Genomic DNA, 57,671 nt, shown 5'->3' on the forward strand with positions numbered 1-57,671 from the left:
GCCGCTGGCTACTTCACGGGCTCCGCATAGTGGAGGTCCACTGTGCCCGAGTAGCCGGGAAGAGTCACCGCCTCGTGCTCGTCGACTTTCCAGCCGAGCCCGTAGGCCTTCACGTACAGCAGGTAGTTGCTGATCGCCGGGGAGTCGTTGAGCGCCTGCTTGAGCCGCCCCGGGTCACCGACCGCGGTGATCTTGTACGGCGGGGAGTAGACCCGGCCCTGGAGGATCAGGGTGTTCCCGACGCAGCGGACCGCGCTGGTGGAGATCAGCCGCTGGTCCATGACCTGGATGCCCCGGGCGCCGCCCTGCCAGAGGGCGTTGACCACCGCTTGCAGGTCCTGCTGGTGGATGACCAGGTCGTTGGGTTGCGGATCGGGGTAGCCGGGGCTGGCGGTGGCGTTGGGCGGGGCGTCGTCGAGCGTGACGGAGACCGAGCGGCCGGTGAGCTTCCTGGTGCCGGCGACGCGCTCCAGCGCACCCAGCCTGGCGGCCTCCGCCTTCGTACTGCCGTCGTCCTCCCGGACCAGGGCGTCGATGTCGTCCCGCGCGACCGCGTTGACCTCGTCCAACTGGGCGTTCTTGCCGCTGCGCTGCTGGATGAGGTCGGAGAGCTTCAGCAGCGAGGAGTCGGTGCGGATGTTGGTGCCCTTGGCCGTGTTGGCGCTGGTCACGAAGATCAACCCGGCGAGCGCGAAGACGGCAGCGGTGAGCACCCGGGCCGGGTGCCGGAACGTGCGCCGGACCGGGCCTTGTCGGGAGTCGGCAGAATTGCTCAACGTACCCTTATCTCCTTAGGCACCAGGGAAGCACTACGCTAACGGACGCCCGGGGGAGGCAGTATTCCCCCTTGAGCCCCACCCCGGCGCCCGACACAGTTCCCTGCGCGGTCACGCAGCGCATCGACAGGAGAGTTCCTCGTGCCGAAGTCACGTATCCGCAAGAAGGCCGACTTCACGCCGCCCCCGGCGAAGCAGGCAACCAACATAAAGCTGACCAGCCGTAGCTGGGTGGCGCCCGTGATGCTGGCGCTCTTCCTGATCGGGCTGGCCTGGATCGTCGTCTTCTACGTGACCGACGGCGACCTGCCGATCCAGGACCTGGGCAACTGGAACATCGTGGTCGGCTTCGGCTTCATCGCCGGTGGCTTCGGTGTCTCCACGCAGTGGAAGTAGCGCCCTCGGCCCACTTACCCCACCGTTGTCCACACCGTTATCCACAGGCGGGGGAAAAGGTCAGACGATCTGTGGATAACTCCCCGAGAGTTGACGCCGGTGTGACTGCAGTGTCCCTCATCGGGGGATGACACGCCCCTTGTCCCGACTGGAGAAACCCAGCTCAGCGACAAGGGGCACAGTTGTTCCCACCGAGCGCGCAAGATCCGGCACGCGCTGTGGACAAGTACGACTGCGGATGAGCCGTTCGGGCCGCCCAGGGCCGCTCAGGTCAGGGCGGCCGTTCTACCGACGACCACGAGGACCACGGCCAGCAGGACTAGGGCGCAGGTGCCGTACTGCACCAGCGAGCGCCGCTCGCGGGGGGCGTACACCATGCCGACGGCGATCACCATGCCCGCGATCAGCCCGCCCACATGGGCCTGCCAGGCGATCCCGCCCCAGGGGTTGAACGTGATGACCAGGTTCACCGCGAGCAGTACGAGGACCGGGCGCATGTCGTAGTTGAGCCGGCGCATCAGCACGATGGTGGCGCCCAGCAGCCCGAAGACCGCCCCGGAGGCGCCGAGCGAGCTCTGGCCGGGCGCGGCGAGCCAGTAGGTGAGGGCGCTGCCCGCCAGGCCGGAGAGCAGGTACAGCGTGAGGTACCGGGCCCGGCCGAGCGCCGCCTCCAGCGGGCCGCCGAGCCACCACAGCCCCAGCATGTTGAACGCGATGTGCCACACCTCCTGGTGCAGGAACATCGACGTCACCAGCCGGTACCACTGCCCCTCGGCGACGCCTTCGAGCGGGCCGCCGTAGTAGATCTGGTGGCGGCCGAACAACATCAGCCGGACGACCAGCTCCGTGCCCTGGGCCAGGACCGCCAGATACACGGCGATGTTGATACCGAGCAGGATCTTGGTGATCAGGCGGGGATCGGCGGCGAGGGAGCCGCCCGGGGCCTTGCGCGGCGCCCCGGGGGCGGGGACGTGTCCCGTACCCGACCCCTGGCCGGCGCAGTCGGGACACTGGAAGCCGACCGAGGCGTCGACCATGCATTCGGGGCAGATCGGCCGCTCGCAGCGGGTGCACCGGACGTTCGCCTCGCGGCCGGGGTGGCGGTAGCAGCCGAGCGAGCCGTCCACGGCGGGCGGCTCGCCGCCGCTCGGCGGCTTCTGCTGATCCATGGGTCCCATCGCTTCCCGTCCCCTTCCGGTCCTGGTCATGGCGGGCACGGCGCCGTGACGGGGGCGGCATGCACCCTGCCGCCCCGCTCGTCCACTATGTATCAATACGGACGAACGGGGCGGCAGGTTCCCGGTCCGGGGATCAATCCGTGACCGGGCAGCGACCCGTGGTGATCATCGGGTCTCGATGACGACCGACTCGATCACGACGTCCTGCAGCGGACGGTCGGTACGGGGGTTGGTCTGGGTCTCGGCGATCGCGTCCACGACCTTCTTGCTGGCCTCGTTGGTGACCTCACCGAAAATGGTGTGCTTGCCGGTCAGCCAGGCGGTCGGCGACACGGTCACGAAGAACTGCGAGCCGTTGGTGCCCGGTCCGGCGTTGGCCATGGCCAGCAGGTACGGCTTGTTGAAGGCGAGATCGGGGTGGAACTCGTCGGCGAACTGGTACCCCGGCCCACCGGTTCCGTTGCCGAGCGGGTCGCCGCCCTGGAGCATGAAGCCGCTGATGACGCGGTGGAAGATGGTGCCGTCGTACAGCGGGGCGCGCGTCGGCTGTCCGGTCTTGGGGTCCGTCCACTCCCGCTCGCCCTTGGCGAGCTCGACGAAGTTCTTGACGGTCTTGGGCGCGTGGTTCGGCAGGAGCCGGATCTCGATGTCGCCCTGGTTGGTCTTCAGGGTGGCGTAAAGCTGCTCAGCCACGATCTGCCTTCCGTGAGTCTTGCGTGATGTCGGTCGCCGGGGCATCGGGCCCTCGGTGCCGCTCACCGATTGTCCATCGTCAGTGACGCTCCATCGATCCTCGCACGGACCGCGCGCCCGGGCCGACCGCCGCCGCCCGGGGGGCGCGGCACTCACCTCCCTGCCGCATCACAGGACGAAGCGTGACATCACGCTACGGAGGTTCCCGCCGCGCCGGACCCCTGGAACGCCGGGGGGGGGTGCGCCCCACACAGCCGGGTACCCCGGATGCCCGCCCCGCATGCCGGACCGGAATCCGGCAGGCATGATCTCGGAATGGGTGGAAAGGCGGAGTATCGACCCGCCACCAAGGAGGAGGATCACGTGACCCGCATCGACAGCGTGCGCGCCGCAACCGACTCGGCGAAGGAGAGCGTGCAGCACGCCGCGGACGTGGTGGCGCCCTACGCCGACACGGCCAGGGAGCAGGCCGCGTATCTCGCGTGCGAGGCCCGCGCGCGGCTGGCGCCGAAGGTGTCCAAGGCGGCCCAGCAGGCCCGCGACCAGTACGGTTCCCATCTGGCGCCGCGGATCGAGCAGGCCCTCGCCCATGTGCCGCCCCGGATCGACGAGGCCGGCCGCCGCGCCGCGCTCCGTACCCGCCTGGCGGCCCGGTCCGCCGCGGAGTACACCGTGCCACGGGTCGAACAGGCGATGGCCGCGGCCCAGCCGATGGCCGAGGAGGCCACGGCGCGCGGTGCCGCCGCGCTGGCCGCCCTGCGCGGGCAGGTCACCGCGGACGAGATCCGACGGCTGGACAGGAGGCACGCGCGCCGGGCGAAGGCCGGACGGCTGGGCCGGTGCTTCCTCGTGGCCGGTCTCGTGGCGGGCGGCGCGTACGCCCTCTGGCGCTGGTGGGACCGGCAGTCCGACCCCGACTGGCTGGTCGAACCGCCCGCCGCCACGGAGGTCTCCGGCCGTACGCCGCTGACCTCGGTCGACGGCAGCGGACCGGCCGAGCCCGACGAGGGGATGGCCGGTGGGACGGACGGGCCGGAAGGACCGGACGGCGGGCGCTGAGCGCGGTCCGGTTCCGCCGGCGGTGCGCCGCGGAGGGCCCGGACCGGTGCGACGGACCCGTCCGGGCCCGGAGCGCCGCGTCAGGTGTGCGGCCCGGGCCCAACGGCCGTGCGGACGACGGCAGTACGAACCCGGCCACGCGAACTCGGGCCCGGGCCGCTCGCCGACAACTCCATGCCAGGGCGTCGGCATGGAAAAATCAGGACAGAAAAACCCCTCCGATCCTGTTCCCGCAGATCGGAGGGGTTGAAGGTGTGGAGCCTAGGAGATTCGAACTCCTGACATCTGCCTTGCAAAGGCAGCGCTCTACCAACTGAGCTAAGGCCCCGAAAACGGACAGCCACGGACACTTGCCCGTCCCGGCCACCGCCGCAGACCAGAGTACCGGGTACCCCCCGGAATCCTGCAAACAATATGGGGTCTCCCGGTCGGCGACCACGCTCCGTAAGATGCTCGGCGAGGTTCGCAGCAGCGAAGCCGCAGCGAAGGGGAGACGCCATGGACGCAGCGCAGCACGAGACAACGGCACGGGCCCGTGAACTCCAGCGCAGTTGGTACGGGGAACCTCTCGGTGCGCTGTTCCGCCGGCTGATAGATGACCTCGGCCTCAACCAGGCCCGGCTCGCCGCCGTGCTCGGGCTGTCCGCCCCCATGCTCTCGCAGCTCATGAGCGGCCAGCGGGCGAAGATCGGCAACCCCGCGGTCGTCCAGCGCGTCCAGGCGCTCCAGGAGCTCTCCGGGCAGGTCGCGGACGGCAGCGTCAGCGCGGGCGAGGCCACCCAGCGCATGGAGGAGATCAAGAAGTCCCAGGGCGGATCCGTCCTCACCTCGACCGGCCAGACCACGACCACCGGCGGCGCCCCCACCGTCCGTCGCGTGGTCCGCGAGATCCAGTCGCTGCTGAGGTCGGTCGCGGCGGCCGGAGACATCATCGAAGCCGCCGACTCCCTCGCCCCGACCCACCCGGAGCTGGCAGAGTTCCTCAAGGTGTACGGCGCGGGGCGCACCGCGGAAGCGGTGGCGCACTACGAGGGACACCAGGGCTAGCCCTTCCCGTCGGGGGGACAGGGCGGATCAGGGAGCGGGCGCAGCGCTATGGGTGAGGTCTTCGCCGGACGGTACGAGCTGATCGATCCGATCGGGCGTGGTGGGGTCGGCGCGGTCTGGCGGGCCTGGGACCACCGGCGCCGCCGTTATGTGGCGGCCAAGGTCCTTCAGCAGAGCGACGCGCACACGCTGCTGCGCTTCGTCCGCGAGCAGGCGCTGCGGATCGAGCACCCGCATGTGCTCGCGCCCGCCAGCTGGGCCGCGGACGACGACAAGGTGCTGTTCACCATGGACCTGGTGAGCGGCGGTTCGCTGGCCCATGTCATCGGTGACTACGGTCCGTTGCCGCACCGTTTCGTCTGCACCCTCCTCGACCAGCTGCTGTCCGGCCTCTCCACGGTGCACGCCGAGGGGGTGGTGCACCGGGACATCAAACCGGCCAACATCCTTATGGAGGCGACCGGTACGGGCCGGCCGCATCTGCGGCTCTCCGACTTCGGCATCTCCATGCGCAAGGGCGAGCCGCGCCTCACCGAGACCAACTACGTGGTGGGAACGCCGGGTTACTTCGCCCCCGAGCAGATGATGGGCGCGGAACCCGACTTCCCGGCCGACCTGTTCGCGGTCGGCCTGGTCGCGCTCTATCTGCTCCAGGGGCAGAAGCCCGACGCGCAGGCGCTCGTCGAGCACTTCGCCGCGTACGGCACGCCCTCCGCCCCGGAGGGCATACCCGAGCCGTTGTGGCAGGTCCTGGCGGGGCTGATCCAGCCGGACCCCCAGGCTCGGTTCCGTACGGCCACGGGTGCCCGCAAGGCGCTGCTGGCCGCGGTCGAGATGCTTCCGGAGCCGGGGCCGGACGACGAGCCGGTCGAGGTCTTCGACCAACTCGGGCCGCTGCCTCCGGGCTTCGGCCCCGACGGCCCGGTGAAGGCCGAGGAGCCCGCGCAGCAGCCGCCGCACGCCCGGCCGCCGGTCTCGATGTCGGAGACGGGCAGCTTCCACCTTCCGCCGCCCCCGCAGCAGCCCACGCCCACGTCCGCGCCCCAGCCCGTTCCCACGCCCGCGCCCGCGCAGCCCGGCACGCCGCACTCCACCGTTCCACCGCAGCCCGCTCACCCGTACGCCGCGGCGTACGGACAGGACGCCCCGCAGGACCTCTCGCAGGCGCCCACGGCCGCCGTACGGAACGAGCCCCCGCTCACCCGGGCGTACACCCTCGGCCAGCCGCAGACCCCGGCGCACGCCCCCGTCACGGCCACCGCTCCCGGGCGGCGTCCGGGACCGTCCCCGAAGGTGGCGGTCCCGGTGCTGCTGGTGGCGCTGGTCTGCTTCGCGGTGGGCATCTGGGCGCTGACCCAGGCCTGACCACCCCCACGGGCCCGGAGACGGCTCAGAAGGCCCGCGGCGGGTTTCCGTACGGTTCGCCGCCGGCCGGAACCGCCGGGGCGGCGGCCGCGCGCCGCCGCGCCAGCAGGGTCCATCCACCGAGGCCGAGCACCAGCGCCGTCCCGGTGCCGATCCCGGCCACGCCGACCACCGTCATGGTGTCGCTGCGGGCCGCCTGCGGACCGCTCTTCCCGGAGTGCGCCAGGTCCTTGTCGTTCTTGGTGACCGAGAAGGGCCCGGCGTCGCCCGCGTACGGCGAACTGCCCGCCTTCCCCTCGACCTTGACCTTCAGGGTCAGCGGAATCGCCCGGTCCCCGTACGACTTCGCGACGGCCGGGCTCAGCGTCACCGACAGGTAGTACCAGCCGGCGAACCGCATCCCGGAGACGCTGCCCGAGAAGTCGAAGCGGTTCTCGTACGCCACCGGCGGCAGCGGGTCCAGCGAGACGGAGGCGGACTTCCCGGAGTACGAGAGCGGGGTCGCCGAGTCGACGTGGCCGTGCGCCGGATTGTCCAGGGAGAGCGCGAGTGCGTTGCCGACGTACGCGTCCGAGGTGGTGCTGTTGCTCAGGTCGGCGGTGGCGAAGATCTGCTGGCCCCAGTCGACCGGCACCCGGTAGAAGAGGGTCTGCCCCGGCCGGATGCCGCCCTCCTCCTGCCACTCGCCGGTCTCCAGACCGGTGGCGTCGTAGTAGCTGCTGCCCCCGGACCGCTTCTGCGGGGCGGCGGTGGGCGGTGGCGGCGAGGCCGACGGCCAGTTCTCCGGGGCCTCGGTCGGCATCGAGCCGGCCGCCTTCGGCTCCGGCTCCGCCACGTAGCGCAGCTCCAGGTCCCAGGGTTCCTGCGAGGAGCTGCCCTTGCTCTCCCGCTCGATCAGGACGTTGTACGTCCCGGCCTCCTGGCAGGTGCTGCCGTCCTTCTCCACCATCCGGTAGGCGTACGCGGCGATCGGCCGCGGGAACTCCGCCGACTGGAACCGCGCGTCCTCCGAGCTGCACCGCAGGTCCGTGCTGTCGCGGACGCTGACCGTGATCCCGTCCCCGTACGCGACCCGGCCGCCGCCCTTGGGCACGGCCACCGCCGAGACGTACGCGTTGGTCCGGGCGTCGAGATCGAGGCGGTAGTAGAGCTTCTCACCGGGCTTGATCGAGCTCCGGTAGACCGATCCGTCCTTCAGGACCGGGGCCTGGGTGCTGAACTCGGCCCCCGCGACCCGTTCCGCCCCCGGATCGAAGGCGTACGCGGGAACCTCCCCGGCCCCGTACGCCAGTCCCGGCAGCGTCGCCGCCATCCACATCGCCGCGACCGCGGCCAGCGCCACCCGGCCCCTGCTGCGCCGCCTCATCACGCGCTTCCCCTCGTCGTCCGCCCCGCCCCGCGACGCCGTGCCGCCGCCCCGGGGACCCGGCCGTTTTGCTCAGGCAACGTATTGATGTGCTCCGACGAACTTCAAGAGCACGGCCGTCACGGTCCCGCAACAGCACGAAGCCCCGGCCGCTCGGCGACCGGGGCCCGCAATCAGGCTGTTCTGACTCACACACCCGAACCTGCGGGCACGGAGTCGGTCGCCTCCGTCCACAGATCCTGCTCGGCGCGATCCGCCTGGATCTGGCGGTACACGAGGAGCCCGCCGATGGCGGCCAGTGCGACCAGGAGAAACTTCTTCACCGCGCGACCTCGTCTTTCCTTGACGTAGGGGACTTCTGCCGCCCGACTATACACACCGGCCGATATCAACCGGTGACCTGCCTGTGGCCCAACTGGCGCCCGGGGAAAAGCGATCCTTCGGGGCGGCGGGGGACGGCGAAACCCGGCCCGGTCCGTGACCTGCGGCGGATCCGCCGGAGCCGGTTGAACCATACGAGTGGTGTTCATCCGAAGATCCGCGAATCGGTGGCGTCGGTCCAGTAAATCGGCGGTCCGATCCACATCATCGGAAAGGTAAGCAAACCGGACCACCCGAAAGCGAGGGGTCATGAACTCCTTCCAGCCCAGGAACATCTGGACCTCCTTCGTCACCGCCCTCTTCGCCCTCCTCGCCGCGCTGGGCTTCATGAGCGCCCCGGCCTCGGCCACGCAGCAGAGCGCCGCGGAGTCGGCCACCACGACCCACGAGCACATGGCCGAGACCACGGCGACCGCGACCACCCCGAGCGTGCGATGGACCCTTCCCCGCGACCGGGCCCTGCCACCCACGATGAAGCAGCGCATCCGCGCCGAGGCACACGGTTCCTCGCCCGCCACCCGCCATCTGCCCTCCTACGACGGAACGGACGCCGGGGAGACCAGGGGCGCCGCCCGCACCTCGCACGGGGCCCCGGCCGGGGACGCCTCCCTGCTGCCGCCCTGACGGCCGCACGACCGACACCTGAGCCCCCGGACCGGTTCGCACCGGACGGGGGCTTCTCCGTGCGCCCAGCGGCCTCTCCCCGCCGTCCCACACGGACCACTCCAGCCACACCGTCCGCACCGGCCACCGGGCGGTACGCCCCGGCTCCCGCGACGAACACGACCGGCGTCCCGCCCCCATGGCGAGGGATCAGTTCCCGGCGTGCGCCCGAGCCCGTCGCCACGTCCTCGGCGCCCCCACGCCTGTACACACGACGAAGGCCCTCACCGTTTCCGGTGAGGGCCTTCGTTCTGGTGGGGCTAACAGGATTTGAACCTGTGGCCTCATCCTTATCAGGGATGCGCTCTAACCAACTGAGCTATAGCCCCGCCGCGCTGTTGTGTCGCGCTGACCTCTGAAGATTAGCGCACGTCGGGGCCAGTCCCAAAATCGGTATCCGGCGGTCTACTCGTCCTCGGCCAGCGTGAGCTCGACACCGCCCACGAAACCGGCCGACAGGTTGTAGATGAACGCGCCCAGCGTCGCCAGCGCGGTCGCCAGCACCACATCGATCACGGCGATGACCGAGGTGAAGATGAGGACCTTCGGCAGCGACAGGAACGCCTGCAGGTCGAAGCCGGCGCCGTCGCTGGAGCCGGTCGCCTCGCTTATCGTCCCGCCGACGGCCTCGAAGACGCCCATCGCGTCCATGACCATCCAGAGCACGGCGGACGCCACCACCGTGCAGATGCCGAGCGCGATGGAGAGCAGGAAGCTCACCTTCATCACCGACCACGGGTCGGCCTTGGCCACCCGCAGCCGTGCCTTGCGGGTACGCGGGGTCGTCCGCGCCCCCGTACGCGGCTTGCGCGCCGCCTGAGCGGCGCCCGCGCCCTGTGCGCCGCCGTGCGTACCGTGCTGGCGGCCGCCGCCCTGAGTACCGCCGGCAGGCGAGGGATACGCCTGCGGCGGGTGATACGGCCCGCTCTGCCCCGGTGCGGGCTCGCGCTCACCGGGCAGCGGCCCGGTCGCGTAGCCCTCGTACTGGGGCTGAGGCCCCCGGGTGTCCGTCACAGTGCCCCCTTGGGAGTCCGTGGCGGGGCCACGGGCACCGTTCGCTCCTGCTCCGGAAGCGGCCGAACCGGCGCCCGTGGCTCCACTCACGCTCTACTCCTCGTGCTCCCCGGCCGAAGGCGACGTGCCTTCGACATTGCCTTCGACCGTGCTCTCGGCACCCTCCGCCTCGGCGGCCCCGGGGTCCTCGGACCCCTCGACCTCTTCGGCCTCGTGGCCGGCCTCGGCGTTACGGGCAATACCGACAACGGCATCGCGCTTGCCCAGATTGATCAGTTGGACGCCCATGGTGTCACGGCCCGTCTCCCTGACTTCATTGACTCGCGTACGAATCACACCGCCGCCGAGCGTGATGGCGAGGATCTCGTCCGTCTCCTCCACCACCAGCGCGCCGACCAGCGAACCCCGGTCCTCGACGATCTTGGCAGCCTTGATGCCGAGACCGCCACGGCCCTGGACCCGGTACTCGTCGACGGGGGTCCGCTTCGCGTAGCCGCCGTCGGTCGCGGTGAACACGAACGTACCCGGGCGGACCACGTTCATCGAGAGCAGCTCGTCGCCCTCGCGGAAGCTCATGCCCTTCACGCCCGAGGTCGCACGGCCCATCGGACGCAGCGCGTCGTCGGTCGCGGTGAACCGGATCGACTGGGCCTTCTTACTGATGAGCAGCAGATCGTCCTCGGCCGACACCAGCTCCGCGCCGATCAGCTCGTCGTCGGAACCGTCCTCCATCTCCCGGAGGTTGATCGCGATGACACCGCCGGAACGGGGCGAGTCGTAGTCCTTCAGCGCGGTCTTCTTCACCAGGCCGCCCTTGGTGGCCAGGATCAGGTACGGCGCGGCCTCGTAGTCGCGGACCGCCAGGATCTGCGCGATCCGCTCGTCCGGCTGGAAGGCCAGCAGGTTGGCGACGTGCTGCCCGCGGGCGTCCCGGCCCGCGTCGGGCAGCTCGTACGCCTTGGCCCGGTACACCCGGCCCTTGTTGGTGAAGAACAGCAGCCAGTGGTGGGTCGTCGAGACGAAGAAGTGGTCGACGATGTCGTCTTCCTTGAGCTTCGTTCCGCGCACGCCCTTGCCGCCGCGCTTCTGCGAGCGGTAGTCGTCCGTCTTCGTGCGCTTCACGTAGCCGCCACGTGTGATCGTGACGACGATGTCCTCCTCGGCGATCAGGTCCTCGATGGACATGTCGCCCTCGAAGGGCACCAGCTTGGAGCGCCGGTCGTCGCCGAACTTCTCGACGATGGCCGCCAGCTCCTCGCTGACGATCTTCCGCTGCCGCTCCGGCGACACCAGGATGGCGTTGTACTCGTTGATCTTCGCCTGGAGCTCGTCGTGCTCGGCGGTGATCTTCTGGTGCTCCAGCGCGGCCAGCCGGCGCAGCTGCATCTCCAGGATCGCGTTCGCCTGGAGCTCGTCGATCTCCAGCAGGCCCATCAGGCCCTCACGCGCCACCTCCACGGTCTGGCTGCGCCGGATGAGGGCGATGACCTCGTCGATCGCGTCCAGGGCCTTCAGCAGGCCGCGCAGGATGTGCGCCCGCTCCTCGGCCTTGCGCAGCCGGAAGCGCGTACGGCGGACGATGACCTCGATCTGGTGCGTCACCCAGTGGCGGATGAACGCGTCGATGGAGAGGGTCCGCGGCACCCCGTCGACCAGCGCCAGCATGTTGGCGCCGAAGTTCGACTGGAGGTCGGTGTGCTTGTACAGGTTGTTCAGGACGACCTTGGCGACCGCGTCCCGCTTCAGCACCACGACCAGGCGCTGGCCGGTCCGCGAGGAGGTCTCGTCGCGCACGTCGGCGATGCCGCCGACCTTGCCGTCCTTCACCAGGTCGGCGATCTTCTGCGCCAGGTTGTCCGGGTTGGTCTGGTACGGAAGCTCCGTGACGACCAGGCACTGCCGGTTCTGGATCTCCTCGACCGCGACCACCGCGCGCATCGTGATGGAGCCGCGCCCGGTGCGGTACGCCTCCTCGATGCCCTTGCGGCCCACGACCAGCGCGCCGGTCGGGAAGTCCGGGCCCTTGATCCGCTCGATCAGGGCGTCCTGGAGCTCCTCCTGGGACGCCTCGGGGTGCTCCAGGTACCACTGGGCGCCGTCGGCGACCTCGCGCAGGTTGTGCGGCGGGATGTTGGTCGCCATCCCGACCGCGATGCCCGCGGAGCCGTTCACCAGCAGGTTCGGGAAGCGGGCCGGCAGGACCGTCGGCTCCTGGTTGCGGCCGTCGTAGTTGTCCTGGAAGTCGACGGTCTCCTCGTCGATGTCCCGGACCATCTCCATGGACAGCGGCATCATCTTGCACTCGGTGTACCGCATGGCGGCGGCCGGGTCGTTGCCCGGGGAACCGAAGTTGCCGTTGGAGTCCACCAGCGGCATCCGCATCGACCACGGCTGCGCGAGGCGGACCAGCGCGTCGTAGATCGAGGAGTCGCCGTGCGGGTGGTACGTACCCATGACGTCACCGACGACGCGGGCGCACTTGTAGAAGCCCTTCTCGGGCCGGTAGCCGCCGTCGTACATCGCGTACAGCACGCGGCGGTGGACGGGCTTGAGGCCGTCCCGCACGTCCGGCAGCGCACGCGAGACGATGACGGACATCGCGTAGTCGAGGTAGGAGCGCTGCATCTCCGTTTCGAGCCCGACGGGCTCGACGCGCATGCCCACACCGGTGACGGCGGGCTCCTCTTCGGGTGTCACAGGGGTGTTCTCGTCGGCCATTGCTGGTCAAAGTCCTTTCGAGCGGCGGCTTGGCTGGTACGGCCGACTCAGATGTCGAGGAAGCGGACGTCCTTGGCGTTGCGCTGGATGAACGAGCGCCGCGCCTCGACGTCCTCGCCCATCAGCACCGAGAAGAGGTCGTCGGCCTGCGCCGCGTCGTCCAGCGTGACCTGGCCGAGGACCCGGTGGTCGACGTCCATCGTGGTGACGCGCAGCTCCTCGGCGTTCATCTCGCCGAGACCCTTGAAGCGCTGGATCGAGTCCTCCTTGATCCGCTTGCCGCTCTGCTTGCCCAGCTCGACCAGGGCGTCGCGCTCCCGGTCGGAGTAGGCGTACTCGAAGTCGTCGCGGCCCCACTTGATCTTGTAGAGCGGGGGACGGGAGAGGTAGACGTGCCCGGCCTCGACCAGCGGACGCATGAAGCGGAAGAGGAAGGTGAGCAGCAGGGTGTTGATGTGCTGACCGTCGACGTCGGCGTCCGCCATCAGGATGATCTTGTGATAGCGGAGCTTCTCGATGTCGAAGTCCTCGTGGACCCCGGTGCCGAAGGCCGAGATCAGCGCCTGGACCTCGGTGTTCTGGAGGATCTTGTCGACCCGGGCCTTCTCGACGTTCAGGATCTTGCCCCGGATCGGCAGGATCGCCTGGTACATCGGGTTGCGGCCGGACTTCGCCGAACCACCGGCGGAGTCACCCTCGACGATGAAGATCTCGCACTTCGTCGGGTCGTTGGACTGGCAGTCGCTCAGCTTGCCCGGCAGCGAGGCGCTCTCCAGGAGCCCCTTGCGGCGGGTCAGGTCGCGCGCCTTGCGGGCGGCCACGCGGGCGGTGGCGGCGGCGATGCCCTTGCGGACGATGTCGGCGGCCTCGTTCGGATTGCGGTCGAACCAGTCCGTCAGGTGCTCGTGGACGACCTTCTGCACGAAGGTCTTGGCCTCCGTGTTGCCCAGCTTGGTCTTGGTCTGGCCCTCGAACTGCGGCTCGCCGAGCTTCACCGAGATGATCGCCGTCAGACCCTCGCGGATGTCGTCACCCGTGAGGTTGTCGTCCTTCTCGCGCAGCAGCTTCTTGTCGCGCGCGTACTTGTTGACCAGCGTGGTCAGCGCGGCGCGGAAGCCCTCCTCGTGGGTACCGCCCTCGTGCGTGTGGATCGTGTTCGCGAAGGAGTAGACGCCCTCGGTGTACTGCGTGTTCCACTGCATGGCGATCTCGGCCGAGAGGAGGCGCTCCTTGTCCTCGGCCTCGATGTCGATCACCGACTGGTGGATGACGTCGCCCTTGCGGGAGTTGAGGTACTTCACGAAGTCGACGATGCCGCCCTCGTAGTGGTACGTGACGGTCTTGACCTCGGCCTTCTCGTCCGCACCCGCCTCGTCCGCGCCGCTGGTCGCCTTCGCCGACTCGCGCTCGTCGGTGAGCCGGATCGTCAGGCCCTTGTTGAGGAACGCCATCTCCTGGAAGCGGCGCGCGAGCGTCTCGAAGGAGTACTCGGTGGTCTCGAAGACGTCCGGGTCGGCCCAGAAGGTGACCGTCGTACCGCTCTCCTCGACCTGCTCGTGCTTGGCGAGCGGGGCGGTGGGGACGCCGTACTTGTAGTCCTGCGTCCAGCGGTAGCCGTCGCGCTTGATCTCGACCGAGACCTTGGTCGACAGGGCGTTCACCACGGAGACACCGACACCGTGCAGACCGCCGGAGACGGCGTAGCCGCCGCCGCCGAACTTGCCGCCCGCGTGCAGCACGGTCAGCACGACCTCGACGGCCGGCTTCTTCTCCACCGGGTGGATGTCGACGGGGATGCCTCGGCCGTTGTCGACCACGCGCACGCCGCCGTCGGCCAGGATCGTGACGTCGATCGTGTCCGCGTGGCCGGCGAGGGCCTCGTCGACGGAGTTGTCGACGACCTCCTGCACCAGGTGGTGCAGACCGCGCTCACCGGTCGAGCCGATGTACATGCCGGGTCGCTTGCGGACCGCGTCCAGACCTTCGAGGACGGTGATCGCGCTGGCGTCGTACGACGAGGCGCCCTCGCTCCCACCGGGTGTAGACGGAATGTTCTCGTTGGGGTTGCCGGAATCGGCCACGAAGCGCCCTCTCTGGCACAGCACAGGCCGTTCTCCGGGCAAACGGGAGCGGCTGCGTCGTTCGGCTTGTATCGACGACTCCCGCAGGACACGGGATTGTGCACCAGTCTACCGGTAGCGCTGACATCAATGGGGGTTTGCCGGTACCTGAGTACGCATGTGCCGCCCTGAATGAGCGGCTGACGACTCCCCATATTCAGGAAGGGCCCCCAGGGGGCTCACACCGGCCTTGAGCGCTTCGGCCTGTCAACCTCCCGCTACCGTGAGGGACGTCCCACTCACCGTGCACGGTTTCGCTCGCTGAACACACGTACGTCACAGCCGTGCGGGCACGCCGGAGGAGCGGCCCATCAGCCGCGAGGAGAGAGTAAAAGGCCAGGTCAGAGGCGTCAGCCGTAGGTGTCGCCCGGGCCGGAGCTCCCCGGCGCCCGCAGCGGACCGAACCTGCGCCGCGGACCGCCGGGCCCCAGCACCTTGATCAGCCGGACCGTGCCGTGCCCCAGGTCCGCGTTGAGCCGGGCCACCAGTTGCGGGGCGAGCAGCCGCAGCTGGGTCGCCCAGGCCGTCGAGTCGCACTGCACCGTCAGCACCCGCTGATCCGGGTCCTCGTCGTACCGCAGCGGCACACAGTGGTTCGCCAGATCCTCGCCGACGATCTGCGGCCAGCGCCCCATCACCCCGCCGACAGCGGCCGGGGTCTCCCAGCCCCGTTCGGTGATCAGCCGGTCGATCGCGGAACCGAGCGGCTGCGGATCGCGCCCGTCTGCCCGCGCGCCCGAGCGCAGCCCGCCGCCCCGCCGGGCCTGCTTCCGCTGCTGTGCGGCGGCGCCCCGCGCCTTCGCCTGCTCCTTGGCCGCGCGCAGGGCCACCCGGGCCAGATCGACGCCCGAGGGCTCCGGGGCCTTGCCCGCACCGGCGCCGTCGCCCTCGCGGCCGGTCACAGCCGCTCCACCGCGCCGGCGGTGACCCCGTACCGCGCCCCGGCGAGCACCCCAGGGACGTCGTCGTCGACCGCGGCCGTCACCAGTACCTGCTCACCCGGGGCGACCAGCTCCGCCAGCCGCTCACGGCGGCGGGCGTCCAGCTCCGCGAAGACGTCGTCGAGCACCAGCACCGGCTCGTTGCCCTCGCCGCGCAGCAGTTCGTACGAGGCCAGCCGCAGCGCCAGCGCGTACGACCAGGACTCGCCATGGCTCGCGTACCCCTTGGCCGGCATCCCGCGCAGCCCCAGCAGCAGCTCGTCACGGTGCGGGCCGACCAGCGTGACGCCCCGCTCGATCTCCTGCTTGCGGACCTCCACCAGGGCCGCGATCAGCAGCTCGTACAGCTCCTCGCGGGTGTGCACGCCCCCCAGGTCCCCGGCCGAACTCCGGTACTCCAGGGAGAGCGGACCGCCTCCCGGCGCGACGTCCGCGTACGCCTTGTCCGCCAGCGGTTGCAGGGTGGCGATCAGATCCAGCCGCTGGGCCAGCAGCTCCGCGCCCGCACGGGCCAGATGCTGGTCCCACACATCGAGGGTCGACAGATCCATCGAGCGGCCGCCGTGCCGCCGCGCCATCGCCGCCGACTTCAGCAGCGTGTTGCGCTGCTTGAGCACCCGCTCGTAGTCCGAGCGCACCCCCGCCATCCGCGGCGCACGCGCCGTGACCAGCTCGTCGAGGAAGCGCCTACGCTCCCCGGGATCGCCCTTGACCAGGGCCAGATCCTCCGGCGCGAACAGCACCGTACGGACGATTCCCAGAACGTCACGCGGTCTGACCTGCGACGACCTGTTGATCCGGGCCCGGTTCGCCCGGCCAGGATTGAGCTCCAGCTCGACCAGCTGCGACCGCTCGCCCTGCGTCACCGCGGCACGGACCACGGCCCGCTCCGCCCCCATCCGCACCAGCGGGGCGTCGGAGGAGACCCGGTGGCTGCCGAGCGTGGCCAGGTAGCCGATCGCCTCCACCAGGTTCGTCTTGCCCTGGCCGTTGGCGCCCACGAAAACGGTGACGCCCGGATCGAGACCCACCTCGACCCGGGCGTACGAGCGGAAGTCGGCCAGCGAGAGATGCGTGACATGCATGGTGACGCCGACCTTCCCGGCTTCCTGCTCCGTGCCTCGTGGAGCGGACCGGCCGGCTGGGCCGACCCGCTTCCTCCTGCTGTTGTCGCTACTTCTTGTTCTCGACCGCGTGGCCGCCGAACTGGTTCCGCAGCGCGGCGATCATCTTCATCTGCGGGGAGTCGTCCTGGCGCGAGGCGAAGCGCGCGAAGAGCGACGCCGTGATCGCGGGCAGCGGCACGGCGTTGTCGATCGCGGCCTCCACCGTCCACCGGCCCTCGCCGGAGTCGGCTGCGTAGCCCCGGAGCTGGTCGAGGTGCTCGTCCTCGTCCAGCGCGTTGACCGCCAGGTCGAGCAGCCAGGAACGGATGACCGTGCCCTCCTGCCAGGAGCGGAAGACCTCGCGCACGTCGGTGACGGAGTCGACCTTCTCCAGCAGCTCCCAGCCCTCGGCGTAGGCCTGCATCATGGCGTACTCGATGCCGTTGTGGACCATCTTCGCGAAGTGGCCCGCGCCGACCTTGCCGGCGTGCACGGAACCGAACTCGCCCTCGGGCTTCAGGGCGTCGAAGATCGGCTGGACCTTCGCCACGTTCTCGGCGTCGCCGCCGTACATCAGGGCGTAGCCGTTCTCCAGGCCCCAGACGCCGCCGGAGACTCCGCAGTCGACGAAGCCGATGCCCTTGATGCCCAGCTCGACGGCGTGCTTCTCGTCGTCGGTCCAGCGGGAGTTCCCGCCGTCCACGACGATGTCGCCGGGCGAGAGCAGACCGGCGAGCTCGTCGATCGTGGCCTGGGTCGGGGCGCCGGCCGGGACCATCACCCAGACGACCCGGGGGCCCTTCAGCTTGCCCACAAGCTCTTCCAGGCTGTGGACATCGGAGACGTCCGGGTTGCGGTCGTAACCGATGACGGTGTGGCCTGCGCGGCGGATGCGCTCGCGCATGTTGCCGCCCATCTTGCCGAGACCGACGAGACCGAGCTCCATCAGAAATTTCCTTAAGCGTTGTGCCGATGCGTACCCACGGACGAGCCTACGCCCGGCGGGGGAGGCCGCGCCGGGCGTGCTCACGGGGCGAGCACGCCGGTACGGACCGTCGCGGCACCGGTTCCCGTCGTCCGCCCCGCCCCGTGGCGCCGCTGGCACCTGGGGCGGGGCGGACGGCCGGGTCAGCCGGAGAGCCGCACCGGCATGATCAGGTACTTGTACGCGTCGTCCGCCTCGGCGTCCACGGCCGGGCGGCCACTGAGCAGCGCGGGCTTGGTGGACGTCGTGAACGAGAGCTGGGCGACCGGGGAGTCGATCGCGCTCAGCCCGTCCAGCAGGAACGTCGGGTTGAAGGCGATCGAGATGTCGTCGCCCTCCAGCACCGCGTCGACCCGCTCCACAGCCTGTGCGTCGTCGCTGGAACCCGCCTCCAGGATCAGCACGCCCTGCTCGAAGCTCAGCCGCACCGGGGTGTTCCGCTCGGCGACCAGGGCCACGCGCTTGACGGCCTCGACGAACGGGGCGGTCTCGATCACCGCGACCGAGTTGAACTCGGTGGGGAAGAGCGTGCGGTACTTCGGCAGGTCGCCTTCGAGCAGCCGGGTCGTCGTACGGCGGCCCGCGCCCTCGAAACCGATCAGGCCCTCGCCCGCACCGGAGCCGGAGAGCGCAAGCGTCACCGTGTCACCGCTGGTCAGGGCCTTGGCCGTGTCCAGGAGCGTCTTGGCGGGGACCAGCGCGACGGCCGAGGCGTCCGGGTTCTCCGGCTTCCAGAGGAACTCGCGGACCGCGAAGCGGTAGCGGTCGGTGGAGGCCAGGGTGACGGTGTCGCCCTCGATCTCGATCCGGACGCCGGTCAGCACCGGGAGCGTGTCGTCGCGGCCCGCGGCGATGGCGACCTGGGCGGCGGCCGAGGCGAAGACCTCACCGGGGACGGTGCCCGTCGCGGTCGGCATCTCGGGAAGCGCCGGGTACTCCTCCACAGGAAGGGTGTGGAGGGTGAACCGGGAGGAGCCGCAGACCACGGTCGCCCGTACACCGTCTGTGGAAATCTCCACCGGGCGGTTGGGCAGGGCGCGGCAGATGTCGGCGAGCAGCCGGCCGGAAACCAGCACCGTGCCGTCCTCCTCGACCTCGGCGTCCACCGAGACCCGGGCCGACACCTCGTAGTCGAAGCTGGAGAAGCTGAGGGCCCCGTCCTCGGCCTTCAGCAGTAGGCCCGCGAGAACGGGCGCCGGCGGACGGGCCGGGAGGCTGCGGGCCACCCAGGCCACCGCCTCCGCGAGTACATCGCGCTCCACCCGGATCTTCACCGGAACCGCCTCCTGCTGTTGCTCGCTCGCCCTGCTGGCCTTCGTCTTCGGATCGGGTCCCCCGCCGTCGGGGCGGTCGGGACGCCGGGACCAGTCTGACGTACGCCACCGACACTCGGTGCTGCTCGGGGTCAAGTCGCGACAAGAGCCGCTGAGCGGTCCGGCGCCGAGTTGTGCACAGGCCCCACTTCGAAGCGGATTCCGGGCTAACTCTATGTGGCAGTAGTAGTAGGGCCTGTGGAAACCGTGGATAACGTCGTTTGCGCAGGTCAATCCCGGTTTTTTGTCCACTGGTCCTGTGGGCGGCACCGGTGGACAACACGGCGCTTCTGTGGACACAGGAAAGTTCTGCACACCCCATGCACAGGGCAGGGTGGTTTCTCCCCAGGGCTGTCCCCAGCTTTACCCCCGTTCCCCACAGCCCAACCCACGCCCCTGGTGTGACGCCTTTCACTCGGCACGGTGAAAGGCGCCCTCGTGTTGCCGAACAGTGGACAGAGATGTGGAGAAGCGGCGCGAAGCTGGGGACAAGGCGGCCGGGACTGTGGGTCGGCGGTGGACAACATCATCCACGCCCTGTGGACGAAGATTTTGTCCACAGCCTGTGGATTGTGGTTGGCCACAAATCCCCAGGTGCTTGACCTGGCCTGATGGAGTATCGGCAGTCGCCCCTGTGGACGCAATATGGACAACTTCCCGATCCCCAGGCTGTGGAAGGGGAAAACTCCCCAGATCTGTGGAGAACCGCTGGTCAGCGGCAGGTATTCGAACAGAGCCGCCGGGTCCGGGCGGTTCACGACGGTCGTCGAACGGCTCCGGACGCCCCGCGAATGCCCTCCGGGACGCCCTGCGAACGTCCTCCGGACGGCCCGCGAGCGCGCTCCGGACGGCTCACGAGCGCACTCCGGGCTCCTTCCGGACTCCCTCCGGACGACGTGTGGTCGGCTCTCGAACGCTCTCCGGGTGGGCTGCGGTCAGCGCTGAACGCTGTGGCGGGCGCCGTCCGAGCGGGGCCGGGCGGCTCGGAACCGCTCGGGGCGGTGGCCTCGGGCCGGGCAACGGAAAGGGCGCCCGAAGAGACCCCTCGCGGGGTTCTCCGGGCGCCCTTCGGCCTTGCGGCCAGGTCGTGGTGGTGGCCCGTCAGCCGTTCTTGATGCGGTTGGTGAGCTCGGTGACCTGGTTGTAGATGGAGCGCCGCTCCGCCATCAGCGCGCGGATCTTCCGGTCCGCGTGCATCACCGTCGTATGGTCCCGGCCGCCGAACTGCGCGCCGATCTTGGGCAGCGAGAGGTCGGTCAGCTCGCGGCAGAGGTACATGGCGATCTGGCGGGCCGTCACCAGCACGCGGCTGCGCGAGGTTCCGCAGAGGTCGTCCACCGTGAGACCGAAGTAGTCGGCGGTGGAGGCCATGATGGCCCCCGCCGTGATCTCCGGAGCCGCGTCCTCACCGCCCGGGATCAGGTCCTTCAGCACATGCTCGGTCAGTCCGAGGTCCACCGGCTGCCGGTTGAGACTGGCGAAGGCCGTGACCCGGATCAGCGCCCCCTCCAGCTCCCTGATGTTCCGGGAGATACGGGAGGCGATGAACTCCAGCACCTCCGGCGGGGCGTTGAGCTGCTCCTGCACCGCCTTCTTACGGAGGATCGCGATGCGCGTCTCCAGCTCGGGCGGCTGCACATCGGTGGTCAGCCCCCACTCGAACCGGTTGCGCAGCCGGTCCTCCAGGGTCACCAGCTGCTTGGGCGGCCGGTCGGAGGAGAGCACGATCTGCTTGTTGGCGTTGTGGAGCGTGTTGAAGGTGTGGAAGAACTCCTCCTGCGTCGACTCCTTGCTCGCCAGGAACTGGATGTCGTCGACGAGCAGGATGTCCACGTCGCGGTAGCGCTTGCGGAAGGTGTCGCCCTTGCCGTCGCGGATCGAGTTGATGAACTCGTTGGTGAACTCCTCGGAGCTCACGTACCGCACCCGGGTCCCCGGGTAGAGGCTGCGGGCGTAGTGACCGATCGCGTGCAGCAGGTGGGTCTTGCCGAGCCCGGACTCCCCGTAGATGAAGAGCGGGTTGTACGCCTTGGCAGGGGCCTCGGCGACCGCGACCGCCGCGGCGTGCGCGAACCGGTTGGACGCGCCGATGACGAAGGTGTCGAAGAGGTACTTCGGGTTCAGCCTGGCCGCCGGCTCTCCCGCACCGGGCGTGGGCGCGGACTGCGATCCCATCGGGCCGGGCATGCCGGCGGGTCGGCCGGTACCGGCGCCCGGGCGGTGCTGCGGCTGGGCGTCCGGCAGGTCATGGGCGTCGGAGCGCTGCGGCTCGTACCCCTGGCGCTCGGGCTGCGGCTCGTAACCGGACCGCTCGGCCGACGGCGGCTCGTAGCTCTGCCGCTCGGGCTGCTGCTGTTCGTACCCCTGGCGCTCGGGCGGCTGCGGGCGGTAGTCGTGCTGGGGCCGCCCGCCGTACGGATCGCGCCACTGCTCCGAGGGGGCCTCGCGGTCCTGGAAACCGCCGAGCCGGGGCTGCTGCCAGGAGAGGTCCTCCCCGGTGCGCGGCCACGCTCCGGGCTCGGGGCGCTGCTGCTGGTACTCCGGGTAGGCGGGGCGGCCGGTCGGCATGCCGTCGTCGGAGGGGCGGTGCCCGTAGCCGTCGTACGCGTCGCCGCGCTGGCGCTCGTCATGCGGGCGCTCATCGTGCTGCGGCCCCTGGTAGCGGTGCTGCTGGGGCTGGTGCATCGGAGGCGCGGGCGGGCTCGGCGGTTCCCCCGCGGAGTCGTCGACGGTGATCGCGATGCGGATCGGGCGACCGCACTCCCGGCTCAGCGTCTCGCTGATGAGCGGGGCGAGCCGGCCCTCCAGGACACGCTTGCCCCACTCGTTCGGGACGGCGAGCAACGCGGTGTCGGCGACCAGCGCGAGCGGCTGGCAGCGCTCGATCCACTGCTTGTCCTTCGGCTCGATCCCCTGTTGGCCTTCCCCGAGAAGATGCTCGAGCACGCGCGGCCACACTGCGGCAAGATCGGCAGGTACGTCAGCCACAGGGCACGCTCTCTCGCTGGTCCCACGAATATGTGGTTCTCGGGACGGGACGGGTGGGGACCGGCAGGCAGGAAGAAAAGACCGGAACTCAGCCACGGTAGTCAGGGCGACCCGCGTCGTTCAAGTTGTTGTCCACAGCCTGTGCACAGCGGGGGGTCCCAGGAGGCCGGTTTGACCGGATGGCGCCGCCGCGCGTACCGTGACCAGGTCGAGTTGTCGATGGCTGCTGCCGCCTGCCTCCGATGGGCAAAGATCACGATCTGTGATTGTGAAGCGGTGCACTAGAGCGTTTACGCGAGTCTCTCGTGGGCGCACGGTGACAGCCAGGCGATGTCCCGCCAACACACGAGTCATTTCTGGAGCCCCCTAGTGAGCAAGCGCACCTTCCAGCCGAACAACCGTCGTCGCGCGAAGACCCACGGCTTCCGGCTGCGCATGCGTACCCGTGCCGGCCGCGCGATCCTCGCGTCCCGCCGTGGCAAGGGTCGCGCCAACCTGTCCGCCTGATCGCTTTAACAGGTCATGACGTGCTGCCTACCGAGAATCGGCTGAGGCGGCGCGAGGACTTCGCGACCGCAGTACGCCGAGGACGCAGGGCCGGCCGCCCGCTTCTCGTCGTCCATCTACGCAGCGGTGCAACGGACCCGCACGCGACTGGGGAGATCGCTCCCCCGCCGCGTGCGGGTTTCGTTGTCAGCAAAGCCGTGGGTGGAGCGGTCGTACGCACAGCGGTCAAGCGGAAGCTTCGCCATCTGGTCCGCGAACGGCTCGCCATGCTGCCCCCCGGTAGCCTGGTTGTCGTACGAGCGCTGCCCGGAGCGGGCGACGCCGACCATGAACAGCTGGCCCGAGACCTGGACGCCGCTCTTCAGCGGCTGCTGGGAGGGGGCGCGCGATGAAGTACCCGTTGCTGGCTCTGATCAAGCTGTACCAGTGGACGATCAGCCCGCTTCTCGGGCCTGTGTGTCGTTACTACCCGTCGTGTTCCCACTATGGATTTACGGCGATCGACCGGCACGGAGCGATCAAGGGAACCGCGCTGACGGCTTGGCGCATCCTGCGGTGCAATCCGTGGTCACCCGGTGGCGTGGACTATGTTCCACCACGCAAACGTCCGCGTTGGCATGAGCTCCTGCGTAATGCCATGCGCGGTGGCAAGGGCGGGGACTCCGCCGCTGATGCGCCTGGCCGGGGACCGGACTCCGAAACCCCGAGCAAGGCCGCAGAGACTTCGCCCAATGCTCAAGGAGCCTGATTAGTGGACACGATTGCCAGTCTGTTCAGCTTTATCACCTGGCCCGTCTCATGGGTCATCGTCCAGTTCCACAAGTTGTACGGGGCGATCTTCGGTCCTGACACCGGGTGGGCCTGGGGCCTGTCCATCGTGTCCCTGGTGGTGCTGATCCGGATCTGCCTGATCCCGCTGTTCGTCAAGCAGATCAAGTCGACCCGCAACATGCAGGTGCTCCAGCCGAAGATGAAGGCGATCCAGGAGCGCTACAAGAGCGACAAGCAGCGTCAGTCCGAAGAGATGATGAAGCTGTACAAGGAGACGGGGACCAACCCGCTCTCCTCGTGCCTTCCCATCCTGGCGCAGTCGCCCTTCTTCTTCGCGCTGTACCACGTGCTGTCGGCCATCGCCTCGAACAAGAAGATCGGTGTCATCGACCAGACGCTGCTCGACAGCGCCCGGCAGGCCCACATCTTCGGTGCACCGCTTGCCGCCAAGTTCATGAACAGCACCGAGGACGTCGCCGCTCTCGGTGCCTCCCTGACCGACGTCCGGGTCGTCACCGCGATCATGATCGTGATGATGTCGGCCTCGCAGTTCTTCACCCAGCGCCAGCTGATGACGAAGAACGTCGACCTGACGGTCAAGACGCCGTACATGAGCCAGCAGAAGATGCTGATGTACATCTTCCCGGTGATCTTCGCCGTCATGGGCATCAACTTCCCCGTCGGCGTCCTCGTCTACTGGCTGACCACCAACGTCTGGACCATGGGTCAGCAGATGTACGTGATCAACCAGAACCCGACCCCGGGAAGCAAGGCGCAGGACCAGTACCTGACCCGTCTGCTGAAGAGCGTCACCGCGCACGGAGAGGTCCGCGGCCGGACCCGGCGCAACACCATCAAGCGGATCGTGGCCAAGGGACCGGACCGCAACGACATCGAGCGGAAGTTCGTCACCGGGCTGGCCAAGCTGGGCCTCGTCGCCCAGGAGGACGGCACGGTGGCCAAGAGCGACACCGCGGCCGCCGAGGCGGAGAGCGGGGCGCAGCGGCGCCAGCAGCCCAAGCGCCAGTCCAAGGCCCAGCGCCAGACCGGTTCCGCACAGCCGGGTGCCAAGGACGCGGGTTCCGCCACGTCCAAGACTTCCCTCCAGAAGCAGGACGAGAAGCCCCAGCAGGACGAGAAGCCCAGGACGCCGAGCAGGGCTTCGTCCGGCTCCTCACGCCAAGCCAAGTCCGGACAGCGCAAGGGCCCGCAGCGGCCCAAGCACCCGTCCAAGAAGTAAGAAGGAGTCCATCCGTGACGGAAGGCACCACCTCCACGGCCGCTGAGGGCAGCGACACCCTGACCCGCCTTGAGCAGGAGGGTGAGATCGCAGCGGACTACCTCGAGGGCCTGCTCGACATCGCCGATCTCGACGGCGACATCGACATGGACGTCGAGGCGGACCGGGCCGCGGTCTCGATCATCAGCGATTCGGCACGTGAACTGCAGAAGCTCGTGGGCCGCGACGGTGAGGTGCTGGAGGCGCTCCAGGAGCTGACGCGGCTGGCCGTCCACCGGGAGACCGGGGACCGCAGCCGACTGATGCTGGACATCGCGGGCTTCCGGGCCAAGAAGCGGGCGGAGCTCGCCGCGCTGGGCGCCAAGGCCGCGGACGAGGTCAAGAGCACCGGTCAGCCGGTGAAGCTGGACCCGATGACGCCGTTCGAGCGCAAGGTCGTCCACGACGCGGTCGCGGCCGCCGGTCTGCGCAGCGAGTCCGAGGGCGAGGAGCCGGAGCGCTTCGTCGTCGTCCTCCCGGCCTGACCGGACCCCGGTTCCGTCGGCCCCGTCTGTTCGCAGGCGGGGCCGATCTTTGTCAGCCTGATAGTCAGCCACCCACAGCGCGGTAGTGCGTATGGAAGGACGGTCCCCGTGACGACGGAAGTAGAGCTTCCCGAGGCACCCCCAGGGGCGCGGGCGGTTTTCGGTGAGTTCTTCCCGGAGGCCGTCCGGTACGCCGAGCTGCTGGCCGATGCCGGAGTGAAGCGAGGGCTGATCGGCCCGCGTGAGGTGCCGAGGTTGTGGGAGCGGCACCTGTTGAACTGCGCGGTGCTCTCCGAGGTCGTGCCCGAAGGGGTCACGGTGTGCGATGTGGGCTCCGGCGCGGGCCTTCCCGGCATCCCGCTCGCGTTGGTGCGCCCGGACCTCAAGATCACTCTGCTGGAGCCCTTGCTCCGGCGCACCAACTTCCTCCAGGAGGTCGTGGAGCTGCTCGGCCTGGACCATGTGACGGTGGTACGTGGTCGGGCCGAAGAGGTTCTGGGCTCGCTCCAGCCAGTACATGTGGTGACGGCCCGTGCCGTTGCCCCGCTCGACCGGCTGGCCGGCTGGGGTGTTCCGCTGCTGCGCCCGTACGGCGAGATGCTGGCGCTCAAGGGGGACACCGCCGAGGAGGAGATCAACGGAGCCCGTGCCGCCCTGAGCAAGCTCGGCGTGGAGGAGACCGAGGTGCTGCACGTCGGAGAGGGCGTCGTCGATCCGATGTCCACGGTGGTGCGGGTGGTCGTCGGCGAGAGCCCCGGCGGTGTGCGGTTCGCGGCGAAGCGGGCCAAGGCGGCGAGGACGAGCCGCGCGAGGCGCCGTCGCTGAACCGGCTGCGGAGTGTCGTGCCCCTGCGGTCTGGCCGCAGGGGCATCGTGTTTCACGTGAAACGTCGCTCTCTGCTGCAAGGGATCATCGGCCGCGGCGGCGAGACCGCCGCGCCTCGGCATCGCAGACCCGTTAGGGCTACGGAGTTGTCCACAGAAGTGGATTCATCCACAGAAGAGCGGGCCTCGCTGGTTCACGACCCCGAAAGCATGGCAGGCTCTCTTCATTGCGAGCCTGAAGTCGAGGAGAGTGAATCCTTGCGGTCCGACGCCAACATCGCGGGACCGATGACCGATCCGGTCCCCGGTCCCCGAACCGAATCGGCGGGGGACGGTGTTTCACGTGAAACACCGCCGCCGATGGACGACACACCCATCGGTCGAGCGGCCCAGCTGGCGGTCGAGGCCCTTGGCCGCGCCGGTGCGGGGTTGCCCCGCCCTGACCGGACGCGCGTCATGGTGGTGGCCAACCAGAAGGGCGGAGTCGGCAAGACGACCACGACGGTCAACCTTGCCGCTTCGCTCGCGCTGCACGGCGCCCGCGTTCTGGTGGTCGACCTCGACCCGCAGGGGAACGCCTCTACGGCGCTGGGGATCGACCACCACGCCGAGGTTCCCTCCATCTATGACGTGCTGGTGGACAGCAGGCCGCTTTCCGAGGTGGTCCAGCCGGTTCCGGACGTCGAGGGACTCTTCTGTGCGCCTGCCACGATCGACCTCGCCGGTGCGGAGATCGAGCTGGTGTCCCTGGTGGCGCGGGAGAGCCGACTCCAGCGGGCGATCCAGGCATACGAGCAGCCGCTGGACTACATCCTCATCGACTGCCCGCCGTCGCTCGGGCTGCTGACCGTCAACGCTCTGGTCGCCGGTGCCGAGGTACTGATCCCCATCCAGTGCGAGTACTACGCGCTGGAAGGGCTCGGGCAGCTGCTGCGCAACGTGGATCTGGTCCGGGGGCACCTCAACCCCGACCTCCATGTATCGACGATCCTGCTCACCATGTACGACGGCCGGACCAGGCTTGCCTCCCAGGTCGCCGAGGAGGTGCGGAGCCACTTCGGCAAGGAGGTGCTCCGCACCAACATTCCGCGGTCGGTGCGGATCTCGGAGGCACCCAGCTACGGGCAGACCGTGCTGACCTACGACCCGGGTTCCAGCGGATCGCTGTCGTACCTCGAAGCGGCACGTGAGATCGCCCTGCGGGGCGTCGGTATCCATTACGAGGCCCAGCATGCCCCGCCGGGCAGCGGAAACAGCCAGCAGAGCATTTCGGAGGGGATTCAGTGAGCGAGCGTCGAAGAGGGCTGGGGCGTGGGCTGGGTGCGCTGATCCCCGCCGCTCCGCAGGGGAACCAGGTGGCGTCCACCGGAGCGGGACAGGCCGCTGCGGGGACGGGGCCCACGATCACGGAGGAACGGGGCGCGGCCGCGGCGAGGCTGGCCGCGTTCGGCACTGTTCCAGTGGTGCCGGAGCCGAGCGCGCCGGTTCTGGATTCCGAAGCGGCCGCTGAAACGGTGGGACCGGCCGGGGCGTACTTCGCCGAGATTCCGGTGGGTGCCATCAGCCCGAATCCCCGGCAGCCCCGCGAGGTGTTCGACGAGGACGCGCTGGCGGAGCTGGTGACCTCCATCAAGGAGGTGGGTCTCCTCCAGCCCGTCGTCGTACGGAAGGTGGGGCCGGAGCGCTACGAGCTCATCATGGGCGAGCGGCGTTGGCGAGCCTGCCAGGCGGCGGAGCTGAAGCGGATTCCGGCGATCGTCCGGGCCACCGACGACGAGAAGCTTCTCCTGGACGCTCTCCTGGAGAACCTGCACCGGGCCCAGCTGAACCCCTTGGAGGAGGCGGCCGCGTACGACCAGCTGCTCAAGGACTTCAAGTGCACCCATGACCAGCTGGCCGACCGGATCGGACGTTCCCGTCCGCAGGTCTCGAACACACTGCGCCTGCTGAAGCTGGCCGCGCCGGTGCAGCGGAGGGTCGCGGCCGGGGTTCTCTCCGCCGGTCATGCGCGGGCCCTGTTGCCCGTTACCGATCTGGAGGAGCAGGATCGGCTGGCCCATCGCATTGTGGCCGAGGGGCTCTCGGTGCGCTCGGTCGAAGAGATCGTGACGCTCATGGGCTCCGGCCCCGACAAGAGTCGGGCGAAGCCGAAGGGGCCGCGGGCCGGCGGCCGGGTTTCGCCCGCGCTCTCCGAGCTGGCTACGCGGCTGTCGGACCGCTTCGAGACGAGGGTGAAGGTCGACCTCGGTCAGAAGAAGGGGAAGATCGTCGTCGAGTTCGCCTCCATGGAGGATCTGGACCGCATCCTCGGCAGCCTTGCACCGGGCGAAGGGCGGGTTCTGGAACGGAGTCTCTCGGAGGAGTCCGTCGAAGAAGCCGCTGTGGAGAAGGTCAAGGAATCCGATGCGGACCTCACTGCGGAGGACGAGGGCTGATCCCGGCGGGTGAGCCAGGGGGCGGGCTGTGTGCCGGTGGTTACCGGACTGCGGCCCGCCCTTTGCTCTGTCTCGGTGTTGACGGCATCCGTGGGTGGATACGATGCGTTCTGGTATGGCCCATCCGAGTTGGTACACCTCGGCAGGGGCTGTGCACGCAGTGAACGGAGTGCACCGATGGTCGCACGCGACGCGGCGGGCGACGGAAGCGAGGAACAGCCTTCATGGGGCGCCGACTCGTACCGCTCACACTGGACAATCTCTCCGACCTTCCCAGACGCTGTCGCTCCTGCGTGTTCTGGGAGCTCGATCCGGTCAGCGGAGAAGCCGCGGTGAAGGCCGGCACTCCCGAACTGGCGAAGGAAGCCTGGATCTCGGCCGTTCTCCTGGAGTGGGGGTCGTGCGGCCGCGTCGTCTACGTCGACGATGTGCCGGTCGGCTTCGTTCTCTACGCGCCACCGGCGTATGTGCCACGGTCGACCGCGTTTCCCACCAGTCCCGTCTCCCCCGATGCGGTCCAGCTGATGACCGCCTGGATCGTCCCGGGCTATCAGGGGCAGGGGCTGGGCCGGGTGGTGGTGCAGTCCGTCGCCAAGGACCTGCTGCGACGGGGGTTCAAAGCGATCGAGGCCTTCGGTGATGCCCGGTGGGAGAGACCGGCCTGCCTGCTTCCTGCGGATCATCTGCTGGCGGTCGGTTTCAAGACCGTGCGGCCGCACCCTGTTCATCCGAGGCTGCGGCTGGAGCTGCGGACCACGTTGTCCTGGAAGGAAGACGTCGAGCTGGCCCTGGACCGGCTCCTGGGCGCGGTACAGAAGGAACCCGTGCTGCGACCGCTGTGACCGGGAAGAACGAGGAAACGTGAAACGGGTCCACCCCCGCGAAGGGGTGGACCCGTTTCACGTGAAACATCGCCCTTACTGGCCGATGAAGCTCTCCAGGTCGCGGAGGATCGCGGCCTTCGGCTTGGCACCCACGATGGTCTTCGCGACCTCGCCACCCTGGTAGACGTTCAGGGTCGGGATGGACATCACGCCGTACTTGGCGGCCGTGGCCGGGTTCTCATCGATGTTGAGCTTGACGATCTCGATCTGGTCGCCGTACTCGGCGGCGATGGCCTCCAGGGACGGCGCGATCTGACGGCACGGTCCGCACCAGGCGGCCCAGAAGTCCACCAGCACGGGCTTCTTGCTGTTGAGGACGTCCTCGTCGAAGGAATCGTCGGTCACGTTCTTCAGGGCGCCGGCCACGGCGTCCTCCTTAACTGCTTGGGGTGTGTGGGGTAAGAGGCGTGGTTCAGGCGGTGGCCGCGGCGGCCTTCTCGTCGTCGGCGAGCGCGGCGAGGAAGCGCTCGGCGTCAAGAGCGGCGGAGCAGCCCGTGCCGGCAGCAGTGATGGCCTGCCGGTAGGTGTGGTCAACGACGTCACCGGCGCCGAAGACACCGGTCAGGTTGGTGCGCGTCGAGGGGGCGTCGACCTTGAGGTAGCCCTCCTCGTCGAGGTCGAGCTGGCCCTTGAAGAGTTCGGTGCGCGGGTCGTGACCCACGGCGATGAACAGTCCGGTCACCGCGAGCTCGGAGGTCTCACCGGTCTTGGTGTTCCGGAGGGTCAGACCGGAGAGCTTCTGGTCGCCGTGCACCTCGGCCACCTCGCTGTCCCAGGCGAACTTGATCTTCGGGTCGGCGAAGGCGCGCTCCTGCATCGCCTTCGAGGCGCGCAGCGTGTCACGACGGTGGACGATCGTGACCGACTTGGCGAAGCGGGAGAGGAAGGTCGCCTCCTCCATCGCCGTGTCCCCGCCACCGACCACGGCGATGTCCTGGTCCTTGAAGAAGAAGCCGTCACAGGTGGCGCACCAGGAGACACCCCGTCCGGAGAGAGCATCCTCGTTGGGCAGGCCGAGCTTGCGGTGCTGGGAACCGGTCGTCACGATGACGGCCTTGGCACGGTGGACCGTACCGGCCGTGTCGGTGACCGTCTTGATGTCGCCCGTGAGGTCCACGGCGACGACATCGTCGGGGACGAGCTCGGCGCCGAAGCGCTCGGCCTGGGCGCGCATGTTGTCCATGAGCTCGGGGCCCATGATCCCGTCCTGGAAGCCCGGGAAGTTCTCCACGTCGGTGGTGTTCATCAGGGCGCCACCGGCGGTGACGGCACCCTCGAAGACCAGCGGCTTCAGCGAGGCGCGGGCGGTGTAAAGGGCGGCCGTGTAGCCCGCGGGGCCGGAGCCGATGATGATCACGTTACGGACGTCGCTCACGGGTTTCTTCCTCGTCTCTGCAGACTGCCTACTGTCCACGCCTACTGGGGCCGGTTCAACGACTCTCACCCCACCCAACGGATCCTACGGGGGATGCATTCCCACCGTGCCGAGGTGGCGTACGTGCGATGTTCAGGGGCGCGCGTATGTATGGGTCAGCAGGAGTGTGCCCCTGCGCGTGGGCGCGTCGTGGACACAGGAGGCGTCGACCACGTACGCCTGCACTTGGCCGGCGTCGGACGGATGAGGCAGGACCACCAGGAAGGCGGCCGTTCCTTCGTAGGTTCCTTCCTCCAGGGCGAGCGCCGGGGTATTGCGCCCGGTGCCCTGCTCCACGCAGGGAGGAACGGGGACGGTAGAGGCGCGCAGCGGCGTCTGGGTCGTTGCCCGGGATTCGCCGGACGGAGCCTTCTTCCCGGAGTCCGAACCCTCTGCCGACTTCGGCTGTTCCGCGGCGGAGCTCCGTAGAAGCGACTGGACCCGGCCTTCGAGCGTGGACTCCGAGAAGTCGCCACTGGCGGCCTTTCCAGGCTCGGTCCGGCGGTCAGCCGCTTTGACCGCCGAGGAGTCAGGGGACGACTGGACGCTCTGCAGCATCAGGACGCTCACACCGACCACGGCTGCCCCGAGCGCAGCACCGAGTACAGCACGGCGACGGCGCCGTACGGGGCGGCGGCCGGGGCCGGTGGTGGCCCGGGGGCGGCCTGCGGGACGGTCCGTGGGAGCTGTCTCCCCCTTCGGCTTCTGGCTCGCCGGTAGCTCTGTTTCACGTGAAACAGAGGGCTTCGTTTCACGTGAAACATGAGTCGCCTCGGCGGCGAGCGCAGCATCGATACGGGCGGCGACATCATTCGGCATGCGCGGCGGTGCCGAGACGGCGCCGAGCAGTTCGCGGATCTCGGTGAGGGAGGAGTGGATCTCGCCGCACAGCTCGCAGCCGTCGACGTGGTCGCGTACCTCCGCCGCGCGTGGCTGAGGGAGCAGGCCCTCGGTCAGATCGGAGATCTCCGTGGCATCCGGATGCTGGGTCGTGCCGGTCGTCGATGTCATGTTCGCCCACCTCCGCCCTTCACTACAGCGGGATCGCTTGTGTCCGCGTCTCTCGGCCCCGATGGCGGTGGGACGGCGGAGCGCGCCGTCCGGTTCCTTCTCGTCGCGGTCCCGTCGCTTCCCGAGACCTCGCTGCGCAGGTGGGACAGGAGCGGAGCCAGCCGGGCCCGACCGCGGGCGCAGCGGCTCTTCACGGTGCCCGTCGGAACGTCGAGGATGCGGGCAGCCTCGGCCACCGGATAGCCCTGCATGTCGACCAGGACGAGCGCGGCCCGCTGATCGGTGGGGAGAGTGGCGAGCGCGGCCAGCAGCTCACGGTGGAGGTCCTGACGTTCCGCCGGTGCCTCTGCGGATTCGTGCGGTTCGAGAAGCTGCTCGAACCGTTGGGCGTCGTCGACCGGGGCGGTCCGGCGGGTGGCCGCCTTACGGGCCCGGTCCAGGCAGGCGTTGACGGTGATGCGGTGCAGCCAGGTGGTGACGGCGGACCGGCCCTGGAAGGTGTGGGCGGACCGGAAGGCGGAGACCAACGCGTCCTGGACGGCGTCCGCGGCCTCCTCCCGGTCGCCCAGGGTCCGTATCGCCACGGCCCACAGCCGATCACGGTGGCGCCGTACGAGCTCGCCGAAAGCGTCCGGTTCTCCGGCCACATGGCGAGCGAGGAGGTCTGAGTCGCTGAGTGGTTCCGACGGCTCGGCGGCCACCTCCCCTCCCTCCCTTTCACTGCGTCACGGTGCGTCTGTCTATCACGATTCGAGAAGGCGGGGCAGGGTGCGGAAGAACACCGACCGGTACGGAGCAAAGCGGGGTTGCCGGAAGCCCGGACACGCGAAAGGCCGGTGAGACATGCGCTCACCGGCCTTCGTGTCACTTGAGTACGGAGATCTCCGAGATCCCGCCGCGGTAACCACCCGTGCCGTCGGGCGGCAGCTCGGTGATGTGGACCAGGACGTAGCGGGTCCGTACCGGCTTGTCCAAGGTCTGCTTCAGCTCGCTCCCCGTGGATCCCAGCGGCGTGAGGTGCTGGGGGAAGTCCGCGAGGCCCGAGGGAGCGGAGGCGTCGGCACCGGCCGCGAGCACCTCCGCCTTCTGCCCGCTGCGGTACATCCGGACCTCGACGGCGGAGACGTCCTGGACGCTGCCGAGGTCGACGACTATGCCGCTTCCGTCCTTGCGGGCCGGCAGGTTCCCGAAGTTCGCGAAGCCTTGGTAGCGATAGGTCACCCACGCGGTGCCGGCGTCGCCGTCGATGGCCTTCGGGGCATCCTCCTGCTTCATCCCCGAGCCGTTGGGCATGAACTCCGTCGCACTCGCGATCCGCAACGGCTTGGGCGGGGCCGGGGCCTTCTCGCCGCCGTCCTTGGGCGGGGTCTGCGTGGTCTCGTCGGCGCCCGAACCCTTGATGCGGCTGATGAGCGTCTCGGCGAGCTGCCAGCTGCCGAGGCCCAGCGCGGCGATGAGCAACGCGGACACGGCCCACTTGAGGACCTTGCCGGTGCGGCTCTGCAGCGGCGGGGGAGGCACGGTGACAGGCGCGGGCGCGGCTGCCGGGCCGGTCTGCGGACGGCCGTAGGTTCCCTGCTGGTAAGCGGTGCGCTGGTACTCCGGGGGCGCGGTGAAGACCGGCTCCGGCGGACGGATGCGGGGCATCGCCGCCACGGCCTTGGCCAGCTCGTCCGGCGTGGTGCAGGGCTGCTCCTGCCGGGAGGCGGTGGCGCCGTCGTTGGCGAGTGCGCGCATCGCCAGCTCGGAGAGGCCGCGGTGAACACCGGCCCGTACCTGGTCGGGAGCGAGCAGACCGACGCCCTTGGGCAGCCCGGCCATGCCGTACGCGTCGTTCTCGTACGGCCAGCGGTGGGTCAGCGCGGCGTAGAGCAGCGCGCCGATCGCCTCGGTGTCGGTCCGCTGGGGGCGCTCGGCGGTGATGCCGCGCAGGGCGGCGTTCACCGCGAGGCCACGGATCCGGTACTGACCGGTCGAGCTCCGCAGTACCGCCCCGGGGGTGAGCCTCAGATGGGAGAGGCCCTCGCGGTGTGCCGCAGCCATGGCCTGGGAGACCTGGCTGACGAGCTGGTAGGCGTCGTGCGCGTCCATCGGGCCCGCGGCCAGCAGCGAGGTGAGCTCGGTGGCGTCGGGCAGCCATTCGTGGACGACGTAGACGAGGTCGTCCTCCTCGACCGCGTCCAGCACCTGCACGAAGCGCGGGTCGCCGAGCAGCGCGGCGGAACGGGCCGCGGCCAGCACGGAGCGGGCGCGGGAGTGATCGGCGGGGAGCAGGTGGACGCCCACCGCACGACGCAGCTTCTCGTCGACGGCACGCCAGCTGCTGAATCCGTCCAGCCGGGTGACGCACTCCTCCAGCCGGTAGCGCTTGGCGAGCTTGTGCCCGCTGTGCAGATCGGGGGCGTCCAGGGAGGTCTCGGAACCGACTCGTTCACCATCCGTGTCCTGCGGCTTCGCGCCTGCGGTGTCCTGGGCTTCCGTCGTCCCGTCGGCCGTGGTTTCGTCCGCCTTGGCGGCCAACGGCTCATCGCCGCTGTTGTCGGCCACGTCGACGGCAGCCGTGCTACGTTCCGCCACCGTCGTTCCTGCCTCCCCATCCGTTGCGCGATGCCAGCCAGCTCTGCACAGTTACGCCAATTGTGCCCACACTCCGGCGCTATGCACGACACGCCAGGGGCGGTGATGGTTGTGCGGCCGGTGTCCACTCAGCGGCCGAGCCGCCCCCGGACCATGCCGACCATGCCGTTGATCTCCTCGATCCGCATCCGCTTGGCGGCGACGAAGAAGACTCCGAGCAGCACGGCTCCGCCGAAGATCAGCGCGGCCAGCGAACCGAGGGCCCCGTCGCCGAGCCCGGCCAGGACGGCGAAGCCTCCCCCGCCACCGAGAACCGCTGCCGGGACCGCCGCCAGGCACAGCCGGGCGTAGGTCCGTACGACATGGGCGCCGTCCAGGTCCCCGCCCAGGCGGTTGCGCAGCCGCCGCCAGGCGACACCCACGCCGACGGCGTAGGCGAGCCCGTACGCGGCAGCCATCCCGACCACGGCCCAGCGGGCCGGCAGGACCACGTAGCAGAGGGCCGAGACGGCGGCGTTGACCGCGGCCACGATCACCGTGTTGTAGAAGGGCGTGCGGGTGTCCTCGTACGCGTAGAAGCCGCGCAGGACCACGTACTGCACGGAGTACGGGATCAGACCGAGGCCGAAGGCCATCAGGATGAAGCCCATGGAGCGGGCGGCCTCGGTTCCGGCGGAGGCGTACAGCAGGGTGCACATCGGCAGGCCGAGCGCGAGGAAGGAGAAGGCCACCGGCACGATCGCGACGGCCGAGTTCCGCAGCCCCTGCGAGATGTCGTCCCGGACGGCGCCGGGATCGTTGTCATGGGCGGCGCGGGAGATCCGGGGCAGCAGGGCGGCCATGACCGAGACGGTGATGATCGCCTGCGGCATGCCCCAGATCAGCTGGGCGTTGGAGTAGGCGAGGAAGCCGGTGCCGTCCTTGCCGGACAGCTTCCCCGCCGACGTCGCGAGCTGCGTGACGACGATCACGCCGGCCTGGTTGGCCAGCACGAACAGAACGGTCCACTTGGCGAGCCTGACCGTCTTGCCGAGCCCGTGGCCCCTCCAGTCGAAGCGCGGACGGAACCGGAAGCCGGCCTCGCGCAGGTACGGAATCATCGCCAGGGCCTGGACGACCAGTCCGAGCAGGGTGCCGATGCCCAGCAGCCGGACGCCCTCCGGCGGGATGGTCTGGACGCCCATCTTGGATTCGGCGGACGTTCCGTAGACCCAGATGAACATGCCGAACGTGAAGATCATCACGATGTTGTTGAGGACCGGGGTCCACATCATCGCGCCGAACTTGCCGCGGGCGTTGAGGATCTGGCCCATGACGACGTGCACGCCCATGAAGAAGATGGTCGGCAGGCAGTACCGGGCGAAGGTCACGGCGACGCTGTCGGCCGCCGCGTCCTGGGCGATCGTCGGCGACATCATGTGGATCAGCCACGGAGCGGCGAGGACCGCGATCCCTACGATCACCCCGAGCGTGACCATGACCAGGGTCAGCAGGCGGTTGGCGTACGCCTCGCCGCCGTCCTCGTCGTCCTTCATGGAGCGGACGAGCTGGGGGACGAAGACCGAGTTCAGACCGCCGCCCACGGTGAGGATGTAGATCATCGTGGGCAGGGTGTAGGCGATGGTGAAGCTGTCGCCGAGCAGCGCCGCACCGAGCGCGGCGGTGATGACCAGGCTGCGGACGAAACCGGTGAGGCGGGAGACGAGCGTGCCGGCCGCCATCAGGGCGCTCGACTTCAGTATCCCGGAGGCCCGTCCGCCGGACTTGGCCGGAGGAGGCGCCGGAGCGGGCTCGGGCTCCTGGGAAACGGGAGCGGGGCCGGACGGACCCTCCTGGTCCCGGAAGAGGTGCGCGAAGGCGTCCGGCTGCTCGTCGTTTCGCGAGGCTTGGCTGACCAGGTCGTCCACCCCGACGAACTGGGTGGACGCCGGACGGTCGCCGTACGGCAGGTGCCGCGAGGGGCCGTCGGGCTCGGGAGGAGGCGTCTGGGCCCAGAGCCGCGGGTCGGGCGGGTACTGGGCCGCGGCCGGCTGCTGGTAGAGCGGGTGGGGCTGCTGGTACGTGCCGGGGGGCGGCGGCGGGTGCGCGGCCCGGTCGTACAGGGCCTCGGCGACCGGGTCCTGGGCGGTCAGGTCCTGGGCACGATAGGGGTCGCGGTCGTAGGCGTCCTGCAGGTACGGGTCGGGCGGCGGGGCCTGGCCGGGCCCCGGAGGAGGCACCGGGGGCCCGCCGGAAGCCCCGGCTCCGCCCGCACCCTGACCGCGGTCACCGTCGTACGGCGCGTTCATCGAAACCCCACCTCATCGTCCCCGGCCGACCGGCCACGACAGACATCGCTCAACGTTCCACTTTCTCACCCGAGGACGACGGCTCCCCGCTTTCCGGACCGGTGTCCGGAGTCGGGTCACTCGGCTGCTCCGGTTCGCCGCCGTCGTCACCGGGTGCGCCGCCCGCGTTGGCGCGCTTGCGGTGGGCGTACATCCTGATGCCCGCGAGAACCAGCAGCAGCAGTCCGCCCGCGATGACCAGCAGCACGGTCGGGGTGAGCTCGGACACCTTCACGGTGAAGGTCATCGCGCTGCCGTACGGGGTGCCGTCCTCGGTGTAGAGCTGCGCCGTCATCTGCACCTGGCCGTTGACGTTGGCCGCCGCGTCGAACTTCACGGACTGGCTGTGGCCGGGGCCGATCCGGATCGGCTGCTCCGCCACCGCTCCATCGTCGTTCAGCCTGAGCCGTGTGGCGTTCTCCGACCTGAGCCGCAGGACCAGACCGTCCACACCCTGCAGCAGCCTGTTCTGCACGGTCACCGGGATCGTGGCGCTGCGGCCGGACAGGGTGACGTCCGACTTCGAGATGAGCTGGACCTCGTTGACGAGGTCCTGGAGGTAGCCGCGCACCGAGTCCCGGTACAGCTGGGCCTCGAGCGGCCGACCGCGCCAGGACGTCGACATGGAGCGGTTGAGCGCGTTACCGAAGGGGGTCACCACCCGCTCGGGCTGCGTCAGGATGACCTGGAAGTTGTTGAGCGAGGTCTGAGTGGACTTGATGTCCTGGAAGGCCTGGGTGGGCAGCTCCTGGCGGCGGAGCTTCTTCGGGTACTGGGAGGCCCGGGGGACGCGCGTCGTCGCCCCGGCGTCGGGCGTCGCGTCGGCCGCGTCGACCAGGCCCAGCGGCTGGGTCCAGCGCTCGTCACCGAGCGCCTGGAGCGCGCGGGCCATCGACTGGGCCTGGGCCACCGAGGGCGTCCGCTGCGGCGCGACGACGATGCTCCGCTCCTCGTCGGTGTCCTGAGCGGTCAGCGCGAGCGTCTGGGCGAGGAACTTCTGCACGGCGAGGGTGGACTTGCCGGCCTTCGCCATGTCGCCCTGGAAGGCCGTGGAGAGTCGGGCGTCCGCGACGACCGCGGTGGTGCCGTTGCCGATCGGCCGGGCGGCCGTCGGCGTGTACGGCAGGTTGTCGGTCTCCCGGAGGTTGTCGCTGCGGGCGATCACCTTGTGGGCCCCGGCCGAGGTGGCGACGTCGACGATCGACGGGTCGACGGCCCCGTCGACCGGCCAGGCGAAGTCGGTCGACGGCTTCACGTGGAGGATGGTCTGCACGGTCGTCCCGGCCACCTCGGTGGCGGTCTGCAGATGGCTCAAGGTGCCGGAGACGTTCTTCGCGCGGTGCGCGATGGAGGCCAGATCGGGGTCGGCGAACGGCAGCGCGACGACCTTTCCGTCCGCCACCGCGGCCTCCAGGGCGGTGAGCCACTTCTTGGCGACGGCCTGGTTGGTCCCGGGGACGGTGGTGTCGCCAGCCTTGACCCGGTAGTTCCCCGTCATCGCGTCGACACTGGCCAGCAGGTCCGGATCGATGACCCAGGTCACCGGCAGCTCGCTGCCCAGCGAGACCATCTGCTCCAGCCGCCCGCCCGGGGCCAGCTCGTCGGCCAGGCCGTCGTCCGAGAACACCGGTGTCTGCTGATCGTCCGTGCCCGTCTCGGCGGTGACATGGGCCGAGGCGATCAGCGGCCAGAGATAGGTGAGCTTCGTCCTGCTGTCGCGCTCCTCCTCCTGCCAGGGCAGGAAGGTGCGCTCGATCCCCAGCACCTGCTGGTACGGAGCCCGGGAGGTCTGGCCCGACAGCGAGACACCGAGCTGGTAGACCCCGTCGTCGCCGAGTCCCAGTTTGCCGACGGGGACGGACAGCGTGAAGTCCTGGCTGATACCGGCGCGGAGTTTCGCGACCTTCACCGTGTACGCGCCGCCGAGCGGGGCGGGATCGGCGCCGAACGTGAATCCGGTGCGTCCGGCGGTGTTGTCGATCTCGGTCCGGCCCAGGAGCCGCGGACCCACCCGCAGGTCGACCTCGGCGTCCGTGATCGTGTCCTTGCCCCGGTTGGTGAGGGTGCCGGAGACGGTCAGGGTGTCCCCCTTGACCGGCGCGCTCGGAGCCAGGGTGTCCAGGGACACGTCCACCGTTCTGGACCCGGTGGGGGTTTTGGTGGTGCTGCCGGCGGGCGTGGCCGACGCGGTCGGTCCGGCCAGCAGGGCCGCGATGAGAGGTGCGCCGGTGACCAGCGCGGCTGTGCGCCGCAGCCACCGGCGAGCAGGAGAGGGAGCGATCCCCTGATTGTCTGCCGCCTCGGCCACGCGCCTACCCGTCCCTCGTCGTCGTCAGCTGGTGTCGATGCTTGTCGGTTGTTGCGTCCACGCATGGTAACGATGTACGGGGGTGCCAAGTGCTGGGGAGTTCGCTACATGATCGGAAGAGTCTCGCAGGGCGGGTTGTAACCAGGGCGACCGGGCCGGTCCGGGCACGTACCCTTTTCTGTTGTGTCGAACGCCAATGAAGACAGCTCCCGTGCCCTGACCGAGGTACAGCACCGTGCAGTCAGCGAACTGCTGCGGGTGTCCCCGGTCGCCGACGACCTCGCTCGCCGATTCCAGGACGCCGGGTTCGGTCTCGCGCTGGTCGGCGGATCGGTCCGGGACGCCCTCCTCGGCAGGCTCGGGAACGACCTGGACTTCACGACCGACGCCCGCCCCGAGGACGTGCTGACGATCGTCCGGCCGTGGGCCGACGCGGTCTGGGAGGTCGGGATCGCCTTCGGCACCGTGGGTGCCCAGAAGGACGGCTACCAGATCGAGGTCACCACGTACCGGTCGGAGGCGTACGACCGGACCTCGCGCAAGCCCGAGGTCTCCTACGGCGACTCCATCGAGGAGGACCTCGTCCGCCGGGACTTCACGGTCAACGCGATGGCCGTCGCGCTTCCGCAGAAGGAGTTCGTCGACCCGCACGGCGGCCTCGACGACCTGGCGGCCCGCGTCCTGCGCACCCCCGGAACGCCCGAGGAGTCGTTCGCCGACGACCCGCTGCGGATGCTGCGCGCCGCCCGCTTCGCGGCCCAGCTCGACTTCGACGTCGCCCCCGACGTGGTCGCCGCCATGACGGAGATGGCCGGACGCATCGAGATCGTCTCCGCCGAGCGGGTCCGCGACGAGCTCAACAAGCTGCTGCTCTCCTCGCAGCCGCGCAAGGGTCTGGCCCTGCTCGTCGATACGGGACTGGCCCAGCAGGTGCTGCCGGAACTCCCCGCCCTGCGGTTGGAAAGTGACGAGCATCACCGTCACAAGGACGTCTACGAGCACTCGCTGACCGTCCTGGAGCAGGCCATCGACCTGGAGCAGGACGGCCCCGATCTGACGCTGCGGCTGGCCGCGCTCCTCCACGACATCGGCAAGCCGCGGACTCGGCGCTTCGAGAAGGACGGCCGCGTCTCGTTCCATCACCACGAGGTGGTGGGGGCCAAGATGGTCAAGAAGCGGATGACCGCGCTCAAGTACTCCAACGACATGGTCAAGGACGTCTCGAAGCTGGTGGAGCTGCACCTGCGCTTCCACGGCTACGGCGACGGTGAGTGGACGGACTCCGCGGTCCGCCGGTACGTGCGGGACGCGGGCCCGTTGCTGGACCGGCTGCACAAGCTGACCCGCTCGGACTGCACCACGCGGAACAAGCGCAAGGCCGCGGCACTCTCCCGGACCTACGACGGGCTGGAGGAGCGCATCGCACAGTTGCAGGAGCAGGAGGAGCTGGACGCGATCCGCCCCGACCTGAACGGCAACGAGATCATGAAGGTCCTGGATGTCGGCCCCGGACCGGTGATCGGCAAGGCGTACGCGTTCCTGCTGGAGCTGCGGCTGGAGCACGGCCCGCTGGAGCGCGACGCGGCGGTCGAGAAGCTCAAGGAGTGGTGGGCCGCACAGAGCTGAGACGGCCGTACGGGAGGGCGAGCCGTGTTTCACGTGAAACACGGCCGTGATCCGTAGGGCAAGGCCGCTGTTTCACGTGAAACAGCGGCCTTCACGCGTGGGTTCCTCGGCCCGGGCCCACCGGGAGAGCAGCACGGCGACGACCGCGTAGACGACCGCCACACCGACCACCACCGGGGCCGAGCGCCCGTCCGGCGGCAGCAGCAGGGCGGCCACCGCGGCAGCGCCCACGAAGGCGACGTTGAACAGCACGTCGTAGAGGGAGAAGACGCGTCCGCGGAAGGAGTCCCCCACCGAGGTCTGCACCACGGTGTCCGTCGCGATCTTCGCGCCCTGGGTGACCAGCCCGAGGACGAAGGCCGCGATCAGCATCGGCAGCGGAACGAACCAGAGCCCCAGCGCGGGCTCCAGGACGGCCGCACCGGCCGCGCACATCGCCATCCAGCGGAGCCGCCCGAGCCGCCCGGCGGCCCAGGGCGTCAGCACGGCCGCCGCGAAGAACCCTGCCCCCGAGACCCCCACGGCCAGCCCGAGGAGGGCCAGGCCCTCGGTCTCACTTTCGGTCCAGGCGTGCCGGCACAGCATCAGCACCGTCACGGTCAGCGCCCCGTAGCAGAAGCGCATCGCGGTCATGGCGGCCAGCACCCGGCTCGCCGGCTTCCGCTCCGCGAGGTGGCGCAGGCCGGCGGCCAGCCCCCGTGCGGTGGTGGCCAGAGCCTCGCGCAGCCCGGCGCGTGGCTCATGCCGGTCCGGGCCGAGCAGTTCGGTCGTCAGGGTCAGGGAGGCCAGTGCAGAGGCGAGATAGAGCGCCGCGCCGAGCAGGACCACCGCGGCGTCGGAGTCCGCGAGCAGCAGCCGTACGACGAAGGCGAGGCCGCCGCCCGCGGTGGCCGCGAGCGTTCCGGCGGTCGGTGAGATCGAGTTGGCCAGCACCAGCCGGTCGCGGTCGACGACGCGCGGCAGCGCGGCCGAGAGCCCGGCCAGGACGAAGCGGTTGACGGCGGTGACGCACAGCGCCGAGACGTAGAAGAGCCAGTCGGGCACCGAGCCGAGTACGAGGAGCGCGGTGCAGCACGCGAGCGCGGCCCGCAGCAGGTTCCCGTACAGGAATACCTGGCGCCGTGGCCAGCGGTCCAGCAGGACGCCGGCGAAGGGGCCGATGAACGAGTAGGGCAGCAGCAGCACCGCCATCGCGGAGGCGATGGCACCCGCCGAAGCCTGTTTCTCGGGTGAGAAGACGACATGGGCGGCCAACGCCACCTGGAAGACGCCGTCGGCCGACTGGGAGAGGACACGTACCGTCAGCAGGCGGCGGAAGTCCCGAAGGCGCAGAAGAACACGCAGATCACCGACGACGGCCATGCGATCAAGAGTCACATACGTTGAGGGTCCCCGGGCAGACTGCCCGGGGACCCTCAACGGTACGGAGCCTCAGGGAGCGTTGCCGCCCGGCTGTGTGCCGCGCGTCCGCTCCTTGTCCGGCTGCGTCAGTTGGCGACCTCGCCGCGGATGAACTTCTCGACGTTCTCGCGGGCCTCGTCGTCGAAGTACTGAACCGGCGGGGACTTCATGAAGTAGGAGGACGCGGAGAGGATCGGGCCGCCGATACCGCGGTCCTTGGCGATCTTCGCGGCGCGCAGGGCGTCGATGATGACACCGGCGGAGTTCGGGGAGTCCCAGACCTCGAGCTTGTACTCCAGGTTCAGCGGGACGTCACCGAACGCGCGGCCCTCCAGGCGGACGTAGGCCCACTTGCGGTCGTCCAGCCAGGCCACGTAGTCGGACGGGCCGATGTGGACGTTCTTCTCACCGAGGTCCCGGTCGGGGATCTGGGAGGTGACGGCCTGCGTCTTGGAGATCTTCTTGGACTCCAGGCGCTCGCGCTCCAGCATGTTCTTGAAGTCCATGTTGCCGCCGACGTTCAGCTGCATCGTGCGGTCCAGGATGACGCCCCGGTCCTCGAAGAGCTTCGCCATCACACGGTGCGTGATGGTGGCGCCGACCTGCGACTTGATGTCGTCACCGACGATCGGGACACCGGCCTCGGTGAACTTGTCCGCCCACTCCTTGGTGCCGGCGATGAAGACCGGGAGGGCGTTGACGAACGCGACCTTGGCGTCGATGGCGCACTGCGCGTAGAACTTCGCGGCGACCTCGGAACCGACGGGCAGGTAGCAGACCAGGACGTCGACCTTGCGGTCCTTGAGGATCTGGACGATGTCGACCGGGGCCTCGGTGGACTCCTCGATGGTCTGGCGGTAGTACTTGCCGAGACCGTCGTGGGTGTGGCCGCGCTGGACGGTGACACCGGAGTTCGGCACGTCGCAGAGCTTGATGGTGTTGTTCTCGCTGGCACCGATGGCGTCCGCGAGGTCGAGACCGACCTTCTTCGCGTCGACGTCGAAGGCGGCGACGAACTCGACGTCCCGCACGTGGTAGTCGCCGAACTGGACGTGCATCAGACCGGGCACCTTGCCGGCCGGATCGGCGTCCTTGTAGTACTCGACGCCCTGGACCAGCGAGGCGGCGCAGTTGCCCACGCCGACGATGGCTACGCGAACCGAACCCATTCCGGTTGCTCCCTGTGTGTTTTGGATGTTCCCGATGAGGACCCGCGGAACTGCGGGGGCCTCACTTTGAGGTGTCGTCGGACGGATCCGGCGGGGTGTCACCCCGGCGCCGGGGCAGGCCGTCCGTCTCTCCTGCGGTGTTCTGCTGAGCTTCGCTCCCGGGCGAGGACCGTCGCTGATCCCGTCCCGACCGCTCGCTCTCGATGAGCTCGTTCAGCCAGCGCACTTCGCGCTCCACGGACTCCATACCGTGTCGCTGCAGCTCAAGCGTGTAGTCGTCGAGGCGCTCGCGGGTGCGGGCCAGCGAGGCCCGCATCTTCTCCAGCCGCTCCTCCAGCCGGCTGCGCCGGCCTTCCAGCACCCGCATCCGCACCTCGCGCTCCGTCTGCCCGAAGAAGGCGAAACGGGCCGCGAAATGCTCGTCCTCCCAGGCGTCGGGGCCGGTGTGCGAGAGCAGCTCCTCGAAGTGCTCCTTACCTTCCGCCGTCAGCCGGTAGACGATCTTGGCGCGGCGGCCGGCCAGCGACGACGCGGGGGCGACCGCACGGCCGGTGGCGGGCGGTGCGGCGGCAGGGGCGGCACCCGGCTCCTCGACCAGCCAGCCGCTGGCGACCAGCGCCTTGAGGCAGGGGTAGAGAGTTCCGTAGCTGAAGGCGCGGAAGATTCCCAACGAGGTGTTGAGGCGCTTGCGCAGCTCGTACCCGTGCATCGGGGACTCGCGGAGCAGACCGAGAACGGCGAATTCGAGGATGCCCGAGCGTCTGCTCACCTGCGCCTCCTCCATCTCCGAGTGCTGCCGATACCTCTGCGAAGCCCTGTGCCGAGCGGGTGTATCGAGCTGATGTGCCGAGCGGATGTATCGACTCGATACATCCCGACGATAGATCGGTACCCGCGATGCGACAAGAGGGGGCATCGTGAACGGCGTCACATCGCGAATTCGTAGGCACCGACTTGCGTTGTTTGGGGTGAAGTTCGGTCCTAGGAGGGTTTTGACCGTGCGTAGTCTGTGCGGCATGCAGACCACCGGGAACCGTGTGACGCGCCCGCGCGTCAGTCTTCGCGGGCCAGCCGGACGCATGGCGGACGAGCCTGCCGGAAGGCTGGTCCGCAATTCGGGGGACCGGATCTCAACTGCCGCTTCCAGGCGCTCTCGCCTGCCCGAGGAGTAGTCGTTCGATGAGCGAGCACCGTCGCAAACCGCCCCAGCCGCAAGGTGGCGGGCGCGCAGCGGCCAGACGAGCTGCCCAGCAGTCCTCAGGACGCCGCGCCGCACCGTCACGCGGAGTAACTTCCGAGTCACATTCAGGGTCGCACAGCGGGGGTGCTCCGCAGGGCGGACGCGCCGAAGCGCGTCGTGCGGCCCAGCGCGGCGGCGCCGGCCGCGGCGGCGGTGGCGGAGGAGGACGCCGCCGCGGGGGCGGTGGCGCAGGGGGCCACGAAGAACCCGGCAGGGGCCGGGGTCGTAACGCACGGCGTCCCGCCAAGAAGCGTTTCATCGACTATCCGCGCGCGGAGAAGGACGGCCTGCGGCGCTGGCTCCCGTCGTGGAAGCTGGTCACGGGGCTGTGCATCGCCTTCCTGGGCGTACTCATGGGCATCGGCACCATCGCGTACGCGATGGTCGGCAAGCCCAATGTGAACGAGGCGGCGGAGGCTCAGAACAACGTCTACCTCTGGGACGACGGCTCGCAGATGATCGCCACCGGCGGTGCGGCCAACCGCCAGATCATCGACTACGCGCAGATCCCCGAGGCGATGCGCAACGCTGTCATCTCGGCCGAGAACAAGTCCTTCGACACCGACAGCGGCATCGACCCCATGGGCATCGCCCGCGCCCTGTTCAACATGGCCACCGGTGGCGAGACCCAGGGTGGTTCGACCATCACCCAGCAGTACGTGAAGAACTCGCGCCTCTCGCAGGAACAGACGCTGAGCCGCAAGTTCCAGGAACTCTTCATCACGCTGAAGGTCAACAACAGCATGAAGAAGAGCGAGATCATCGCGGGCTACCTGAACGTCGCGTACTACGGCCGGGGCGCCTCCGGCATCCAGGCGGCGGCCCGCACGTACTACGGCAAGGACGCCGTCGACCTGAACCCGAGCGAGTGCGCCTTCCTGGCCTCGCTGCTCAAGGGCGCCTCGTACTACGACCCGGCGGGTGCTCCCGAGATCGACCCCAAGCAGGCGACCAAGGAGCTGAACACCGAGCGGGCCAAGAAGCGCTGGAAGTGGATCCTCGACGAAGAGGTGAAGGACGGCCGTCTCTCGAAGACGGAGCGTGACAAGTACACCAAGTTCCCGATGCCGGATCCGCCGAAGCAGAACGCGCAGCTGGGCGGCCAGATCGGTTACATGGTCGAGCTGGCCCGCAAGTACTTCCTCACCAACAACACCCAGGGTGTCACCGCGGAGATGCTGGCCCGGGGCGGCTACCAGATCCACACGACCTTCAACAAGGACCGGGTCAACAAGCTCGAGAAGGCGATCCAGAAGGTCTACAAGGAGAAGATCGACCCGAAGGCACGCCCGAAGACGGACACCCATGTCCAGTTCGGCGGCGGATCGGTCGACCCCAAGACCGGTGCCATCGTGGCGATCTACGGCGGTGAGGACGCGACCAAGCACTTCACCAACAACGCCAACCCCACCGGCGCCCAGGTCGGTTCGACCTTCAAGCCGTTCGTGCTGGCGGCGGCGATGGAGTACGGGAAGCGGAACCCGGCACTCGGTCCGGAGCAGGGACCGGCGGAGCGTACGAAGGTCTCGCCGCTCAGCATCTACAACGGCGACAACCTGTTGCAGATCAAGAACTACAACGGTCAGATCTGGACCGACGAGAAGGGCGAGGGGTGGCGTCAGGCGAACGACGGCGGTGAGTCGGCGGGCGACATCACCCTGCGCGAGGCGATGCGGCGGTCGGCCAACTCCCCGTACGTACAGCTCGGTATGGACGTCGGCACCGACAAGGTGAAGAAGGTCGCCATGGCCGCCGGTCTGAAGGACGACGGCAGCCTGGCGAACGCGACCGTGCCGTCGTTCTCCATCGGTACGTCCTCGCCCAGCGCGATCCGGATGGCCGGCGCGTACGCGACCTTCGCGGCCAGCGGCCAGCAGCGCGAGCCCTTCTCGGTCCTGAAGGTGGAGTCCCGCGGCAAGACGGTCTACCAGCACGAGAACGAGAGCCGTCAGGCCTTCGACGCCTCGATCGCGGACAACGTCACCGATGTCCTGAAGCACGTCGTCGAGAAGGGCACGGGTACCCCCGCGCGGCTGCCCGGCCGGGACGTCGCGGGCAAGACGGGTACGACGGACGACAACAAGTCCGCCTGGTTCGTCGGCTACACGCCGCAGCTCTCCACGGCCATCAGCATGTACCGGCTCGACGACGACGAGAAGAACAAGGACCGCAAGTTCGAGAAGATGTACGGCACGGGTGGTGAGAAGACCATCCACGGTGCGTCGTTCCCGGCCCAGATCTGGCACGACTACATGGCGGGCGCGCTGGAGGGCAAGCCGGTCCTGACCTTCCCCCAGCCGGAGCCGATCGGCGACACGGTCTACGGCGGCGGCGCGCAGAGCCCGACGCCGACGCCCACCGAGACGACCGATCCGTCGCCGACCGCCTCGGAGACCGAGAAGCAGCCGGAGACCACACCCCCGGCGTCGCCCGATCCCACCGAGACCTGTGGCCGATGGGACTGGGACTGCCAGCACAACAACGGCGGGACCAGCGACGGAGCCACCGGCGGCGACGCGAACGGTGGCAACGCCACCGGCGGCGGTGACCCGTCGACCACCCCCAACCCGCCGAACGGCGGGAGCTGGAACGGCGGGAACGGCAACGGCGGGAACGGCAACGGGGCCAATGGCACCGGCACCGTCTTCGGCGGACCGGCCGGATAACGCCGGGCCGACGGGCCGGACCATGAGGGCCGCCGCACCCCACGGGGTGCGGCGGCCCTCGTCGTCTCCACAGCCCCGTGCGGCAGGATGTGCGGCATGCCAAGCGCAGAAGACACCAGCGTGCACCAGCACCAGGAACGGTCCGTCGTGCGGCCCACGCACCAGGACGAGGTCGCCGCGGCCGGCAGCGAGCTGATCGGCGGGCCGTCGGGGCGCTGGGCCCGCGCGGGCAGCGCGGCGCTCCCTCCGGTGGCCGTCGTCGCCCTGGTGGCCCTCGGGACGTTCGCGCTGGGCATGGTGCAGAAGCTGCCCTGCTACAACTGGGCGTGGTTCAGGGGCGCGGGCTCGCAGTACACGCACGCCTGCTACTCGGACATCCCGCACCTCTTCGTGGCGCGGGGCTTCGCCGACGGGCTGGTGCCGTACTTCGACCGGCTGCCCGGCGACATGCAGTACCTGGAGTACCCCGTCCTGACGGGGCTCTTCATGCAGGTGGCGTCCTGGCTGACACCGGGCGGGGAGGTCCAGTTCCGCGAGCAGATGTACTGGATGGTCAACGCAGGCATGCTGATGGTCTGCGCCGTGGTCATCGCCGTCTGCGTCGCACGTACGCACCGGCACCGCCCCTGGGACGGGCTGCTGGTGGCCCTCGCCCCCGCCTTCATGCTGACCGCGACGATCAACTGGGACCTGCTGGCCGTCGCGCTGACGGCCGCGGCGATGCTCATGTGGTCCCGCGGGCGGGCGCTCGCCTTCGGCGTGCTCATCGGGCTCGCCACGGCCGCCAAGCTCTACCCCGTGTTCCTGCTGGGGCCGGTGTTCGTCCTGTGCTGGCGGGCGGGCAAGTGGCGGGAGTTCGGCACGGCCACGCTCGGAGCGGTGGCCTCCTGGCTGGTGGTGAACCTGCCGGTGATGCTCCTGGCCCCGGAGGGCTGGAAGAAGTTCTACACGTTCAGCGAGGAGCGGGGCATCGACTTCGGCTCCTTCTGGCTGATCATCACCCAGCGCACCGGTGAGGCCATCGACGTCACGACCGTCAACACCGTCTCGACCCTGACGACCGTCGCGCTGTGCGCGGCCATCGGCGCGCTGACCCTGATGGCACCGCGCAGGCCACGCTTCGCGCAGCTCGCGTTCCTCGTCGTCGCCGCGTTCATCCTGGTCAACAAGGTCTACTCCCCGCAGTACGTGCTCTGGCTGATCCCGCTGGCCGCGCTGGCGAGGCCGCGCTGGCGGGACTTCCTGATCTGGCAGGCCTGCGAGGTCATGTACTTCCTGGGCATCTGGATGTACCTCGCGTACACGACGAGCGGCGACAAGCACCAGGGACTGCCCACGGAGGGGTACCAGCTGGTGATCGCCCTGCACCTGCTGGGGACGCTGTACCTCTGCGCCGTGGTCGTACGGGACGTGCTTCTGCCGGAGCGGGACGTGGTGCGGCGCGACGGCTCGGACGATCCGTCCGGCGGGGTGCTCGACGGGGCCCCGGACGCGTTCGTGCTGAGGCGGACGGCACGGCCGGAGCAGCACGCGGTCGAGGGGCCGCGGGTGGAATGGGGCGCGGGGCGGGAACCGGTCGCGGAGTGAACGGGCCGGGCCGCCACCCCGTACGGAGTGGCGGCCCGGTCTTCGCGGCGGACGTACGGCTCAGTGGTCGACGAGACGGTCGAACTGGGTCGTCGTGTGGCGCAGGTGGGCCACCAGCTCGTCGCCCACCTTCGGCTCCTGGGCGTCCGACGGGACGAACAGGATCGACACCTGCATGTGCGGCGGCTCGGCGAACCAGCGCTGCTTGCCCGCCCAGACGAACGGCGACAGGTTGCGGTTGACGGTGGCCAGGCCCGCTCGGGCGACCCCCTTGGCCCGCGGCATCACGCCGTGCAGGGCCTTCGGGGCCTCCAGCCCCACCCCGTGCGAGGTCCCGCCGGCGACGACCACCAGCCAGCCGTCCGACGCCGCCTTCTGCTGGCGGTAGCCGAACCGGTCGCCCTTGGTCACGCGCGTGACGTCCAGCACGGAGCCCCGGTACTGCGTCGCCTCGTGGTCGCCCAGCCACAGGCGGGTGCCGATGCGGGCGCGGAAGCGGGTCTGCGGGAACTGCTGCTGGAGCCGGCCCAGCTCCTCGGCGCGCAGATGGCTGACGAACATGGTGTGCAGCGGCAGCCGGGCCGCGCGCAGCCGGTCCATCCAGGCGATGACCTCCTCCACCGCGTCCGAGCCGTCCGTGCGGTCCAGCGGGAGGTGCAGGGCGAAGCCCTCCAGCCGCACGTCCTCGATGGCGGCGTGCAGCTGTCCGAGCTCCTCCTCCTTGACGCCGTGGCGCTTCATCGAGCTCATGCACTCGATGACGACCCGGGCGCCCACCAGGGCGTGCACACCGTCCACGGAGGACACGGACCGCACGACGCGGTCGGGCAGCGGCACCGGTTCCTCACCCCGGCGGAACGGGGTGAGGACGAGGAGGTCGCCGCTGAACCAGTCCTTGATGCGCGCCGCCTCGTAGGTGGTGCCGACGGCGAGCATGTCGGAGCCGAAGCGGATGGCCTCGTCGGCCAGCCGTTCGTGGCCGAAGCCGTACCCGTTGCCCTTGCAGACCGGGACGAGGCCGGGGAACTGGTCGAGGACGGACTTCTGGTGCGCCCGCCAGCGCGCGGTGTCGACGTACAGGGAGAGCGCCATGGCCGGTCCGGAACCCTTCTGGTGCAGCGGTGTGGGAGGTGTGTGGTGCCGAAGCCCCATTGAAACCAATGAAGCCGGTTTCGTCAGCGGGGCGGGAGGTGTCGGCGGAAGCGGATCAGAGGTGTACCAGTGGCGTACGGGCGGCGCATCGGCGGCCCGGACGCGTACCGGCGGACGTGTCCGACGCGCGTCAGCGGCGCGACATGTAGATGTCGAGCGCCTTGTGCAGCAGCTTGTTGAGCGGGAAGTCCCACTCGCCGAGGTACTCGGCCGCCTGCCCGCCGGTGCCGACCTTGAACTGGATCAGCCCGAAGAGGTGGTCGGTCTCGTCCAGCGAGTCGGAGATGCCGCGCAGGTCGTAGACGGTGGCGCCCATCGCGTACGCGTCGCGCAGCATCCGCCACTGCATCGCGTTCGACGGCCGGACCTCGCGCTTGTGGTTCGCGGAGGCGCCGTACGAGTACCAGACGTGTCCGCCGACGATCAGCATCGTCGCGGCCGCGACGTTCTCGCCCTCGTGCCGGGCGAAGTAGAGCCGCATCCGGTTGGGGTCCTCGGTGTTGAGCGCCGTCCACATGCGCTGGAAGTAGCTCAGCGGACGCGGCCGGAAGCGGTCGCGCTCCGCGGTGATCTCGTACAGCCGCTGCCATTCGGCGAGCTCGGTGTAGCCGCCCTGGACGACCTCGACGCCGGCCTTCTCGGCCTTCTTGATGTTGCGTCGCCACAGCTGGTTGAAGCCCTTGTGGACGTCTTCGAGGGAACGGTTCGCCAGCGGCACCTGGTAGACGTAGCGGGGCTGCACGTCACCGAAGCCGGCGCCGCCGTCCTCGCCCTGCTGCCAGCCCATCTTCCGCAGCCGGTCGGCCACCTCGAAGGCGCGCGGCTCGATGTGGGTGGCCTCCACGTCGCGCAGCCGCTTGACCTCGGGGTCCTGGATCCCGGCCTTGATGGCGGGCGCGTCCCAGCGGCGGATGATGACCGGCGGGCCCATCTTCACGGAGAAGGCGCCCTGCTGCTTGAGGTGCGCCAGCATCGGCCGCAGCCAGTCGTCCAGGTTCGGCGCGTACCAGTTGATGACCGGGCCCTCGGGGAGGTAGGCGAGGTACCGCTTGATCTTGGGGAGCTGGCGGTAGAGCACCAGGCCGACCCCGACGAGCTGCCCGTCCTTGTCGAACCAGCCGAGGCTCTCCGAGCGCCACTCGGCCTTCACGTCCGCCCATGCCGGGACCTGCATGTGACTCGCCGCGGGCAGGTTCTGGATGTACGCCAGATGCTGCTCTCGGCTGATGGTCCTCAGGGTCAGGCTCATGCGGGGCGCTCCTCGGCAGGTGTGTCCCCATCGGTCAGGGGCTCCGGCTCTCGCGCCGAAGCCTACTGTGACCGCCGCGCACGCTGTCTGGCCCCTTGTGCCTGTTCCCTGGTGCGGAACGGTGCGGGACCCCTGGACGGAGTCCCGCACCGTTCCGCCGGCTCTCGTGCGCCGGCCCACCGGATTGGTGGGTCAGCCCACGATGCCGCCGAAGAGACCGCCGTGCGCCACCCCCAGGAACAGGCCGAGACCGGCCGCGCCCATGCCAATGACCAGCAGGAACCGTTCACGCGTGGTTTCCGAGATGTACTGCCCGTAGGCGCCCGTGAGGATGCCGATGAGTCCGGCCCACGAGCTGAGCAGATGCAGGTTGTGGAACATCGCCGTCACGAAGGCGAGCACGCCGAGCACCAGTGTCACCGTCACCAGGGCCTGCTGGGTCGGATGGCTCCTGCCGTCCGTGGCGAGCAGGGAGACGGGGGGACGGGGTCGTATTGCCTGTGCCATGGAGTACCTCCTGGCCGAACGGGGCGCTTCGTGGCGCCGCTCACACCCGATGTGTCCAGATTGCGTCTCCTGACCACCGGATTTCAACCGGAAGCCGGTCAGCGGGTACTCTGTACGGTCTGCACCGGTGTCTGCCCAGGCCAGCCCGGCGGCCCCTCTCCATGGAGGGCGTTGTCGGCGGGGCCGCTCGACGCGGCGACATCGGCGCTCACGCATCACGACCCTCCTGCCACGGAACGACCGTGGCCGCTGAGTCCAAAGGAGGTGGGTTCCACATGCGTCACTACGAGGTGATGGTCATCCTCGACCCCGATCTGGAGGAGCGCGCTGTCTCCCCCCTGATCGAGAACTTCCTCTCCGTCGTCCGTGAGGGCAACGGAAAGGTCGAGAAGGTCGACACCTGGGGCCGTCGTCGTCTCGCTTACGAGATCAAGAAGAAGCCCGAGGGCATCTACTCGGTCATCGACCTGCAGGCCGAGCCTGCGGTCGTCAAGGAGCTCGACCGCCAGATGAACCTGAACGAGTCGGTCCTCCGGACCAAGGTCCTCCGCCCCGAGGCCCACTGAGCTTCCGGCTCAGCGGTCATCGGGTCCGAGTAGTAGCAGCAAGCAGCCAGAAGCAATCCCGCCGAGAGGTTCACCCATGGCAGGCGAGACCGTCATCACGGTCGTCGGCAATCTCGTCGACGACCCCGAGCTGCGCTTCACCCCGTCCGGTGCGGCGGTCGCGAAGTTCCGTGTCGCGTCCACTCCCCGCATCTTCGACCGGCAGACCAACGAGTGGAAGGACGGCGAAGGCCTGTTCCTGACCTGCTCGGTCTGGCGGCAGGCGGCGGAGAACGTCGCCGAGTCGCTCCAGCGCGGCATGCGTGTCGTCGTGCAGGGCCGGCTGAAGCAGCGGTCGTACGAAGACCGCGAGGGCATCAAGCGCACGGTCTACGAGCTGGACGTCGAGGAAGTCGGCCCCAGCCTGAAGAACGCCACGGCCAAGGTCACCAAGACCACGGGTCGCGGTGGCCAGGGCGGCCAGGGTGGATACGGCGGCGGTCAGCAGGGCGGCGGCAACTGGGGCGGCGGTCCCGGTGGCGGTGGCCAGCAGGGCGGCGGCGGCGCTCCCGCCGACGACCCGTGGGCCACGAACGGCCCGTCCGGCGGCCAGCAGAGTGGCGGCGGAGGCGGCTGGGGTGGAAACTCCGGCGGCTCCGGCGGCGGCTACTCGGACGAGCCCCCCTTCTAGGGGCGGCTCGACCCCCACTTCTTGATCACACAGGAGAAACATCATGGCGAAGCCGCCTGTGCGCAAGCCTAAGAAGAAGGTCTGCGCGTTCTGCAAGGACAAGACCCAGTACGTGGACTACAAGGACACGAACATGCTGCGGAAGTTCATTTCCGACCGCGGCAAGATCCGTGCCCGCCGCGTGACCGGCAACTGCACGCAGCACCAGCGTGACGTCGCCACGGCCGTCAAGAACAGCCGTGAGATGGCGCTGCTGCCCTACACGTCCACCGCGCGATAAGGGAAGGGTGACCGAATCATGAAGATCATCCTCACCCACGAGGTCTCCGGCCTCGGTGCTGCGGGCGACGTCGTCGACGTCAAGGACGGGTACGCCCGTAACTACCTGGTTCCGCGTGGCTTTGCCATCCGCTGGACCAAGGGTGGCGAGAAGGACGTGGCGCAGATCCGCCGCGCCCGCAAGATCCACGAGATCGCCACGATCGAGCAGGCCAACGAGATCAAGGCCAAGCTCGAGAGCGTGAAGGTCCGCCTGGCCGTTCGCTCCGGCGACGCCGGTCGGCTCTTCGGCTCCGTGACCCCGGCCGACGTCGCCTCGGCGATCAAGGCCGCCGGTGGCCCCGACGTCGACAAGCGTCGCGTCGAGCTCGGCTCGCCGATCAAGACGCTCGGCGGACACCAGGTGTCCGTGCGTCTGCACCCCGAGGTCGCTGCGAACCTCGGCATCGAGGTCGTCGCTGCCTAAGGGCACGGCTCACTTGAGCAGATGAAGGGCCGCACTCCTCTCGGGGTGCGGCCCTTCGCCGTTTCACGTGAAACCCGGTGTTTCACGTGAAACTCGCGATTTGGATGAACACCGATGAACACCCCGGTTTGGATGAACACCTACCGTTTGCCATGAAACCCGGTGTTTCACGTGAAACAGCGTGCCGGTGAGCCCACTCAACGGGTGGCCCCGGTGATCGCCCACTTGCCTGAGCGGACGCGGAGCCAGAGCGTCGCCAGCCGGACCGCCATCATCAGCGTCATCGCCCACCACAGGGCCGTCAGCCCACCGCCCGCCGCCGGTACCAGCAGGGCGACCGGAGCGAAGACCACGAGGGTGACGAGCATGGCCCAGGCGAGGTACCGGCCGTCACCGGCGCCCATCAGCACCCCGTCCAGCACGAAGACCACACCGGCGATCGGCTGGGAGAGCGCCACCACCAGCAGCGCGGGGACCAGGGCGTCCTGAACGGAGGTGTCACCGGTGAACAGCGGGACGAACAGGGGCCGGGCCAGCACGATCAGTGCTCCGAACACCACCCCGGAGACAGCGCCCCACTGCACCATGCGGCGGCATGCCTCGCGTGCCCCCTTGGCGTCGTCGGCCCCCAGGTACCGGCCGATGATCGCTTGGCCCGCGATGGCGATGGCGTCCAGCGCGAAGGCCATCAGGCTCCAGAGCGAGAGGATGATCTGGTGAGCGGCTATCTCGGTGTCCCCGAGGCGTGCGGCGACGGCCGTAGCGATCATCAGGACGGCGCGGAGCGAGAGCGTACGGACCAGCAGCGGGACGCCTGCCTGGGCGCTGGCCCTGATGCCGGCGGCGTCCGGGCGGAGCGAGGCGCCGTGGCGTCGTGCTCCGCGTACCACCACGACCAGATAGGCGAGGGCCATCGAGACCTGTGCGATCACGGTGCCCCAGGCCGACCCGGCGATGCCGAGACCGGCGCCGTAGACCAGCCCGGCGTTGAGCGCGCCGTTGGCGGCGAAGCCCCCGATGGCGACGTAGAGCGGGGTCCTGGTGTCCTGCAGGCCGCGGAGCACGCCGGTCGCGGCCATCACCACGAGCATGGCCGGGATGCCGAGGCTGGAGATCCTCAGATATGTGGTCGCATAGGGGGCGGCCGTGTCGGAGGCTCCGAAGACGTTCACCAGCCATGGGGCGGTGGGGAGGGTGACGGCGATGACGGCGATGCCGAGCAGGAGCGCCAGCCAGATGCCGTCCATGCCCTGCCGGATCGCCGAGGCGAGATCACCCGCGCCGACCCGTCGTGCCACTGCGGCTGTGGTGGCGTAGGCGAGGAAGACGAAAATGCTGACGGCAGTGGTCAGCAGGGCGGCGGCGACGGCCAGTCCGGCCAGTTGCGGAGTGCCGAGATGGCCGACGATGGCACTGTCGACCATGACGAAGAGAGGCTCTGCCACGAGCGCGCCGAAGGCCGGAACGGCGAGTGAGATGATCTCGCGGTCGTGGCGACGGCGGCTGGACGACGAGGGGGCCGGGACCTGGGTCATGGGGTCAATCTAATCTTCCACAGGTAATAGATCCAATGCCCTATGAGTCCTTACATTCGTTGCGTCCCGGCGTTCTCTTCCGCAGCGCCTCCCATGATCTTGCGGCGAGCGGAAAAGTTTTTCTCCCCCACAGCCCGTGGACGGCGAAAGGCCAGGTCAGCGCGGTAATGGCGGAATGGCTATGAGTTTGTCCACAGTGCTGTCCCCCGATCCGTGCACAGGTTCTGCAGGGTTCTCCACAGCATCTGGTCCGTCGTCCACATGGCCTGTGGATAACCAGATTGGCTGACGGTGCCGAGCGGCCTACCGTGGACCGGCGCCCGCACTCCGTTCTGGTCCTGGAACCACGCAGAACTTGACGCGCCGGAACCGGAGTCGGGCGTCTTGTTTGTCGGTGCTGTGCCGTAAGAAGGAGTGGCATGGCGAGGTCCGCGGAGCGGACGGGAGGAGGAGGCCCGGTGAGTATCCCCGAGCCCTTGGACGACCCCTGGGCCGAGTCCGGTCCCAGTGATCGTCTGCCTGTTTCCCGGCAGCGCCGTGCCGGTGACCAGAGCCGTGGCGAGCAGCACGAACGCGGGCGGGAGAGCGGCGGCTGGGACGGAGGTTCCTCCGGTTTCGAGCGGGTGCCGCCGCAGGATCTCGACGCGGAGCAGTCCGTCCTCGGCGGGATGCTCCTGTCGAAGGACGCCATCGCCGAGGTCGTGGAGGTCATCAAGGGCCACGACTTCTACCGCCCCGCGCACGAGACCGTCTTCCAGGCCATCCTCGACCTGTACGCCAAGGGCGAGCCGGCCGACCCGATCACGGTCGCGGCCGAGCTGGTCAAGCGCGGCGAGATCACCAAGGTGGGTGGGGCGCCCTACCTCCACACCCTGGTCCAGTCCGTGCCGACCGCGGCCAACGCCTCGTACTACGCGGAGATCGTCCACGAGCGGGCGGTGCTGAGGCGGCTCGTCGAGGCCGGTACGAAGATCACGCAGATGGGATACGCGGCCGACGGCGATGTCGACGACATCGTGAACTCCGCGCAGGCCGAGATCTACGCCGTCACCGAGCAGCGCACCAGTGAGGACTACCTGCCGCTGGGCGACATCATGGAGGGCGCGCTCGACGAGATCGAGGCGATCGGTTCGCGCAGTGGCGAGATGACCGGTGTGCCCACGGGCTTCACCGACCTCGACGCTCTCACCAACGGGTTGCACCCCGGCCAGATGATCGTCATCGCGGCCCGTCCGGCCATGGGTAAGTCGACGCTCGCCCTGGACTTCGCGCGAGCGGCGTCGATCAAGAACAACCTGCCGAGCGTCATCTTCTCCCTCGAAATGGGCCGCAACGAGATCGCCATGCGTCTGCTGTCCGCCGAGGCCCGGGTCGCCCTGCACCACATGCGGTCCGGCACGATGACGGACGAGGACTGGACGCGGCTGGCCCGCCGGATGCCCGAGGTGTCGACCGCGCCGCTCTACATCGACGACTCCCCCAACCTGTCGATGATGGAGATCCGGGCGAAGTGCCGTCGGCTCAAGCAGCGCAACGACATCAAGCTCGTGATCATCGACTATCTCCAGCTGATGCAGGCCGGCGGCTCCAAGCGCTCCGAGAGCCGTCAGCAGGAAGTCTCGGACATGTCCCGAAACCTCAAGCTCCTGGCCAAGGAGCTGGAGGTCCCGGTGATCGCGCTCTCGCAGCTGAACCGTGGCCCCGAGCAGCGCACGGACAAGAAGCCGATGGTGTCCGACCTGCGTGAGTCCGGCTCCATCGAGCAGGACGCCGACATGGTGATCCTGCTGCACCGCGAGGACGCGTACGAGAAGGAGTCCCCGCGGGCCGGCGAGGCGGACATCATCGTCGGCAAGCACCGAAACGGCCCCACGGCCACCATCACCGTCGCCTTCCAGGGCCACTACTCCCGTTTCGTGGACATGGCACAGACCTGACCGGGTCCTGCTGCCAGGAACCCGGGACCGGCAGATCGGGCCGCCCGGATGTGGTGCTCGCCGCTGCGGCGATCGTCCCACCGCACGTCCCGAGCCCATGGGCGAACGCCCGCGGCCGGTCCGCGGGACGGCGGGAAGCCGCTCAGCGCCTCGTCTCGTACCTGGTCATGATCACGCCGTCGGGGAACGCGCGCGTTTCCACCAGGTTCAGGTTCACCCAGCTGTCCAGAGTGGTGAAGAACGGCGTGCCGCCGCCGACGAGGACCGGATGGGTGGCGATCACGTACTCGTCGATCAGTCCGGCGCGCATGGCCGCCCCGGCGAGTGTCGCGCCGCCGATGTCCATCGGGCCGCCGTCCTCGGCCTTGAGCCGGGTGATCTCGGCGATCGCGTCGCCGGTGACCAGGCGGCTGTTCCAGCCGACCTCGTCGATCGTCGAGGAGAACACCACCTTCGGTGTGTCCCGCCAGGTCCGCGCGAACTCGATCTCCGCCGGGGTGGCGTCGGGCTGCTGGTCGCCGGTCGGCCAGTAGGAGCTCATCGTCTCCCACAGCTTGCGCCCGTACAGCGACAGCTCGTTCGCCTGCTCGTGTTCGAGCCACCACCGGAACAACTCCTGGCTCGGCGGTCCGCTCCAGCCGATGTCGTCACCGGCGGCGGCGATGTAGCCGTCCAGGGTCAGGTTCATGC

At 69.3% G+C, this 57,671-nt stretch carries 50 protein-coding genes and 2 tRNA genes (1 of these 52 only partly in view); 22 read left to right on the forward strand and 30 right to left on the reverse strand.

Going from position 1 to position 57,671, the window contains the following annotated elements; translation table 11 throughout:
* Positions 1–8: 8 nt before the first annotated feature.
* Positions 9–776: a DUF881 domain-containing protein gene (locus ACF08W_RS17870; protein ID WP_385202778.1), complete on the reverse strand. Its 768-nt coding sequence runs from the start codon at positions 774–776 to the stop codon at positions 9–11.
* A 141-nt stretch (positions 777–917) separates the two neighbouring features.
* Here ACF08W_RS17870 and crgA point away from each other — a divergent pair, with 141 nt between their 5' ends.
* Positions 918–1,172: a cell division protein CrgA gene (gene crgA, locus ACF08W_RS17875; protein WP_352274067.1), complete on the forward strand. Its 255-nt coding sequence runs from the start codon at positions 918–920 to the stop codon at positions 1,170–1,172.
* A gap of 266 nt (positions 1,173–1,438) precedes the next feature.
* Here the strand turns inward: crgA and ACF08W_RS17880 are convergent, their stop codons facing one another.
* Entirely contained in the window at positions 1,439–2,341 is a 903-nt protein-coding gene (locus ACF08W_RS17880; RefSeq protein WP_385202773.1) for a rhomboid family intramembrane serine protease, read from the reverse strand.
* A gap of 174 nt (positions 2,342–2,515) precedes the next feature.
* The gene (locus tag ACF08W_RS17885) at positions 2,516–3,043 is read right to left on the reverse strand and encodes a peptidylprolyl isomerase (protein ID WP_352274066.1); all 528 of its coding nucleotides are present in this window, start codon (positions 3,041–3,043) and stop codon (positions 2,516–2,518) included.
* Between the two features lie 363 nt (positions 3,044–3,406).
* Here ACF08W_RS17885 and ACF08W_RS17890 point away from each other — a divergent pair, with 363 nt between their 5' ends.
* Positions 3,407–4,102 carry a DUF5324 family protein gene (locus tag ACF08W_RS17890; RefSeq protein ID WP_385202770.1) on the forward strand — a complete coding sequence of 232 codons (696 nt, stop codon included), beginning with the start codon at positions 3,407–3,409 and terminating at the stop codon, positions 4,100–4,102.
* Between the two features lie 255 nt (positions 4,103–4,357).
* Here ACF08W_RS17890 and ACF08W_RS17895 read toward each other — a convergent pair.
* A tRNA-Ala gene (locus ACF08W_RS17895) sits at positions 4,358–4,430 on the reverse strand.
* A 170-nt stretch (positions 4,431–4,600) separates the two neighbouring features.
* Here ACF08W_RS17895 and ACF08W_RS17900 point away from each other — a divergent pair.
* Together ACF08W_RS17900 and ACF08W_RS17905 are read left to right on the forward strand one after the other, a co-directional pair.
* Complete coding sequence (locus ACF08W_RS17900; RefSeq protein WP_385202767.1) at positions 4,601–5,149, forward strand: helix-turn-helix domain-containing protein; 549 nt, start codon at positions 4,601–4,603, stop codon at positions 5,147–5,149.
* Positions 5,150–5,197: 48 nt separating this feature from the next.
* Positions 5,198–6,514, forward strand: coding sequence for a serine/threonine protein kinase (locus tag ACF08W_RS17905; protein WP_392279790.1), 1,317 nt, complete (start codon positions 5,198–5,200; stop codon positions 6,512–6,514).
* Between the two features lie 25 nt (positions 6,515–6,539).
* On the opposite strand, the gene ACF08W_RS17910 is transcribed toward ACF08W_RS17905, so the two are convergent.
* Both ACF08W_RS17910 and ACF08W_RS17915 read right to left on the reverse strand, forming a co-directional pair.
* Positions 6,540–7,880: a hypothetical protein gene (locus ACF08W_RS17910; RefSeq protein WP_392279791.1), complete on the reverse strand. Its 1,341-nt coding sequence runs from the start codon at positions 7,878–7,880 to the stop codon at positions 6,540–6,542.
* Between the two features lie 188 nt (positions 7,881–8,068).
* Positions 8,069–8,203 carry a DLW-39 family protein gene (locus ACF08W_RS17915; RefSeq protein WP_312002983.1) on the reverse strand — a complete coding sequence of 45 codons (135 nt, stop codon included), beginning with the start codon at positions 8,201–8,203 and terminating at the stop codon, positions 8,069–8,071.
* 307 nt (positions 8,204–8,510) lie between these two features.
* On the opposite strand from ACF08W_RS17915, the gene ACF08W_RS17920 reads away from it, so the two are divergent.
* Positions 8,511–8,885 (forward strand): DUF6344 domain-containing protein, encoded by a 375-nt coding sequence (locus tag ACF08W_RS17920; RefSeq protein ID WP_392279792.1) that lies wholly within the window; start codon positions 8,511–8,513, stop codon positions 8,883–8,885.
* Between the two features lie 291 nt (positions 8,886–9,176).
* Here the strand turns inward: ACF08W_RS17920 and ACF08W_RS17925 are convergent.
* The 9 genes from ACF08W_RS17925 to dnaA all read right to left on the reverse strand — a co-directional run bounded on the left by ACF08W_RS17925 (position 9,177) and on the right by dnaA (position 22,109).
* Positions 9,177–9,253, reverse strand: a tRNA-Ile gene (locus tag ACF08W_RS17925).
* Between the two features lie 76 nt (positions 9,254–9,329).
* The gene (locus ACF08W_RS17930; RefSeq protein ID WP_352274060.1) at positions 9,330–9,938 is read right to left on the reverse strand and encodes a DUF3566 domain-containing protein; all 609 of its coding nucleotides are present in this window, start codon (positions 9,936–9,938) and stop codon (positions 9,330–9,332) included.
* A 93-nt stretch (positions 9,939–10,031) separates the two neighbouring features.
* Entirely contained in the window at positions 10,032–12,656 is a 2,625-nt protein-coding gene (gene gyrA / locus ACF08W_RS17935; protein WP_385202756.1) for a DNA gyrase subunit A, read from the reverse strand.
* Between the two features lie 47 nt (positions 12,657–12,703).
* Positions 12,704–14,761, reverse strand: coding sequence for a DNA topoisomerase (ATP-hydrolyzing) subunit B (gene gyrB, locus ACF08W_RS17940; protein ID WP_352274058.1), 2,058 nt, complete (start codon positions 14,759–14,761; stop codon positions 12,704–12,706).
* Between the two features lie 365 nt (positions 14,762–15,126).
* Positions 15,127–15,678, reverse strand: a complete 552-nt coding sequence (locus ACF08W_RS17945) for a DciA family protein (protein ID WP_352274057.1) — start codon at positions 15,676–15,678, stop codon at positions 15,127–15,129.
* Positions 15,675–16,802 (reverse strand): DNA replication/repair protein RecF, encoded by a 1,128-nt coding sequence (gene recF / locus ACF08W_RS17950; RefSeq protein WP_385202750.1) that lies wholly within the window; start codon positions 16,800–16,802, stop codon positions 15,675–15,677. Before recF ends, ACF08W_RS17945 begins: the two co-directional genes overlap by 4 nt.
* An 88-nt stretch (positions 16,803–16,890) precedes the next feature.
* Positions 16,891–17,769 carry a phosphogluconate dehydrogenase (NAD(+)-dependent, decarboxylating) gene (gnd, locus tag ACF08W_RS17955; protein ID WP_352274055.1) on the reverse strand — a complete coding sequence of 293 codons (879 nt, stop codon included), beginning with the start codon at positions 17,767–17,769 and terminating at the stop codon, positions 16,891–16,893.
* Positions 17,770–17,951: 182 nt separating this feature from the next.
* Positions 17,952–19,082 (reverse strand): DNA polymerase III subunit beta, encoded by a 1,131-nt coding sequence (gene dnaN / locus ACF08W_RS17960; RefSeq protein WP_072487582.1) that lies wholly within the window; start codon positions 19,080–19,082, stop codon positions 17,952–17,954.
* Between the two features lie 1,140 nt (positions 19,083–20,222).
* The gene (gene dnaA, locus ACF08W_RS17965) at positions 20,223–22,109 is read right to left on the reverse strand and encodes a chromosomal replication initiator protein DnaA (protein WP_392279793.1); all 1,887 of its coding nucleotides are present in this window, start codon (positions 22,107–22,109) and stop codon (positions 20,223–20,225) included.
* Between the two features lie 369 nt (positions 22,110–22,478).
* Between dnaA and rpmH the strand changes: the two genes are divergently transcribed.
* From rpmH to ACF08W_RS18010, 9 genes are all read left to right on the forward strand, one after another.
* Positions 22,479–22,616, forward strand: a complete 138-nt coding sequence (rpmH, locus tag ACF08W_RS17970; protein WP_030930485.1) for a 50S ribosomal protein L34 — start codon at positions 22,479–22,481, stop codon at positions 22,614–22,616.
* 20 nt (positions 22,617–22,636) lie between these two features.
* Complete coding sequence (gene rnpA, locus ACF08W_RS17975) at positions 22,637–23,008, forward strand: ribonuclease P protein component (protein ID WP_352274053.1); 372 nt, start codon at positions 22,637–22,639, stop codon at positions 23,006–23,008.
* A complete protein-coding gene (gene yidD / locus ACF08W_RS17980) occupies positions 23,005–23,364 on the forward strand; it encodes a membrane protein insertion efficiency factor YidD (RefSeq protein ID WP_385202740.1) in 360 nt (119 codons plus the stop codon). The genes rnpA and yidD overlap by 4 nt, the downstream gene beginning before the upstream one ends.
* A 3-nt stretch (positions 23,365–23,367) precedes the next feature.
* Positions 23,368–24,627 carry a membrane protein insertase YidC gene (yidC, locus tag ACF08W_RS17985; RefSeq protein WP_352274051.1) on the forward strand — a complete coding sequence of 420 codons (1,260 nt, stop codon included), beginning with the start codon at positions 23,368–23,370 and terminating at the stop codon, positions 24,625–24,627.
* A 14-nt stretch (positions 24,628–24,641) separates the two neighbouring features.
* Complete coding sequence (locus tag ACF08W_RS17990; RefSeq protein WP_352274050.1) at positions 24,642–25,151, forward strand: R3H domain-containing nucleic acid-binding protein; 510 nt, start codon at positions 24,642–24,644, stop codon at positions 25,149–25,151.
* 108 nt (positions 25,152–25,259) lie between these two features.
* Entirely contained in the window at positions 25,260–25,976 is a 717-nt protein-coding gene (rsmG, locus tag ACF08W_RS17995; RefSeq protein WP_352274049.1) for a 16S rRNA (guanine(527)-N(7))-methyltransferase RsmG, read from the forward strand.
* Between the two features lie 209 nt (positions 25,977–26,185).
* Positions 26,186–27,262, forward strand: a complete 1,077-nt coding sequence (locus ACF08W_RS18000; protein WP_352274227.1) for a ParA family protein — start codon at positions 26,186–26,188, stop codon at positions 27,260–27,262.
* Positions 27,259–28,410, forward strand: a complete 1,152-nt coding sequence (locus ACF08W_RS18005; RefSeq protein ID WP_392279794.1) for a ParB/RepB/Spo0J family partition protein — start codon at positions 27,259–27,261, stop codon at positions 28,408–28,410. Before ACF08W_RS18000 ends, ACF08W_RS18005 begins: the two co-directional genes overlap by 4 nt.
* 224 nt (positions 28,411–28,634) lie before the next feature.
* On the forward strand, positions 28,635–29,252 hold the full coding sequence (locus ACF08W_RS18010; RefSeq protein WP_385202732.1) for a GNAT family N-acetyltransferase: 618 nt from the start codon (positions 28,635–28,637) through the stop codon (positions 29,250–29,252).
* A 75-nt stretch (positions 29,253–29,327) separates the two neighbouring features.
* Here the strand turns inward: ACF08W_RS18010 and trxA are convergent, their stop codons facing one another.
* The 7 genes from trxA to ACF08W_RS18045 form a co-directional block, all read right to left on the reverse strand.
* Positions 29,328–29,660 (reverse strand): thioredoxin, encoded by a 333-nt coding sequence (gene trxA / locus ACF08W_RS18015; protein ID WP_352274046.1) that lies wholly within the window; start codon positions 29,658–29,660, stop codon positions 29,328–29,330.
* A 46-nt stretch (positions 29,661–29,706) separates the two neighbouring features.
* On the reverse strand, positions 29,707–30,669 hold the full coding sequence (trxB, locus tag ACF08W_RS18020; RefSeq protein ID WP_352274045.1) for a thioredoxin-disulfide reductase: 963 nt from the start codon (positions 30,667–30,669) through the stop codon (positions 29,707–29,709).
* A 132-nt stretch (positions 30,670–30,801) separates the two neighbouring features.
* The gene (locus ACF08W_RS18025; RefSeq protein WP_392279795.1) at positions 30,802–31,719 is read right to left on the reverse strand and encodes a hypothetical protein; all 918 of its coding nucleotides are present in this window, start codon (positions 31,717–31,719) and stop codon (positions 30,802–30,804) included.
* A complete protein-coding gene (gene sigM, locus ACF08W_RS18030) occupies positions 31,716–32,420 on the reverse strand; it encodes an RNA polymerase sigma factor SigM (RefSeq protein ID WP_385202725.1) in 705 nt (234 codons plus the stop codon). The genes ACF08W_RS18025 and sigM overlap by 4 nt, the downstream gene beginning before the upstream one ends.
* 163 nt (positions 32,421–32,583) lie before the next feature.
* Positions 32,584–34,296 (reverse strand): protein kinase family protein, encoded by a 1,713-nt coding sequence (locus ACF08W_RS18035; RefSeq protein WP_392279796.1) that lies wholly within the window; start codon positions 34,294–34,296, stop codon positions 32,584–32,586.
* Positions 34,297–34,424: 128 nt separating this feature from the next.
* Complete coding sequence (gene murJ / locus ACF08W_RS18040; protein WP_392279797.1) at positions 34,425–36,584, reverse strand: murein biosynthesis integral membrane protein MurJ; 2,160 nt, start codon at positions 36,582–36,584, stop codon at positions 34,425–34,427.
* A 49-nt stretch (positions 36,585–36,633) separates the two neighbouring features.
* A complete protein-coding gene (locus ACF08W_RS18045) occupies positions 36,634–38,931 on the reverse strand; it encodes a DUF6049 family protein (RefSeq protein WP_352274040.1) in 2,298 nt (765 codons plus the stop codon).
* A 183-nt stretch (positions 38,932–39,114) separates the two neighbouring features.
* On the opposite strand from ACF08W_RS18045, the gene ACF08W_RS18050 reads away from it, so the two are divergent.
* Positions 39,115–40,557: a CCA tRNA nucleotidyltransferase gene (locus ACF08W_RS18050; RefSeq protein ID WP_392279798.1), complete on the forward strand. Its 1,443-nt coding sequence runs from the start codon at positions 39,115–39,117 to the stop codon at positions 40,555–40,557.
* A 72-nt stretch (positions 40,558–40,629) separates the two neighbouring features.
* Here ACF08W_RS18050 and ACF08W_RS18055 read toward each other — a convergent pair whose 3' ends face one another.
* From ACF08W_RS18055 to ACF08W_RS18065, 3 genes are all read right to left on the reverse strand, one after another.
* Positions 40,630–41,919: an MFS transporter gene (locus ACF08W_RS18055; protein ID WP_392279799.1), complete on the reverse strand. Its 1,290-nt coding sequence runs from the start codon at positions 41,917–41,919 to the stop codon at positions 40,630–40,632.
* Positions 41,920–42,044: 125 nt separating this feature from the next.
* Positions 42,045–43,127: an inositol-3-phosphate synthase gene (locus ACF08W_RS18060; RefSeq protein ID WP_352274038.1), complete on the reverse strand. Its 1,083-nt coding sequence runs from the start codon at positions 43,125–43,127 to the stop codon at positions 42,045–42,047.
* Positions 43,128–43,188: 61 nt separating this feature from the next.
* Positions 43,189–43,896 (reverse strand): helix-turn-helix transcriptional regulator, encoded by a 708-nt coding sequence (locus ACF08W_RS18065; RefSeq protein ID WP_352274037.1) that lies wholly within the window; start codon positions 43,894–43,896, stop codon positions 43,189–43,191.
* Positions 43,897–44,720: 824 nt separating this feature from the next.
* Between ACF08W_RS18065 and ACF08W_RS18070 the strand changes: the two genes are divergently transcribed.
* Both ACF08W_RS18070 and ACF08W_RS18075 read left to right on the forward strand, forming a co-directional pair.
* Positions 44,721–47,033, forward strand: a complete 2,313-nt coding sequence (locus ACF08W_RS18070) for a transglycosylase domain-containing protein (RefSeq protein WP_385202709.1) — start codon at positions 44,721–44,723, stop codon at positions 47,031–47,033.
* Positions 47,034–47,129: 96 nt separating this feature from the next.
* Complete coding sequence (locus ACF08W_RS18075) at positions 47,130–48,620, forward strand: glycosyltransferase family 87 protein (RefSeq protein ID WP_392279800.1); 1,491 nt, start codon at positions 47,130–47,132, stop codon at positions 48,618–48,620.
* Between the two features lie 60 nt (positions 48,621–48,680).
* Here the strand turns inward: ACF08W_RS18075 and ACF08W_RS18080 are convergent, their stop codons facing one another.
* The 3 genes from ACF08W_RS18080 to ACF08W_RS18090 all read right to left on the reverse strand — a co-directional run bounded on the left by ACF08W_RS18080 (position 48,681) and on the right by ACF08W_RS18090 (position 51,528).
* Positions 48,681–49,712 carry an alanine racemase gene (locus ACF08W_RS18080; protein ID WP_352274034.1) on the reverse strand — a complete coding sequence of 344 codons (1,032 nt, stop codon included), beginning with the start codon at positions 49,710–49,712 and terminating at the stop codon, positions 48,681–48,683.
* 190 nt (positions 49,713–49,902) lie between these two features.
* The gene (locus tag ACF08W_RS18085) at positions 49,903–51,021 is read right to left on the reverse strand and encodes a peptidoglycan bridge formation glycyltransferase FemA/FemB family protein (protein ID WP_352274033.1); all 1,119 of its coding nucleotides are present in this window, start codon (positions 51,019–51,021) and stop codon (positions 49,903–49,905) included.
* A gap of 192 nt (positions 51,022–51,213) precedes the next feature.
* The gene (locus tag ACF08W_RS18090) at positions 51,214–51,528 is read right to left on the reverse strand and encodes a hypothetical protein (RefSeq protein WP_352274032.1); all 315 of its coding nucleotides are present in this window, start codon (positions 51,526–51,528) and stop codon (positions 51,214–51,216) included.
* Positions 51,529–51,803: 275 nt separating this feature from the next.
* On the opposite strand from ACF08W_RS18090, the gene rpsF reads away from it, so the two are divergent.
* The 4 genes from rpsF (at position 51,804) to rplI (ending at position 53,509) form a co-directional block, all read left to right on the forward strand.
* On the forward strand, positions 51,804–52,094 hold the full coding sequence (rpsF, locus tag ACF08W_RS18095; protein ID WP_030115097.1) for a 30S ribosomal protein S6: 291 nt from the start codon (positions 51,804–51,806) through the stop codon (positions 52,092–52,094).
* 76 nt (positions 52,095–52,170) lie between these two features.
* Entirely contained in the window at positions 52,171–52,764 is a 594-nt protein-coding gene (locus ACF08W_RS18100; RefSeq protein WP_352274031.1) for a single-stranded DNA-binding protein, read from the forward strand.
* A 43-nt stretch (positions 52,765–52,807) separates the two neighbouring features.
* A complete protein-coding gene (gene rpsR, locus ACF08W_RS18105; protein WP_003967857.1) occupies positions 52,808–53,044 on the forward strand; it encodes a 30S ribosomal protein S18 in 237 nt (78 codons plus the stop codon).
* Between the two features lie 18 nt (positions 53,045–53,062).
* Positions 53,063–53,509 carry a 50S ribosomal protein L9 gene (rplI, locus tag ACF08W_RS18110; RefSeq protein WP_352274030.1) on the forward strand — a complete coding sequence of 149 codons (447 nt, stop codon included), beginning with the start codon at positions 53,063–53,065 and terminating at the stop codon, positions 53,507–53,509.
* Positions 53,510–53,706: 197 nt separating this feature from the next.
* Here the strand turns inward: rplI and ACF08W_RS18115 are convergent, their stop codons facing one another.
* A complete protein-coding gene (locus tag ACF08W_RS18115) occupies positions 53,707–55,044 on the reverse strand; it encodes an MATE family efflux transporter (RefSeq protein ID WP_385202694.1) in 1,338 nt (445 codons plus the stop codon).
* A 458-nt stretch (positions 55,045–55,502) separates the two neighbouring features.
* On the opposite strand from ACF08W_RS18115, the gene dnaB reads away from it, so the two are divergent.
* Positions 55,503–56,981 (forward strand): replicative DNA helicase, encoded by a 1,479-nt coding sequence (gene dnaB / locus ACF08W_RS18120; RefSeq protein WP_385202691.1) that lies wholly within the window; start codon positions 55,503–55,505, stop codon positions 56,979–56,981.
* A 142-nt stretch (positions 56,982–57,123) separates the two neighbouring features.
* Here dnaB and ACF08W_RS18125 read toward each other — a convergent pair whose 3' ends face one another.
* A protein-coding gene (locus ACF08W_RS18125; RefSeq protein WP_392279801.1) for a dihydrofolate reductase family protein crosses the window boundary here: on the reverse strand, positions 57,124–57,671 show its 3' portion. The gene runs 19 nt beyond the window's last position; 548 of the gene's 567 nt are visible here — the last part of the coding sequence; its start codon lies beyond the right edge, outside the window; the stop codon is at positions 57,124–57,126.

Origin of the sequence: Streptomyces sp. NPDC015144 (assembly GCF_043079735.1) — a bacterium.
Lineage (GTDB): Bacteria > Actinomycetota > Actinomycetes > Streptomycetales > Streptomycetaceae > Streptomyces.

Excerpts from the sequence above, each read along its gene's own strand:
- ACF08W_RS17880 (WP_385202773.1), bottom strand. The coding sequence starts at position 2,341 with ATGGATCAGCAGAAGCCGCCGAGCGGCGGCGAGCCGCCCGCCGTGGAC.
- ACF08W_RS17900 (WP_385202767.1), top strand. The coding sequence starts at position 4,601 with ATGGACGCAGCGCAGCACGAGACAACGGCACGGGCCCGTGAACTCCAG.
- ACF08W_RS17905 (WP_392279790.1), top strand. The coding sequence starts at position 5,198 with ATGGGTGAGGTCTTCGCCGGACGGTACGAGCTGATCGATCCGATCGGG.
- ACF08W_RS17910 (WP_392279791.1), bottom strand. The coding sequence starts at position 7,880 with ATGAGGCGGCGCAGCAGGGGCCGGGTGGCGCTGGCCGCGGTCGCGGCG.
- ACF08W_RS17920 (WP_392279792.1), top strand. The coding sequence starts at position 8,511 with ATGAACTCCTTCCAGCCCAGGAACATCTGGACCTCCTTCGTCACCGCC.
- gyrA (WP_385202756.1), bottom strand. The coding sequence starts at position 12,656 with ATGGCCGACGAGAACACCCCTGTGACACCCGAAGAGGAGCCCGCCGTC.
- recF (WP_385202750.1), bottom strand. The coding sequence starts at position 16,802 with ATGCATGTCACGCATCTCTCGCTGGCCGACTTCCGCTCGTACGCCCGG.
- gnd (WP_352274055.1), bottom strand. The coding sequence starts at position 17,769 with ATGGAGCTCGGTCTCGTCGGTCTCGGCAAGATGGGCGGCAACATGCGC.
- yidD (WP_385202740.1), top strand. The coding sequence starts at position 23,005 with ATGAAGTACCCGTTGCTGGCTCTGATCAAGCTGTACCAGTGGACGATC.
- ACF08W_RS18000 (WP_352274227.1), top strand. The coding sequence starts at position 26,186 with ATGGCAGGCTCTCTTCATTGCGAGCCTGAAGTCGAGGAGAGTGAATCC.
- ACF08W_RS18010 (WP_385202732.1), top strand. The coding sequence starts at position 28,635 with ATGGGGCGCCGACTCGTACCGCTCACACTGGACAATCTCTCCGACCTT.
- ACF08W_RS18025 (WP_392279795.1), bottom strand. The coding sequence starts at position 31,719 with ATGACATCGACGACCGGCACGACCCAGCATCCGGATGCCACGGAGATC.
- murJ (WP_392279797.1), bottom strand. The coding sequence starts at position 36,584 with ATGAACGCGCCGTACGACGGTGACCGCGGTCAGGGTGCGGGCGGAGCC.
- ACF08W_RS18055 (WP_392279799.1), bottom strand. The coding sequence starts at position 41,919 with ATGGCCGTCGTCGGTGATCTGCGTGTTCTTCTGCGCCTTCGGGACTTC.
- ACF08W_RS18060 (WP_352274038.1), bottom strand. The coding sequence starts at position 43,127 with ATGGGTTCGGTTCGCGTAGCCATCGTCGGCGTGGGCAACTGCGCCGCC.
- ACF08W_RS18070 (WP_385202709.1), top strand. The coding sequence starts at position 44,721 with ATGGGCATCGGCACCATCGCGTACGCGATGGTCGGCAAGCCCAATGTG.
- ACF08W_RS18075 (WP_392279800.1), top strand. The coding sequence starts at position 47,130 with ATGCCAAGCGCAGAAGACACCAGCGTGCACCAGCACCAGGAACGGTCC.
- ACF08W_RS18080 (WP_352274034.1), bottom strand. The coding sequence starts at position 49,712 with ATGGCGCTCTCCCTGTACGTCGACACCGCGCGCTGGCGGGCGCACCAG.
- ACF08W_RS18085 (WP_352274033.1), bottom strand. The coding sequence starts at position 51,021 with ATGAGCCTGACCCTGAGGACCATCAGCCGAGAGCAGCATCTGGCGTAC.
- ACF08W_RS18090 (WP_352274032.1), bottom strand. The coding sequence starts at position 51,528 with ATGGCACAGGCAATACGACCCCGTCCCCCCGTCTCCCTGCTCGCCACG.
- rpsF (WP_030115097.1), top strand. The coding sequence starts at position 51,804 with ATGCGTCACTACGAGGTGATGGTCATCCTCGACCCCGATCTGGAGGAG.
- ACF08W_RS18100 (WP_352274031.1), top strand. The coding sequence starts at position 52,171 with ATGGCAGGCGAGACCGTCATCACGGTCGTCGGCAATCTCGTCGACGAC.
- rpsR (WP_003967857.1), top strand. The coding sequence starts at position 52,808 with ATGGCGAAGCCGCCTGTGCGCAAGCCTAAGAAGAAGGTCTGCGCGTTC.
- rplI (WP_352274030.1), top strand. The coding sequence starts at position 53,063 with ATGAAGATCATCCTCACCCACGAGGTCTCCGGCCTCGGTGCTGCGGGC.
- ACF08W_RS18115 (WP_385202694.1), bottom strand. The coding sequence starts at position 55,044 with ATGACCCAGGTCCCGGCCCCCTCGTCGTCCAGCCGCCGTCGCCACGAC.